Raw genomic sequence first — 56,604 nt, 5'->3', positions numbered from 1 at the left:
AAGGCTGCCGCCAAAGCCATGGGGATGCGGTTCATCACCCGCTCAAACCAGCCCGTGGCGCCCGCCACGGTGATCAGCGCCGCGCTGACGATGAAGGCGCCGATGGCCTCGGCCATCGAAAAGCCACCCGCCAGTCCGGCCGCGGCCAGCACCGCCGCGCCGGGCGTGGACCAGGCCACCATCACCGGCTGGCGCAGGATCAGCGAGGGCAAGGCGCTGCACAGGCCCATGCCGAGGCCCAGCGCCCACATCCAGGAACTGATTTCTTCCGGCGTTGCGCCAAACGATTGCGCGGCCTGGAATACCAGCGCGACGGAGCTGGTGAAACCCACCAGCACGGCGACGAAACCAGCGCTGGCGGCGGAGAGTTGGAGGTCTTTGAAGAAACGCATAGGACGGGAAAATTCAGTTTGATCTATGAGTGCCAACGATACTGGCCAGCACGAGGATGCGGGCTGAATGCGGAGCAAAGTGAAGGAGGAGAGCGGCGCAGCCGCTCGGGGGACATGAGCGCAGTCTTTACCCCGCGTCCTCATGCCCGCTGGAGTTCATGGACTCAAGGTGATTCGCCGCGTTTCAAACGAGCCTCAATCGCCTCAATGACCGCAGGCAACTCCGCCACGCTGTCGATCACGTAATGCGCACCCGCCTCCTGCAGCCGTCGCCGTGCCTGGGCCAGCAGGGTCTCGTACTCGGCCGGCTGTGCCGTTTTCAGGGCCTGCGCGTCGGCCAGCGTGTAGCCCATTTCGTTACCGGACAAGGCCAGGCCCACGCTCCACATGCCCGCGTTGCGGCCTTCTTCCACGCCCGGCGTGGTGTCGTCCACCTTCACGCAGGCGCGCACATTCGGCACCTGCAACGCGAGCAGATTCGCCAGCGCCATGTAGGCGCCGGGCCGGCCGCCTGCGGGCAGCTCATCGCCGGCAATCACATGGTCGGGTGCGATGCCCGCCTGCTTCGCCAAGGGCCGCAGCACGTCCATCACCTGCTTGGGATAACCCGAGCAGGAACCAATCTTGATGCCGCGCGAGCGCAGCCAAGCCAGCGTTTCCACCGCGCCGGGGATGGGCTGCGAATACGCGCCCACCTTCTCGATCTGCATGGGCATGAAGCGCTCGTAGATCGCGTCGATGTCGGCCTCGGTCGACGGGCGGCCAAAGACCTTTTGCCATTGGGCCTGGACGCCAGGATCGTTCAGCAATTGGTGGATGTGCAGGCGCTTGGACAGGCCCATGGGGCCGCGCGCCTGCTCCAGCGTGATGCGGATGCCGAATGTCTGGAAGGCGTCCACGAAAATCTGCGTGGGCGCCAGCGAGCCGTGGTCGACCAGGGTGCCGGCCCAGTCGAAGATCACGGCCAGGACGGGGGAGGGCATGGGGGGCGGCATCACATAGGTCATGGCGTGATTATCTCGCCCGCTTATGACGGCCCTTGCGCACGGGCCCGCTAGGCAGTTCCCCATCCCGTGCCTGTCTCAGCGAGCAAGACCGGTCACGCCCTGAGCGCGACCGGCCTTGCAACCATGGCCTGCGAGATCGTGACGTCAGTGTCAGAAATCCGCAGTCATCGAGACGCGCACGGAACGCCCCGGCTGGGTGTAGGCGTCCAGCACCGTGGAGCTGGCCGAGAGGCCTTGCACCTCGGACCAGTTCCAGTACTTCTCGTCGCTCAGGTTGTAGACACCTGCCGTCAGGCGCAGGTCCTTGCGCAGGCGCCACTGGCCGCTCAGGTCATACACGGTGTAGGCCTCGGGCAGGAAGGGGTCGGCGGTGGTGTCCGTGTCCACATCGCTCTTTTTCTTGGCCAAGCTGTGGGTGGCGTCCAGGCGCAGCATCCAGACCGGGGTGTCATAGCGCAGGCCGGCCGTCATGCGAGCGGGGTTGACCGAGTCCAGCGGGACATCCTGCTTCGTGTTGCGCCCCTTGGCCTGACCGTAAGAGAGCGGTGAAGACAGCGTACCGCCCGCGAACTGGCCGACGGCGCCCCAGCGGATGTCGGCCTTGGCCTCGAAGCCGCTGATCTCCACTTCATCGACGTTGACGGACTGTATGACCGCTGGATTGCTTGGATTGCCGTATTGGCCGCTGACCAACTGGTTGTCCTTGATGAAATCCTTGTAGCGGCCTGTGAACGCGGCCAGATCGAAAGTCAACCCATCCAGGCGCCCGCGCAGACCCAGTTCGAAGTTCTGGCTTTTCTCGGGCTTCAAATCGGGATTCGGGATGGTTGAGTAGGAACCGGTCGCGCTCTCATAAAAGGCATTGACCTGCCCGGCGTTGGGTGCACGAAAGCCCGCGGCGTAATTGCCGAACAGGCTCCACTGCTCGTTGGCGCGCCAGAGCACGCCCAGCTTGGGGCTGGTGGCCTGCCCCGAGAGGGATTTGGCATCAGCCCCAAAGTTTTTCTGGCTCGCGTCAATGCTGTAGTGGTCAAAGCGCACACCCGGCGTCACGCTGAAGTCGCCGATGATGAATTCGTCCTGCACGTAAAGGGCGGTGCTGGTTTCGCGCGTGTTCGGAAAGCGTTTGAGCGGAAAGGTCTCGCCGGCGGGCGGCGTCACGCCGTCCTGCTCGTTGACCACATCCGTGACGACGTAGTCAACGCCATAAGTGATCTTCTGTGCTGTTCCCCCCTCCATGCGCAGCAGCTTGCTGCCTTGCAGATTGGACTGCCAGGTGGTTTCGTCATAGGTGGTGTCGCGCACGCGGTCCGTGGTGGTGCGGTCCTCATCGGCCCATTCGCGCGAATGCGCGTCCTGGTAGCTCAAGACGGCGCGCACTTCGTCGGCCAAGGCCGCATCGATCTGCCAGCGTCCATCCCAGGTCGCCCGGCTGCGTTCCATGTCGGTGCTGGCGTCGGAGCGCAGCACCGTCGCGGTACGCGCCGTCAGCAGTTCATATTCACTGCTTTTGTCCACATGCTCCAGCGTCAGCGCATGGCGCTGGCCCGCGCCGGGCGTCCACACCAACTTGCCCAACAGGCTGTAGTTCTCGTCTTCCTGAGGGTTGGGCGTGGTGCGGCTGCTGTTTTTGCTGTTGTTGCTGCCCTGGTTGTCCAATTCCTGCCCGCGCGAGGTGTTGGCGCCCAGCAGCCATTGAAGGTCATCGCTGATGCGACCCGCCAGGGTGGTGCCGATGTGCTTGGACTGGTCTTCGCTGTCGTAGCCCAGGCTGATCCTGCCGCCAAAGCTGTCGTCGCCATTCAGGAAATTGGATGGGTCGGCGGTGATGAAATGCACCAGACCGGCCATTCCATCCGAGCCATACAGCGCCGAGGTGGCACCGCGCACGACTTCCATGCGCTGGATCAAGCCCAGATCCAGGTAGTCGCGTCCGAAGGCGGTGGCGCCGAAGGCGTAGCTGCGCGGCTGGCGGATGCCATCGACCAGCACGAGCACGCGGTTGCGATCCAGGCCCCGGATGTTGAAGCCGGCGTTTTGTTCGCGGCCGGTACTGCCCTGGGCCATGCCGAAACGCGCGGGCGCGCGCTGCACGCTCACATTGGGCAGCTCGCGGGCCACGTCGCGGATATCGCGCACCTGCTTTTCCTCAAACGTTTCCGCGTCGATGACGTCGATCGAAACGGGCAACTCATCGGCCGACTGCTCGACACGCGAGCCACTGACGACGACTTCCTTGAGTTGGGCGACCACTTCCTGCGCCTGCGCGCCGAGGGCGGGACCCAGAAGACAAACGGCCAAGGCGAGCGGCTTGAGGCGGAAGGCGGGAACGAGGCCACGACGGGATAGAGATTTGGAAGGCATGGACTTTCTTCTGTTTGGCAGTTGCATGAGAGAGTGGTTGGGACTGGCACGCATGTCTGGCATGCAAGTCTTTGCAAAGTATATTAACAATGAGAATGATTCGCAATTAATAATTATGAGAGAATGGGCTTTCGACGCTCCAGCGATTTCTGAGCAGTGTCTGAGGGCGGTATGGCAGACCTGTGGTCTTGCCTGCCATCGACGGACTTGAGCCCATGAAATCGCCAGGCGCATTCCCTTCATCCGTTCCGATCGAGGTTTTCATGAAACACAAAACACCCGTCGCAACCCTGGTCATGGCCAGCCTGGCCGTCCTGCTGTCCGCTTGCGCTTCCCCATCCCAACCCAAGGCCGACAAGGCGCTCGGGCCGGTCAACCCCGCAGGTGGTCACGGCCACGTGGCGTTCATGGGCAGTTATGACGTCAACCGCGACGGCGTGGTCACGCGCGAGGAATACGACACGCTGCGCAAGCAGCGCTACATGGTCGCCGACAGCAACCAGGACGGCTGGCTCAGCGAAGCCGAATACGTGGCCGAGTTCGAGGCGCGTCTGAAGCAGCAGTACGTTGCGCAGGGCCGCCAGAGCGACGACGGGTATGCGCAGATGATGAAGCAGGCCCATGTGCGCTTCAACATCCTGGACAAGAACAAGGACGGCCGCCTTTCGGTGGAAGAGGAAAACGACGTCGCCGAGCGCACCTTCAAGACCGGGGACGTGAACCTCGATGGCGTGGTGAACGCCGCGGACAACATGAAAAAGGACAAGAACTGACCATGAACCAAAATCACTTGCTGCACGCTTACTCCAAGCGCGCCACGCGTGCCCTGACCTGCGCTTGCCTGATGCTGGCCGGTGCGGCCCAGGCCCACACGCCCTACCTGCTGCCCATGAGCTTTGACGTCGCGCCCGACGCTGTGCTGAGCGTGGACGCGGGTTATGCCGAGAAATTCTTCCTGTCCGAAGTGGGCTTTGGCGACACGCGTTTCACCCTAACCACGCCCGATGGCAGCGTACTGCCCTTTGGCGAAGTGCATCAGCTCAAGTCACGCACCGTGGCCGAGCAGAAGCTGCCTGGCGCCAAGGGCACTTACCGCCTGAGCACGGGCGTGCGGTTGGGTTCCATCTTCCGCAGCTGGGAACAGGACGGCAAGGTGGAGATCTCGCGCGATGGAAACAAGACACCGCCGCCCGGCGTCAAGCTGCTGTCCCATTACCAGTCGCATTCGGTGTCCGAGGCCTATGTGACAGCTGGGGCGCCGAATAAACGCGCATTGGAGCCCGCCCAGCAGGGCCTGGAAATCGTGCCCATCACCCATCCGAACGACCTGTTCACGGGTGAGAAGTTCGAGTTCACCGTGCTGTTCGACGGCAAGCCGCTGAGCGGGCAGACGGTGGACATCTACCGTTCCCCCATGGACCTGGGCAGCGAGCACACCAGCGACAGTGCCAAGACCGATGCGCAGGGCCGCATTGCCTACGCAATGACCGAACCCGGTGTCTACCTGGCCTTGGTACGCTACCGCGGCGCGGCTCCGAAGGGCGCCGCCGCGCCGATGTACGGCTACAACTACACCCTGACCTTCCGGGTGCTGAAACCTTAATCAGGTACCAGGCGCGCGGGCGGCGCGGGCCGCCGACTTGCCTGAATTACCTGGGCTGTCAACCGAGGCGCAGCGCCATCACGCCCGCCACGATGACAGCCGTGCCCACGGCGCGGCGCGGCGTGAAGCGCTCGCGCAACAGCCAGGCGCCGATCAGCGCGGCGAACAGCACCGAGGTCTCGCGCAGCGCGGCCACGGTGGCCACTGGCGCGCGTGTCATGGCCCAGAGCGCGATGCCGTAGGAGCCGAGCGATGCCAGCGCGCCGCCCAGTGCGACTGGCCAGCGCCGCTGTGCGTAGGACTGGGTGTGTGGCCAGGCCGTCTTGCCACGCCGCGCCAGCACCAGCAGGGCAAAGGGCCAGCCGTCGAAGGCGAACAGCATGATGACGTAGCGCAGCGCACCCAGGCCGTCCGCCTCCGTGCTGGCCGCGCGCGCGCCCAGCGCGTCGACCAGGGTGTAGATGGCGATGATGACCGCGTTGGCCAGCGCAAAGCCCACAGCCTGGGGCGAGTCCAGGGCGTGGCGCGACAAACCCAGCGCCAGCACGCCGCAGCACACACCCAGCACGCCGACCCAGGCCAGCGGCGAAAGATGCTCCCCCACGAACAGCGCAGAACTCAAGGCGACCAGCAGCGGCGCAGTGCCGCGCATCAGCGGGTAGGCCAAGCCCAGGTCGCCATGCTGGTAGGCCCGCGCCAGCGCGATGTAGTAGCCGATGTGGATCAGCACCGACGCCGCGATGTAGGGCCAGGCGGCGAGGGGCGGTGGCCCCAGCCAGAACAGCAGGGGCAGGGTGACGACGGAACCCAGCAGGTGGATGAGCGCGGTGTCCAGCGTCTTGTCCTGGCTGGACTTGACCAGCGCGTTCCAGCTGGCATGCAGGAGAGCGCCGAACAGCACGGCGGCGGCGATGGGCCAGGTGAGCGTCATGCCACCGAGTGTCGCAGATCGGGATACGCGAAGCAGTTGGGTCGTTCGCGTCTAACCGCACGGGAATGCAGTGTGCCGCGCAGCTGAATTTACGCCGAATTTACGGGCTCGCCGCTGGCGAGGGCTGGCGACTTTACGGGGCTCGCTCCGAGAATTTTGGCCAGGGCTGCCGAGGTCTCGGTGGCTGCCGCTGAATGCAAGTGCAGGAGTTCTTACATGATCGAATTTGTCACGGTCCTGGGGCTGGCCCTCGTGCTGGGCTGGCCGCTGGGACGTTATCTCGCCGCCGTCATGCGGGGCGAGCCCATGCGCGGGGATCGGCTCTTCGGCTGGGTTGAGCGCCCCCTCTACCGCCTCTTGGGTGTAGACCCGACCCGGGGCATGGGCAGGACGGCCTATGCCGGGGCTTTCCTGCTCAGCAACCTCGTGCTGGGTCTGCTGGCCATGGCCATCTTCATGACCCAGGCCTGGTTGCCGCTGAACCCGAACGACGCGCCGAACATGCGCTGGGATCTGGCGCTGCACACCGCGGTCTCCTTCCTGACCAACACCAACCAGCAGCATTACTCTGGGCAGGCTCAGCTGTCCTACCTGGCCCAGATGACGGGCATCGTCGGCCTGCAGGTCATCACACCCATGATGGGCCTGGCCCTGGTGGTGGCCACGCTGCGCGGTCTGTTCGGCGGGCGCAAGATTCAGGCGGCTCAGGCGGTACAAGCGGGCCACGCCGATGCCGGCGCCGTGGATCTGGGCAATTACTGGGCCGACGTCATCCGTCCCGCGGTGCGCGTGTTCCTGCCGCTGTGCCTGTTGCTGTCGCTGACATTGACCAGCCAGGGCGTTCCGTCCACGCTGGCCGGCGGACCGGTGGCGACGCCGCTGGATGCGAGCGTGGCCATGAAGGAACAGAAGATTCCGCTGGGCCCGGTCGCGCCCATGGTCGCGGCCAAGCAGCTCGGGACCAACGGCGGTGGCTGGTACGGGCCGAACAGCACGGTGCCGCTGGAAAACCCGACGCCTTTGAGCAACCTGCTGCAGACGCTGGCCATCGTGGTGTTGCCGGTGGCGGTGGCTTTCATGGTCGGCGCCTTCACGGGGCGTCGCAAGTTCACGGCCCTGGTGCTGGGTTGCATGCTGTTGATGTCACTGGCCTCCACGGGTCTGGCGCTGTGGTCGGAAGGCCATTCCTCGTCCACTACCGACGCGGCGCGGATGGAAGGCAAGGAAGTGCGCCTCGGTGCCGACGCCTCCGCACTCTGGGCCGCGTTGACCACGCAGACCAGCAACGGCTCGGTCAACGCCATGCATGACTCGCTGGCGCCGCTGACCGGACTGGTGACGATCGGCAACATGCTGGTCAACGCCATCTGGGGCGGTATCGGCTGCGGCTTGCAGCAGTTCCTGGTCTACCTGCTGCTCAGCGTCTTCCTCGCGGGGCTGATGACGGGGCGCACGCCGGAACTGTTCGGACGCAAGATCGAGGCGCCGGAAGTGAAACTGCTCGCCGTGCTGGTGCTGCTGCAGCCCCTGGTGGTGCTGGGCTTCACCGCCATCACGCTGGCGCTGCCGTCCCTCACCGGCAACTCCAACCCGGCCTTCCATGGCATCAGCCAGGTGCTCTATGAATATACCTCGGCCTTTGCCAACAACGGCTCCGGCTTCGAGGGCCTGGGCGACGCCACCGCCTGGTGGAACCTGAGCTGCGCCGCCGTGCTGGCCCTGGGCCGTTACCCGGCGCTGATCCTGCCGCTGGTCATCGCCGCGTCCCTGGCCCGCAAGCGCCTCGCGCCGGAAAGCACCGGCACCTTGCAGGTCGAAACCCCGACCTTCGCCCTGACCCTGATCGCGGTGATCGTGATCCTGACCCTGCTCCAGTTCATGCCGGTGCTGGTGCTGGGTCCCGTCGCCGAGCACCTGTCGATGTTGGCGCAATGAACGGCATGGAAAACAAGCCGGAGAACTTCATCATGAACGTCAAGACAACTTTTCCCGCGGCCGTCCAGAGCCGCCAAGCCGTGCTGCTGGATGCCGCCGGGTTCAAGGTTGCGCTGCGCGCTGCCTTCGTCAAGCTCGCGCCCCAGCACGCTTTCAAGAACCCGGTGATGGCCGTGGTCTGGTTCGGCACGCTCTGGTGCGCCGTGCTGACCCTGCTCGGGACTTCACCTGCGGGCATGGGCTGGGCCGTGACGGCGCTGCTCTTCATCACCGTGCTGTTCGCCAATTTCGCCGAAGCCGTGGCCGAGGCGCGCGGGCGTGGTCAGGCCGCTACGCTGCGCCGCGTGCGCAAGGGCCTGGTGGCGCGTCGTGTGGACAGCGCCGATGCCCTCCATCGCGCACAGCACATTCCGGCGGCCGAACTGGTGAGCAACGACCTGGTTGTCGTCTCCGCGGGCGAGATCGTGCCCGCCGACGGCGAAATCGTGCGCGGACTCGCCACCCTCAATGAATCGGCGGTGACGGGCGAATCCGCACCCGTGCTGCGCGAGGCGGGCACCGACCGTTCTGGCGTGATCGGCGGCACCAAGGTGCTGTCCGACGAGATCGTGGTGCGGGTCACGGCCCTGCCGGGGCACAGCTTCCTCGACCGCATGATCGCCCTGGTCGAGGGCGCGAACCGGCAGAAGACGCCGAACGAGGTTGCGCTGGGCCTGCTGCTGCTGACCATGACCGCGACCTTCACCATCGTGGTCGTCAGCCTGCCCTTCATCGCGTCCTTCGTAGGCATCACACTCGACCCGCTGCTGCTCCTCGCGCTGCTGGTCTGCCTGATCCCGACCACCATCGGCGGCTTGTTGCCCGCCATCGGCATCGCGGGCATGAACCGCGCGCTGGCGGCGAATGTGCTGGCCAAATCCGGCAAGGCCGTGGAAGCGGCGGGTGACGTGGACGTGCTGCTGCTGGACAAGACCGGCACCATCACCCACGGCGACCGCCAGGCCACGGTGCTGCACGCGCTGGCCGGCGTGGAGCCGTCCCTGCTGCGCGAAGCCGCCTTGCTGGCGTCGCTGGCCGACCCGACACCCGAGGGCAAGTCCATCGTCAAGCTGGCGCGCCGTGTTCAGCGTGATGGGTCTCCCGCGCCGCTGGAAGAACCGGTGGGTGCGCGTTTCATCGCGTTCAGCGCGACCACCCGCATGTCGGGCGTGGACCTGCCCGACGGTCGTTCCATCCGCAAGGGCGCGATGGATGCCATCGTGCGCCGTGTGCACAAGGCGGGCGGCAGCGTGCCGGTGGAGTTGCAGGCCCGCGTCGAGCAAGTCGCGCGCAAGGGCGCCACACCCCTGGTCATCGCCGACGGCCGCCACGTGCTGGGTGTGGTGGAGTTGTCCGACGTGGTCAAGCACGGCATCAAGGAGAAGTTCGCCCAGCTGCGCGGCATGGGCATCCGCACGGTGATGATCACCGGCGACAACCCGTTGACCGCTGCCGCCATCGCCGCCGAAGCCGGGGTCGACGACTATGTGGCCGAGGCCCGCCCCGAGGACAAGTTGGCGCGCATCCGCGCGGAACAGGCCTGTGGCCGTCTGGTCGCCATGGTGGGCGACGGCAGCAATGACGCGCCCGCGCTGGCGCAGGCCGACGTGGGCCTGGCGATGAACTCCGGCACCCAGGCCGCCAAGGAGGCGGGCAATATGGTCGACCTGGACTCGGACCCGGCCAAGCTGCTGCAGGTGGTGGAGGTGGGCAAGCAGCAGCTCATCACGCGCGGCGCGCTGACCACCTTCTCGCTGGCCAATGACGTGTCCAAGTACTTCGCGATTCTCCCGGCCCTGTTTGCAGGCGCGATCCCGTCCATGGCCGCGCTGAATGTCATGCAGCTGTCCAGCCCGACCAACGCGGTGATCGCGGCGTTGATCTTCAACGCCCTCATCATCCCCCTGCTGATTCCGCTGGCGCTGCGCGGCGTGCGTTTTCGCCCGAGTGGTGCCACAGCGCTGCTGCGCAGGAACATGCTGATCTACGGCCTGGGTGGCGTGATCCTGCCTTTCCCCGCGATCAAGCTGATCGACTTGGCGCTGGCCGCGACGGTCGGTATTTGAAGACACGGTTTCCTGGATATTCACGAGCTTTCATCATGAACACTTCCACTTCTTCTCTGCGGGCGTCGCTGGGCCTGGCCCTGGTCTCGCTGCTGCTGTTCGGCCTGCTCTACACGCTGGCCGCAACGGGCCTGGGCGGTCTGCTGTTTCCGCAGACGGCCACCGGCAGCCCGATCGATCGCGACGGCAAGGTCGTGGGCTCCGCCCTGGTCGCGCAACCCTTTGCCGGTGAGCGGTACTTCCAGCCGCGCCCCTCCGCCGCGAACTACGACCTGATGGCGCTGGCCGGCAGCAACCAGGCGCGCAGCAACCCCGACCTGCGCCAGCGCATCACCGACACCCGTGCGGGCGTGGCGGCGCGCGAGGGCATCGCACCCGAGGCCGTGCCGGGGGACCTGCTCACCCAGTCGGGTAGCGGGGTCGACCCGCACATCAGCCCGGAGGGCGCACGCATCCAGATCGCACGCGTCGCCAAGGCGCGTGGCCTGAGTCCCGCGCAGGTCGAGGCCTGGGTGGCACGCCACACCGAAGGTCCGCAGTTCGGCCTGTTCGGCCAGCCGCGCGTCAATGTGCTGGAACTGAACCTGGCGCTGGATGTCCTGACGACCGCTGGCGCGGCCACCGCACAATAAGCGCATGAGCGAGGAACAAGACGCCCATTCCGAGGCGGGCCGCGAAGTCCGGGCCGACGCGCTGGCGAGTGAACTGCGCCGCCGGGCGGCCGGGCGGCTGACGGTTTTTCTGGGCGCCGCGCCCGGCGTGGGCAAGACCTACGCCATGCTCTCTCGCGCGCGCGAACTGCGCAAGCAGGGTGTGGATGTCGTCGTCGGTTTCGTCGAGACCCATGGCCGGGCCGAGACTGCCGCGCTGCTGGATGGCCTGGAAGTGATCCCGCGCAAGCGCGTCGACTACCAGGGGCGCCGCCTGGAGGAACTGGACATCGACGCGGTGCTCGCGCGCCGGCCCCGCGTCGCGGTGGTCGATGAACTGGCGCACCGCAATGCTCAGGGTCTGCTCGCCAGTCGCCATGAGCGTCGCTGGCAGGACGTGGAGGAACTGCTGGACGCGGGCATCGACGTCTTCACCGCCGTCAACGTCCAGCACCTGGAAAGCCTCAACGACATCGTGCACCGCATCACCGGCGTGCGCGTCAGCGAGACGGTGCCCGACGCGCTGTTCGACCGCCTGCGCGACATCCGCCTGGTCGACCTGCCGCCGCGTGAGTTGATCGAGCGGCTGCGGCAAGGCAAGGTCTACCTGCCCGAACAGGCGGAGCACGCGCTGCAGGCTTTTTTTCAACCCTCCAACCTCGCCGCGCTGCGCGAGCTGGCCATGCAGACGGCGGCCGATCATGTGGAAGAGGATCTGCGCGTGGCCCAGGCCGCGCGCGGCCTGCCCGGTCTGGCCTTGCGGCCGCGGGTGCTGGTGGCCGTCGATGGTCTGGGCGCATCTGAATACCTGGTGCGCGCGGGCCGCCGCATCGCCGAGCGACGCGACGCGCCTTGGCGCGTGGTCACGGTGCAGGCGGTGCCCGGCGGGGCAGTGGATCCGGCACGACAGGCCGAACTGGACCGCGCCTTCGCGCTGGCGCGCAGCCTTGGCGCGGACACCGAGGTCCTGCATGGCCCGCGCGTGGCCGAGGCCTTGCTCGACCACGCCGCCAGCGAAGGCTGTTCGACCCTGGTCGTAGGGCGCACGCGCGAACGGCCTTTTCCGTGGATGTTCGCCCGGGTGTTCGCGCGCATGTTCAACCGTACCCTGACCCAGCAATTGCTGCGGCATGGGGCGCATCACGAACTGGTCATCGTCAGCGCGCCGCAGGCCCGGGCTCAGGCCCGCGTGGGCGCGCGGCGCTGGTCCGGTCCCGCGGCTTGGCTGGGTCGCCATGACCTGGCACTGACGCTGTTCGCCACGCTGGCCGCCATCGGGGTCGCCTGGGCCGCGGAGCGTTGGCTGGACCTGCGCGATCTGTCCATGGTGTTCATCGTGGCGGTGGTGCTGGTCGCGGCGCGCACCCGCATGGCGGCGGCGGTGTTCGCTGCGGGCCTGTGTTTTCTCGCTTACAACTTCTTCTTCATCGAACCGCGCTACACGCTGTTCATCGGAGCGCGCCAAGGCGTCGCCACGGTATTTCTTTTCCTGATCGCTGCGTTGGTGGCCGGGCGCCTGGCCTCGCAGCTGCGCATGCAGGTACTGGCCTTGCGGGCCGCGAACGCACATGCCACGGCGCTGCAGGGCCTGGGCCGGCAATTGGGCGCGGCGGCCGACCTGGGCGAGGTGCTGCAGGCCGGGCGCGCCGCGCTGGAGCGCCATCTGGGTGCGGGTGCCTGGCTGCGTGTTGGTGCCTCGGACTCCCGCGTCGAGGTGTTTTCCCATAACGCGACGCTGGCAGACATCGATCGGGCCGCGGTGGATTGGGTGCTGTCCCATGGCCAACCCGCGGGCCGTTACACCGACACCCTGGCCGGCGCGGCCTGGTGGTGGCTGCCATTGCGCAAGGCGCAGCACACCGCCAGCGAGGGGGGCGGAGGTGTCATCGACGATGTGATGGGCGTGGTCGGTCTGCGCTTCGGCGCGGATGTCCGGCGGCTGTCCCACCCCCAGCGCCGGCTGGTCGAGGCCATGGCCGAGGACATCGCGCAGGCCGCGCTGCGCGCGCGGCTGGTGGCCGACCTGGAAAAAGCGCGTGTCAGCAACGAAACCGAGCGCCTGCGTTCGGCATTGCTGTCCTCGGTCTCGCACGACCTGCGCTCGCCGCTGGCGGCCATGATCGGCTCGGCCGGCAGCCTGGTCAGCTACAGCGAAGCCATGAGCGCCGAGGACCGCAAGAACCTGCTCGACACCATCCTGGTCGAGGGCGAACGGCTGGACCGTTACATCCAGAACCTGCTGGACATGACCCGGCTGGGCCACACCGGCCTGAGCCTCAAGCGCGACTGGATCGGCGTGGACGAACTGATCGGCTCGGCCACCGGGCGGCTGCGCCGTTACCAACCCGCGGTACGGCTGCAGGTGGACATCGCGCCCGGTCTGCCGCCGATCTGGGTGCATCCGGCGCTGGTGGAACAGGCCCTTTTTAATGTGCTGGAGAACGCGGCCAAGTTTTCGCCCCCGGGCGAGGCCATCGACATCACGGCGCGGCTGGTGGATCGGGTGGACGGCGACGCAGGCCCGTCGCGCCGGGAGTTCCTGCAACTGGACGTGCGCGACCGTGGCCCGGGCATCCCGCAGGAGGAGCGTGGCCGCATCTTCGACATGTTCTACAGTGTCGAACGCGGAGACCGGGGGCGCCATGGGACTGGCCTGGGGCTCACGATCGCGCAGGGCATGGTCGGCGCGCACGGCGGCAGCGTCGCGGCCCTGCCGGGGCCGGACGGGCGCGGTACCGTGATCCGCATCACCTTGCCCTTGATCACACCGCCCGTGACACCGCCTTCGAAACCGCCGGATGCCGATCGTCGATAGACCCACGCGCAAAGCCGCGCCTTGACGCCCATGCCTACCTCTGTGCCGCCTGCCACGCTGGTTTCCACGCCCGTGCGTGTGCTGGTGATCGACGACGAGCCGCAGATCCGCCGTTTCCTCGACATCAGCCTGCGCGCGCAGGGCTACGAAGTGGCGCTGGCCGTGAGCGGCCGGGAGGGGCTGGCCTTGCTGGCGGCGCAGGGCGCCGATCTCGTCATCCTCGACATCGGCCTGCCTGACATCGATGGCCATGAGGTGCTGCGCGAGCTGCGGGCCTGGTCACAGGTGCCAGTGATCATGCTGAGCGTGCGCGCGGGTGAGTCGGAGAAGGTCGTGGTGCTGGACGAGGGTGCCAATGACTACGTGACCAAGCCCTTCGGCACACAGGAGTTGATGGCGCGCATCCGCGTGCTGCTGCGCCAGCAGACCGGCGTGAAGGAGGAGCACGCGCTGTTCGACGATGGCCACCTGCGCATCGACCTGGCGCGGCGCGAGGTGCGGCTGGACGGCGAACTGCTCGCGCTGGGCCGCAAGGAATATGCCCTGCTGGTGCTGCTGCTCAAGCACGCCGGGCGTGTGGTCACCCAGCCGCAGATCCTGCGCGAGGTCTGGGGCACGACCCACGAGGACGACACGCACTACGTCCGCATCCTGGTGGGCAAGCTGCGCCAGAAGCTGGGCGACGACGCCGTGTCGCCGCGTTACATCGCCACCGAACCGGGCGTGGGCCTGCGCTTTCTGGCCATCTCCTCCTGAAACTGCGGTTGGCTGTGGCCGCGCCATGCGCGGTGCCCTCGGGCCGGATTGCCGCGCGTGGCAGGCCCATCGTTCCCATGGCCCGCACCAGAACGGTGAAACGGCGCGCCGCCGAGCGGAGTGAAACAACACGCCATTCCCGTGTGGCCGCGCACCAGCCGGGCACGGGGCTTGCATTGGTCGGACAGGTCGCCGTCATCAACGCGTCACGGTGACGTCACACGATGCCGGTTTCCACTACCAGGAGCATTCACCATGCGCATGCGTTTCTCTTTCCGGGCCTGGGCACTGGCGGCCGCGCTGGCTGGCGTCGCCACGGCGGCCTTCGCCCAAAAAACCACCTTGCTGGTCTATACCGCGCTGGAAACTGACCAGCTCAAGGCCTACCAGGAAGGCTTCAACAAGGTTGAACCCGAGATCGAGATCAAATGGGTGCGCGACAGCACGGGCGTGATCACCGCCAAGCTGCTGGCCGAGAAGGCCAATCCGCAGGCCGACGTGGTGATGGGTGTGGCCGCCTCCAGCCTCGCGCTGCTGGACAACAACAAGATGCTGGAGCCCTACGCGCCGGCCAACCTCAAGGCCATCAGCGCCGCTTACAAGGACAAGAAGAATCCTCCTGCCTGGTTCGGCATGGATGTGTGGGGCGCGACGGTCTGCTTCAACACTGTGGAGGCCGAGAAGCGGGGCATCAAGAAGCCCGAGAGCTGGAAGGACCTGACCAAGCCTGAATTCAAGGGCCAGGTCGTCATGCCCAACCCGGCGTCCAGCGGCACCGGTTACTTCGACGTGGCCGCCTGGTTGACCCTATGGGGCGATGACAACGGCAAGGGTGGCGGCTGGAAGTACATGGACGCGCTGCACGAGAACATTGCCCAGTACACGCACAGCGGCAGCAAGCCCTGCAACATGGCGGCCGCAGGCGAGTACGTGGCGGGCATCAGCTTCGAGTACCGCGGCAACAGCAACAAGGCCAAGGGTGCGCCGATCGACCTCGTCTTCCCGAAGGAAGGCCTGGGCTGGGATCTGGAAGCCTTCGCCATCCACAAGGGCACCAAGAACCTGGCCGCCGCGAAGAAGCTGGCGGACTGGGCCTCGAGCCTGGATGCCATGAAGCTCTACGGCAAGAACTTCGCCATCACCGCCGTGCCCGGCGTGGCCGAGCCCCTGGCCAATGTGCCGGCGGACTACGAAAAGCGCCTGGTGAAGATGGACTTCGCCTGGTCGGCTTCCAACCGCGAGCGCATTTTGGCCGAGTGGACGAAGCGCTATGACAGCAAGACTGAAATTAAGAAATAACCCCTCTGAGGCGCTTGCGCGCCTTCTCCCCTGAACGCCAACCTGCGGTGGCAGGGGAGACGCTCCCGGTGGCCTGGCAAAGCCAGATCCACGGGAGCCCGCGAATAAAACCAAGGTGAACTCCAGTCCCTACCTCTCACTGCGCCAGATCCGCAAGGACTTTGGCGCCTTCACGGCGCTGGACGGCATCGACCTGGATCTGCCGGCCGGTGAGCTGGTCTGTTTTCTCGGGCCCTCGGGCTGTGGCAAGACGACGTTGCTGCGCATCATCGCGGGCTTGGAAGTTCAGAGCAGCGGCCAGGTCTGGCAGAACGGGCGTGACATCTCCACGCTGCCACCGGCTTTGCGCGACTACGGCATCGTGTTCCAGAGCTACGCCCTGTTCCCCAACCTCACGGTCGCGGCCAATGTGGCTTATGGCCTGAGCGGCACCATGGACAAGGCGCGCATCGCCGCGCGGGTGGATGAGTTGCTGACGCTGGTCGGCCTGCCGGGCAGCGAGCGCAAATATCCGGCGCAGCTCTCGGGCGGGCAGCAGCAGCGCATCGCGCTGGCGCGTGCCCTGGCGACTTCGCCCAGCCTGCTGTTGTTGGACGAACCGCTGTCGGCGCTGGACGCCATCGTGCGGGTGCACCTGCGCAAGGAAATCCGCGCGCTGCAGCGCAAGTTGGGGCTGACGACCATCATGGTCACCCACGACCAGGAAGAAGCCCTGTCCATGGCCGACCGCATCGTGGTCATGAACCAAGGCGTGATCGAGCAGGTCGGCACACCCTTGGACATCTACCGCACCCCTGCCACGCCCTTCGTGGCCGAGTTCGTGGGCAAGGTCAACCGGCTGCCTGCCGTGGCCGAGGGCGGGCACTGGTTCCGTTGCGGCCCACTGCGCCTGCACTGCACGCAGGGCGCGGAATTCCGTCCCGGCCGTGCCGTGACGCTATACCTGCGGCCCGAAGACCGGCGCATGATCGACGTGGCGGCCGATGACCCGGGACGTTGCACGGGCGTGGTGCGTGGCATCGAATTCCTGGGCGGCAACTGCCTGGCCGAACTGGAGGTCGAGGGCTTGCGCGACGCCGAGGGCCAAGCGCTGCCCCTGCATCTGCAGTTCTCGCTCAACCAGATGGACGAGTTCGGCGTGCGAGTCGGTCAACCCTTGCGTTTCGCCTTGCGCGCCGATCGGCTGCGTGTGTTCCCGGCCGGGGCGGAGGCGCACTGAGCATGGTCGCCACGGGCATCGCGCGGGTCGCGCCGCCTCTGCGGCAGCCGGTCCGCTTGCGGTTGCACTGGACCGACCGGCTGGCCCGCGGCCTCTTGCTGCTGGTGGCCTTGTTGCTGGTCTGCTTCCTGGCCTTGCCGCTGTTGGCCATCCTCTGGCAGGCCATGCTGGGCAAGGACGGTCGTTTTGTCGCGTTGGCCAATTTCGTCGCCTATGCGCAAACGCCCGCGCTGCTGCAGAGTCTGTGGAACAGCGTCTGGGTGTCGGCGCTCGTCACGGTGGTCACCGTGCCGCTGGCCTTCGGTTTCGCTTACGCACTCACGCGCACCTGCATGCGCCTCAAAGGCCTGCTGCGTCTGACGGCGCTGATCCCGCTGCTCGCGCCCTCGCTGCTGTCGGCCATTTCGCTGATCTACTGGTTCGGCAACCAGGGCGTCGCCAAGGGTCTGCTGCAGAGTCTGGGTTACGCGCAGATCTATGGCGCGCCTGGCATCGTGCTGGCCGAATGCTTCGCGGTCTTTCCGCACGCCCTGATGATCCTGGTGACCGCGCTGGCTTTGGCCGACGCGCGGCTGTACGAAGCTGCGGATTCCATGGGCGCCTCGGCGGCGCGCAAGTTCCTCACCATCACCCTTCCGGGCGCCAAGTACGGCTTGGTCTCGGCAGCGTTGGTGGTGTTCACGCTGGTGATGACGGACTTCGGCATTCCCAAGGTGATCGGCGGCAACTTCAACATGCTGGCCACGGACATATTCAAACTGGTCATTGGCCAGCAGGATTTCGCCAAGGGCTCGGTGGTCGCTATCCTGCTGTTGGTGCCGGCCGTGCTGACCTTTGCCGTCGACCATTTGGTGCAGCGCCGCCAGACCGCGATGCTGGGTGCACGCGCCGTGCCCTATGTGCCCAAACCGGTGCCCGGGCGTGACGCCGCGTTCTCGCTCTACTGCCTCGTGGTCGCGGCGCTGATGCTGGCCATGCTGGGCATGGCCGTGTTCGCGTCGCTCGCCACCTTCTGGCCCTACAACCTCACGCCCAGCCTGAACCACTACGTCTACGGCCTGACCGAGGCCGAGGTGGGCGAGGGTTTTCTCAACAGCCTGCGCATGGCGGCGGGCGCGGCGCTGGGTGGCACGGTGCTGGTGTTCACGGGGGCCTACCTGCTGGAAAAAACCGGACAGGTTCGTACCCAGGCGGCTGGCTTCGGCCTGGACGGATTGATTCGCGGCCTGCTGCGTCTGCTGGCCATGTTGCCCATGGCCGTGCCCGGTCTGGTGCTGGGCCTGGGCTACATCTTCTTCTTCAATGCGCCGGGCAATCCCCTGGGCGGTCTGTACCAGACCATGACCCTGCTCACGCTGTGCACCATCGTGCATTTCTACACCACGGGCCATCTGACGGCGGTGACGGCGCTCAAGGGCCTGGACAATGAATTCGAGGCGGTCAGTGTCTCGCTCAAAGTGCCCTTCTACAAGACGGCCTGGCGTGTCACGCTGCCCATCTGCCTGCCTGCGCTCGTCGACGTCGCGCGTTATTTCTTCATCAACGCCATGACCACCGTGTCGGCCGTGGTGTTTCTTTACGCGCCGCAGACCAAGGTGGCGGCCATCGCCATCCTGAACCTGGACGAAGCCGGGGAGACCGGCCCGGCCGCTGCGATGGCGGTGCTGATCACGTTGGTGTCCGGCCTGGCCAGTTTGGGTTTCATGGCTTTGGGATGGTGGGCCGGGCGGCGCACGCAGGCCTGGCGGTCGCGTTGAGTCGTTCAAGGCAGGCAATAAGGCAATAAGGCGTTAGGCATGGATGACAAACATTACGACCTGGTCGTTGTCGGCGCGGGTGTCGTCGGCCTGATGACGGCCTACGCCGCCCGACAGCGGGGCCTCAAAGTGGCCGTGGTCGAGCGCACCGCGCAGAGTATCGGCGCCTCCATCCGCAATTTTGGTTTTGTCACCGTCACGGGCCAGCGGCGTGGCGAACATTGGCGCCGCGCGATGAAGACACGTGACGCCTGGCTGGCCATCGCGCCGCAGGCGGGCATCCCCGTCATCCATTCGGGCCTGTACCTCACCGTGCAGCGGCCCGAGGCCCTGGCCGTGATCGAGGCCTTCATGCAGACCGAAATGGGCGATGGCTGTGAACTGCTCACACCCGCGCAGACCCAGGGACGGTTTGCCGACGCGGCACTGGGACCGCACCTGGGTGCGCTCTACAGCCCGCACGAGCGCCGCGTGGAGTCGCGCGAGGCCATCCCCAAACTTTCTGCCTGGCTGCAGGCAGCGCAGGGCGTGGATTTCTACTGGCGCACCGTGGTGCATGGCGTGGACCTGCCCACCGTCGCCACCAGTCGCGGTGTGCTGCGCGCCGACCACTGCGTGGTCTGCCCCGGCCACGAGTTGAATGCGCTGTACCCCGAGGCCATCGAGCAGGCCGGCATCCGCATGAGCACCTTGCAGATGATGCGCGTGCGCCCGGCCACGCCGCTGCGGCTGCCCGCAGCCCTGATGTCCGACCTCAGCCTGGTGCGTTACGAAGGGTATGCCGAGCTGCCCGAGGCAGCGCCCCTGTTGAAGCGCCTGCAAGCGGAGCAGGGCGAACACCTGAAGCAGGGCGTGCACCTGATCGTGGTGCAGTCGGCCGACGGCTCCCTGGTCGTGGGTGACAGCCATGTCTATGGCGATGCCGAAGCGCCCTTTGGCAGCACGGCCGTGGACGAACTCATCCTGGACGAGCTGCGGCGCGTGCTGCCGTCGGCCGGATCCGCGGGCGCGGTCGTGACCGAGCGCTGGGTCGGCACCTATGCCAGCGCCGCCGACGTGGTGTTCAAAACCACACCGTCCAAGGGCGTGGCGCTGGGCATCGTGACCGGTGGCACGGGGGCCTCAACGTCCTATGCGTTCGCTGAGGAATTGTTGGCGCTAGCGCTCGAAAACTGAGCTTTTTCAGGGCGCGGCGCCCGTTCGCGGGCTCGAACCGGTGTTGTAATATCTGCTTACATTCATGGAGGAGAGCGATCAATGAGCCAAGAAAAATACCGCCTTGTCACCCGCAGCGACTTTGATGGCCTGGTCTGCGCCGTCTTGCTGAATGAGCTGGACCTGATCGACGAGATCAAGTTCGTCCACCCCAAGGACATGCAGGACGGCAAGGTGGAAATCAGCAAGCGCGACATCACCACCAACCTGCCTTACGTGCCTGGCGCGTACATGGCCTTTGACCACCACCTCTCCGAGACCATCCGCAACGCCGGCCAGCCCGCCGACGCGCGCAAGAACCACGTGATCGACGCCAAGTCGCCCTCGGCCGCGCGTGTGGTCTATGAGTACTACGGCGGCAAGGCGAAGTTCCCCGGCATCTCCGACGAGATGATGGAGGCCGTGGACAAGGCTGACAGCGCTCAGTACGTGCGCGACGAGGTGTTGGACCCCAAGGGCTGGGTGCTGCTGAACTACCTGATGGACGCCCGCACGGGCCTGGGGCGTTTCCGTGAATTCCGCATCAGCAACTACCAGCTGATGATGGACCTCATCAAGTACTGCAAGGACCACACGATCGAGGAGATCCTGGCCCTGCCCGACGTCAAGGAGCGCGTGGACCTGTACTTCGAGCACACGGAAAAGGCCAAGGAGCAGATCAAGCGCTGCACCACCGTGCACCGAAACCTGGCGGTGCTGGACCTGCGGGGCGAGAACACGATCTACGCGACCAACCGCTTCATGATCTACGCGCTGTTCCCGCAGACCAACATCTCCATCCACGTGCTCTGGGGCCCGCAGAAACAGAACACGGTGTTCGCCACCGGCAAGTCCATCCTCGATCGCTCCAGCAAGACCAATGTGGGAGACCTGATGCTGCAGTACGGCGGCGGCGGCCACCAGGCTGCGGGCACCTGCCAGGTGCCCAATGACCAGGCTGAGGACGTGCTCAAGAAGTTGATCGCCAAGATCAACGCGGACGGCTGAACGCCGTCAGGGTGCTCCAGGCGGGTGTGCCCCGGACTGCGCGGACTGGGGCCTGCCTTTGCGCCTTGCCCGCACGGGCAGGCGCTGGCATATTTGCTGCTTGAAGGGAGGCACCATGTCCGCCTACCAAGCCACCGTCGCGCACCAGAACTGGCAGTTCCGTGACCTGCGGGATCTGATGGCCAAGGCCACGCCGCTGCGTTCCGGCGACGCGCTGGCGGGCGTGGCAGCCGCTTCCTCGGTGGAGCGCATGGCGGCGCGTCTGGCGTTGGCGGACCTGCCGCTGCGCACCTTTCTGAACGAGGTGCTGATCCCCTACGAAACCGACGAGGTCACGCGGCTCATCGTCGACACGCATGACGCCACGGCCTTCGCGCCCCTCGCGCACCTGACGGTCGGTGCCTTTCGCGACTGGCTGCTGGACGAGCGCACCACCAGCGACACCTTGAGCGCCGTGCGCGCCGGCATCACGCCCGAGATGGCGGCGGCGGTCAGCAAGCTCATGCGCAACCAGGACCTGATCGCCGTGGCGCGCAAATGCCGCGTGGTGACGGCCTTCCGCGACACCATCGGCCTGCCGGGCCGGTTGGCCGTGCGCCTGCAGCCCAACCACCCGACCGACGACGTGCGCGGCATCGCAGCCAGCATGATCGACGGCCTGCTGTATGGCTGCGGCGACGCGGTGATCGGCGTCAACCCGGCCACCGACAGCGTGGCCGCGCTGGGCACCCTGGTGCGGCGCATGGGCGAGGTGGTGGAGCGGCTGGGCATTCCGACGCAGACCTGCGTGCTCACGCATGTGACCAACACCATCCAGATGATCGAGCAGGGCGCGCCGGTCGATCTGGTGTTCCAGTCCATCGCGGGCACCGAGGCCGCGAACGCGAGCTTCGGTGTGAGCCTGGCGGTGCTGCGCGAGGCGCGCGAAGCGGCGCTGTCACTACAGCGCGGTCGGCCCCTGCAGGATGGCGTGGGCGACAACGTGATGTATTTCGAGACTGGGCAGGGCAGTGCACTATCGGCCAATGCCCACCACGGCGTGGACCAGCAGACCTGCGAGGCGCGCGCCTATGCGGTGGCGCGCGAGTTCAAGCCTTTGCTGACCAACACCGTGGTGGGTTTCATCGGTCCCGAATACCTCTACGATGGCAAGCAGATCGTGCGCGCAGGGCTGGAAGACCATTTCTGCGGCAAGCTGCTGGGTGCGCCTTTGGGCGTGGACGTCTGCTACACCAACCATGCCGAAGCCGACCAGGACGACATGGACAACCTGCTCACTCTGCTGGGGGCGGCCGGCGTGAACTTCGTGATGGGCGTGCCGGGCGCGGACGACATCATGCTCAATTACCAGAGCACCTCCTTCCATGACGCGCTCTACGTGCGTCAGGTGCTGGGTCTGCGCCACGCGCCGGAATTTGAGGCCTGGCTGCAGCGCATGCAGATCATCGACGAGGCGGGCCGTCTGCTCAGCAGCAGTGCGCGGCAACCTGCCCTGGAGATGATGCGCAAGGCGGCCTGAGGCAAGCACATGCAAAGACTCGGCATGCACGACATACGCAAGGGGGCCAGATGAACGGCAAGGTGGTCGAGTTGTCTCCGCAGGCCGCCAGCCCCAAGGACCGGGGTGCTGACAGTTGGACAGCGGACACCTGGACGGATCTGCGCGCGCACACCGCGGCGCGCATCGCCCTGGGGCGCGTGGGCGCGGGCCTGCCCACGAAAGAGCTGCTGAGTTTCGGCCTGGCGCATGCCCAGGCGCGGGACGCGGTGCACATCCAGCTCGACGTGGCGTCCTTGGCGGGGCGCGTGCAGGCCCTGGGGTGCGAAACACTGACTGTGCGCAGCGCGGCGACCGACCGCGCCACCTATCTGCTGCGGCCCGACCTGGGGCGCCGCCTGCACTCGGAGGATGCGCAACAGCTCGCGGCGCAGGCCCGACCCGAGGGCTGTGACCTGCTGCTGGTGGTCGGCGACGGCCTGTCCTCCCTGGCGGTGGAGCGTCAAGCCGTGCCCTTGATCGAAGCCATCCGCCAACTTGCACCCTCGGACTGGACATTGGGCCCCGTGGTCATCGCCACCCAGGCGCGTGTTGCTCTGGGCGACGAGGTGGGGGCTTTGCTCAATGCGCGTATGGTCGCGGTGCTGATCGGTGAACGGCCCGGCCTGTCCTCACCCGACAGTCTGGGCATTTACCTGACCTGGGCGCCCCGGCTTGGGCGCAACGATGCCCAGCGCAACTGCATCTCCAATGTGCGGCCCGAGGGCTTGCCGGCCGGGGCGGCGGCGGCGCGCCTGTGGTGGTTGTGCCGCGAGGCGCGCAAGTTGCAACTCAGCGGTGTGGACCTCAAGGACCGCAGTGACGCGTTGACGCTTGACACTGGCGGCACCGCGTCGGTTTTGTCCTAGTCCAGGTTCACGCGCATCAAGCCGCGCGGAACTCGGGGCGGCATCGCATGCCCTTCACAAACCAATGCCACGCGCCATCAGAATGGCCAGCAGCGGCAGCACCGGCAGCAGCAGCAGCTCGGCCAGAATCCAACGCCGTGTGCCGCGCCAGCTTTGCGCGTCCGGCAAGCCGGCTTGCTTTTGCCAGCGCAGGAAACGCACGGTCGGCACGGCGGACAGCAGGCCGATCACACCGAAGACCGCGATCTTGGCCCAGAACACAGGGTTGTCGGCATAAAAGTCCCAGCCTTTGGCCCCGTGCGCGGCGCGCGCGAAACCGATGATCAGAATGCCCGCTGCGAGCCCGGCATAGGCTTTGTCCAGTTGAGCCACCGTGCGCAGGCGGGCCATGTCGGGTTGACCGCCCAGCAGCAGGTACTGGGCGTAGAGCACGGCGACGAGCGCGAAAACGACCAGGTGGTGCAGCAGCGCCAGCGAGAGATCCGGGAGGGGAAGGGTCATGATATTTCCATTGTCAAGATTGGATGGGTGGACTGTAAGGGTGAAATTTGACGTTGTCAAGTTATGATCGGCCATGTCTTCCTCAAAGCTTGAGAAACCCTCGACCGGCCGGCGCCATGCCCCGGCGGCGCCCTTGTCCTACCACCATGGCGACCTGCGCCGGGCGCTGATCGATGCCACCACTGAATTGCTGCGCGAGCAGGGTTTGGAAGGCTTTTCCCTGCGCGCTGCAGCGCGGGCGGCCGGTGTCTCGCACGCTGCGCCTGCTCACCACTTTGGCGACGCGCGGGGGCTGCTGACGGCCTGTGCGGCCGATGGTTTCGAGCGCTTGGCTGACGCGATGCATGCGCGCATGAATGGCGCCGGCGCGGACGCGCGTGACCGTGCCCAGGCCCTGGGCGTGGCCTACATCGATTTCGCGCTGACTCACCGCGCCCTGTTCCAACTGATGTTCCGACGCGACCGGCTCGACCCGGAGGACGCCGCGCTGCAGGCTGCGGGGCGGCGCACCGGGGATGCCTTGCGCCAGGTGTACGCGGAGCTGATCGCCGAGCGCGGGTTGCCGCCTTCCGAGTTGGGCGAGCGCATCCTGCTGGCGTGGTCTTGCGCGCATGGGTACGCCACGCTGGTGCTCGAAGAACAAACCGTGGGGCTCTACGGCTTGGGTGCGGGACGCGAGGAGGCCGCCAGCGCCATGGGCGCCAAGCTGCTGCAGCTGCTGATGGGCGGTTTGGCTGACCCGGCATAAAAAAAGGGAAGAAGGTCACCCTTCTTCCCCCGTACCGTGGAAGCCCTGCGGCTTCCGTGCGTTCGTTCTATCTCAAAGAGACTTGTATTCAGCCGTGCCCTTGGAGCGGGCGAATTCCTCTTCCGGCGAGAGCACCAGCTTGTGGCGCCCGATGAGCGCGAAGTAGATGATGCCCACGGCGAACCAGATCGCCACGCCGATCACCCCCGCGCGGTAGACCGGGTCGGAAAGCTGGAAGTAGATGGTGACCAGCGCGATCAGCATGGTCAGTGCCGCGCCCACGATGCCAAAGGGGCTCTTGTAGGGGCGGGCGATGTGGGGGAACTTCTTGCGCAGCAAGATGAAGGACAGGGCCTGCATGATGTAGGAAATCATCGCGCCGAACACCGCCATGTTGAGCAGCGTGCCACCGATGATGCCGGCGCTGTTTTCCACGCCGTACCAGATCACGCACATCACGATCAGCGCCACCACCGCGCCGGTGACCATGGCCAGGTGCGGCGTCTTGCGGGTGCCATGCGTGATGGACAGTGCGCGCGGGAAGTAACCGGCGCGCGAAAGCGAGTAGATCTGGCGGCCCTGGGCGTAGATGATGGTGTGGAAGCTGGCGATCAGGCCGATCACGGCGATCAGCGCCAGGATCTTGGCGATGCCATCGCCGTAGATGGCGCGGAAGCCGTCCAGCAGCGGCTCGCCCGAGGTGGCGAGCGCGAAGGAGCCCTTGGCCACCGAGGAATTCAGCAGCAGGATCATGAAGGCCGAGACGATGAGCGTGATGATGCCCAGGATGATGCCGCGCGGCATGTCACGCTTGGGGTCGACCGATTCCTCGGCCGCCAGCGGCAACTGCTCGATGGCCAGGAAGAGCCAGACCGCGAAAGGCATGGCCGCCAGCGCGCCATGGAAACCGAAGGGCAGGAAGCTGCCGCCGCCCTCGGCCAGTTCGACCGGCGCGCCATCGGCACCGACGCCGATGTTGAGCGCCCAGCGCGTGAAGTCCATGTTGGGGATGGCGCTGAACCAGAAACCGACCAGGCAGGCCAAGGCCAGCAGCGTCACCACCAGCGTGACCTTGAAGGACAGTTCCACGCCGATGACGTTCAGGCCCACGAAGACGATGTAACCGCCGATCCAGTAGACCGGCTGGAAGCTCTCCGGCGTGCCGAAGATCGAGCCGAGGTAGGAGCCGATGAAAAAGACGATGACGGCCGGCGTGATGACGTATTCCACGTTCTCGCACAGGCCAGTGATGAAGCCGCCCCAAGGCCCCATGGTGGAGCGGGCGAAGGAGTAGGCCGCGCCAGTGTGGGGCAGGGCCGGGCTCATCTCGGCGATGGAAAAGGTCAGGCCCAGGTACATGATGGCGATGAAGACCGTGGCGATCAGCATGCCGCCCCAGCCGCCCACGCCCAGCCCGAAGTTCCAGCCCGAGAAGTGGCCGGAAATCACCGCGCCCACTCCCAGCGCCCACAGGGACGCGACGCCCGCGTAACGGCGCAGGCCGCGTTTCTCGAAATAGCTGCTGTCCACCGATTGGTAGGTGACACCGCCGCCGGATGCGGCGGCTGTTGTTGTTTCACTCATGGAAGTGCCTTTCAGCAAAGGAGAAGACAAGGAACAAGGGGTGCGGCCGCCAGCCAAACCAGGACGGTGCGAGGCGAATACCGGGCTAACCCCAGGGGCGAGTGCAAAAACGGTGCCAGCGCAGAAGGCCATCGGTTCGCGTGGGAGCGCAAAAAATTTGAACTCAGCCGACAAGCCCGCTCATCCTGGGGATAAAGGGGGCTTCCTAGAATGCCACCCCATTGCCATGAATACCTCCTCCACATCCATGCCCCCGATCGCGCGTTACAACGGCCTGGCCATCGTCCTGCACTGGACGCTGGGCCTGGTCCTGATCGGCTTGTTCGCCCTGGGCGTGTACATGGCGGATCTGCCTTTCTCGCCGGAACGGCTCAAATTGTTCAACTGGCACAAATGGGTGGGCATCCTGGTGCTGGCGCTGTCCTTTGTCCGCCTGTTCTGGCGGCTGATCCGCCCCGCGCCCGCCTTGCCGCCCGGCATCGCGCAGGCCATGCCCGCCTGGCAACGCCTGGCCCACCACGGCACGCACGGTGTGCTGTACGTCCTGTTCTTCGCCGTGCCCCTGCTGGGCTGGGCCTACAGCTCGGCCACGGGTTTTTCCGTCGTGCTGTTTGGCGTGCTACCCCTGCCCGATTTCGTGGGCAAGGACGCGGCGCTGGCTGAAACCTTGAAGGAAGCGCATGAAATCGGCGCCTACCTGATGGCCCTGTTTGTGCTGCTGCATGTGGCGGCGGCCCTGAAACACCAGTGGCTGGACCGCGACGGCCTGATCGGCCGCATGTGGTTCGGCCGTTCCTGACATTTCACCTGGGAGTCCTTCCAATCATGAATTTCATTCGCCGCCATTTCACGGGCAGCCTGCTGTTGGCGCTGTCCGCCTTCGCCAGTCTGTCACTGCCGGCCCAGGCCCAGCAAAAGCTGGTGCCCGCGCAGAGCGAGATCGTCTTCGTCAGCAAGCAGATGGGCGTGCCGGTCGAGGGCCACTTCAAGAAGTTCGACGCCCAGGTCGCTTTTGACCCCTCCAAGCTCCAGACCAGCAAGATCGCTTTCACGGTCGAGATGGCCAGCGCCACGCTGGGCGTGCCCGAGGCGGACGCCGAGTTGCCCAAGCCTGTCTGGTTCAACGTGCCGGGCTTTCCGAAGGCGACCTTCCAGTCCAGCACGATCAAGGCACTGGGCGGCGGCAAGTACGAGGTGGCGGGGCAACTCACCATCAAGGGTCGCGTCAACCCCGTCACGGTGCCCGTGACGCTGACGCAAGCGGGCGGCACGACCACCGCCACCGGCCTGTTCACCATCAAGCGCCTTGCCTTTGCCATCGGCGAGAACCAGTGGTCGGACACCTCCATGGTGGCGGATGACGTGCAAGTCAAGTTCAAGCTGGCGCTGACCGGCGTGGGCAAGGTCTGAGCCCGGCCGTTTGTCCTTCCTCTCGTTTCGATCCTTTCTTCCTCAACCTTCGTTGCTACACAGGAGTTTCCTCATGCGCAAGATCACTGCCGCCACCCTCGTCGGCCTCGCCCTGGCCTTCACCGGCGCTGCCCAGGCCCAGTCCGCCACCTACAGCATCGACCCGACGCACACCTTCGTGACCTTTGAGATCGACCACATGGGCACCTCAACCAACCGTGGCCGTTTCGACAAGAAGGACGGCTCGGTGAAGCTGGACAAGGCCGCCAAGAAGGGCAGCGTGGAGATCACCATCGACATGGCCTCGATCAGCACTGGCACCACGGCCTTCGACAAGCACCTGCAAGGCCCGGATTTCTTCAACGCCGAAAAATTCCCGACCGCCAAGTTCACCGCCGACAAGTTCAGCTTCAACGGCGACAAAGTCAGCGAAATCACCGGCACCCTGACCCTGGTGGGCAAGACCCAACCGGTCACGCTCAAGGCCAGCAAGTTCAACTGCTACCAGAGCCCCATGCTCAAGCGTGAAGTCTGCGGCGGCGATTTCGAGACCACCATTGATCGCAGCGCTTACGGCATCGACTTCGGTCTGAACTGGGGCTTCCCCAAGGAAGTGAAGCTGCTGGTCCAGGTGGAAGCCGTCAAGCAGTAAGAAGCGAGGCTCGCCTTCGTCAAGAAGCCGGTCGGGTTCGACCGGCTTTTTTCATGCGCCGGGGCGGGGGATGAAGACATGCAGCCCGCTGGGCTCCGGGTTTTTCCCGATCCCTTGGGTGTCGAACCGGGCTTGCGACGTTCGTCGAACAGGTATCGCAACATTCCTGGAGCTTCCATGTCCGTCACAGACCACGACCGCGCATCCGCCGTCCAGCACGCCACCCTGGTTTTCGAGCGTGAGCTGTCCGCCCCCATCACCGCGGTCTTCGAGGCCTACGCCAGTGCGACGCTGCGGGCACGATGGGGCGCGCCATCCGACACCGCAGTCATCCTCTACGACGCTGAGGATTTCAGGGAAGGCGGTATCGACCGCTACCGTTGCGGTTCCAAGCACGATCCCAACATCCATGTGACCACGCACTATCTCGAGATCGTCGAGAACCAGCGCATCGTCTACAGCGAGACCATCACGACCGCGGGGCGGCGCCTCTGTGCGGCGTTGACGACCGTGGAGCTCGCGCCTTGCGAGCGGGGAACGAGGCTCAGGAGCACGACCCAGGTGGCGTCCTTCATCGGGGCGGCGATGATCGATGGGCACGAGGTTGGTCAGGCGGCTTCACTGGATAATCTGGTTCAGTACTTCGAGAGCCACGGTGTTACCTGATCTCTCGTCCGGGTGGCGTACGGGCCGGGCGAAGTGCCCGACGATTGTCGGAAAAATACCAACCGCGTCCATTTCAAGCTAACCGGGGAATGAGTGTCCCGGTCGCATGCAGCCTTAGTCCCCAGATTCGCCCCGCCCCTCATCCTCCCCCACATCACCCCCCTCCCCAGGCTTCAACCAAAGCCGCGCCGGGATGTGCTGTTCCAGCTTTTCCACCGCCAGTTCAATCAGGTCGGGGTGCAACTCGTGGCCGACGAAGGGCAGCACGTCGGCGGTGAAGTCGGCGCCGAATTCCTTCAGGCGCAGCGCGCCTTCGATGGCGTGGCGGTAGGGCATCACGGCATCGGTCTTGCCGTGCAGCAGGTGGATGGTGCAGTTTTCGTGGGGTGGTGTTTCGGGCAGCGCTGCGAAGCGGCCCGCGATGGCGATGGTGCGTGCCGCCACCGGTTCCGGCTGCATCGCCGCAGCCAGGGCCATGATGGCGCCTTGCGAGAAACCGACCAGCGCGGTGCCGGCCGCGTCCACGCCGCTGCTTGCTTGCCAGTGCCGCACCAAGGCTTCGACCTTGGGCAGTGCTGCGGCCACGCGCCCGGGGCGATTGTCCTCCGTCACCTCATGGATGGAAAACCATTGGTGGCCCGCGAGCTGAACCGGTGTGCCGGGCATGAAGGGTTCGGGCGCGTTCAAGGCCACGATCATCGCGTTCGGAAACACGCGCGCGTAGGCCTGCCCCAAGCCGACCATGCTCTGCGCGTTGCTGCCCACGCCATGCAGCAGCAAAATCAGTTGTGTGGTTTTGGCCCCACCGTTTTGCGCGGGGTCCTGGAGGATGAGGGCATCGGTCATGGTGAGTTCGTTGCGAGGCGTGGTTTGCGTCGCGGTTGCGGAGTTGCGTTGGACAGTGTTGCTCAAAGCGCCCAGGTCCTGGGTGGCGTGGCTTCCAGTTGCCAGAGTTCGCGCCGCCAGACACCCCGCAGGCGCTTGAGCAGATCCAGCGCGGGCTCCACCAGGGGGCTCAGCACCCGCACGGCCAGGACCTGCGGATGGGGGCTGGTCGCGCCCGCGACGAGGGCCGGTGCGTCGCGCGTGGCAGCGCTGGAAAGTGCGCCTGATTCCAGCGCGGCGCGCACCGCGTCCAGGGCCGCCTCGCGCCGGTCCCGAGGGATGGCCGTGCCCGAGGCAAAAAACAGCGTGCCCAGGCAGCGGTGGCCGGCCAGGCCCAACGGTCCATCCATCAGGCGGGTGTCAGTCGCGTCGATGCGGCCCTGTTCCAGCCAGACCGGCGCGCGCACTTCTGCGTTCAGGCCGCCCAGGTTCTGGATCTCCAGGTGCTGCGAGAAACGGCCCTGGGTGTAGGCCTGGTCCGCCGCCGGCAGGCCCAGCGCCGTCACGTCCCAGCCGATCAGTTCGGCTCCAGGGGCCAGGTCGAATACAGCCTTGTTGTTGGCCTGGCACTGCGGGTAGGCCAGCGCTTCGAGGGGCAGCCATTCCAGCCGCGCGCCATCTTCGACGCGGGCATGGACTTGCTGGGAAGCAGCGTCCCCTGTGCTCCGGTAGAAACGCGTTGCGCCGGGCGTCGTCACCAGACCGTGCGAGCCGGCGGCGACGGAAAGCTGGATGTCCAGCGTGTCGCCGCCCACCAATCCACCAGGTGGGTGCACCAGCACGTTGTGGCAGACCGCGTCGCCCTCGGGGTAGAGGCTTTGCAGGATGCGCAGCGGTCCGTCGTGGCGGTAACGCGCCACGCTGCGTCCGTTTTCAAGCGTGTAGTCGAGTTGCAGCGCGGCGTGCCAGCTCATGAAGAGGATTTACCAGCGCAAACCGCGCTTGACAAAGAGGTGGCTGAGCACGAAGAGCGGGCCGACCCAGAGGTACTGCACGTCTTCGAAGAAGGAGGGCTTCTTGCCTTCGATGTGGTGACCGATGAATTGGAAGATCCAGGCCACGACGAAGATGCTGGCGCAGATGGCGATGCGGTAGTCGCCCATCAGGTGCACCAGCGCCAGGCCGATGGCCGAGATGGCCGCCATGGCCAGGGTGAACATGCGCGACAGGCGGATGTAATAGATCAGGCTGGCCCCGATGAAGGCATAGGCCGCCAGCGGGTGGATGGCGAAGATCAGGCCCACGATGCTGAGCATGATGAGCGGAATCGCGGCGTAGTGGATCAGCTCGTTGGCCGGGTTCTGGTGGCTTGCACCGTAGTGGGCGAGCAGTTGGTCGACGCGGCGCGTGGCGCCGTCGTGGTTGTCCTGGGCAAGCGTGGTCATGGTGGTCTCCTGTAGGGGGTGGGTCCGGGTGGCAAACCTCTTGTGCAGGGCACAATGATAGCCATGGCTGCCATGACTTCTACCCCTGATCTGTCCCGGGGCTCCGAGCCCCGTTTGACTTCCCTTTCTCACGGCGGCGGCTGCGGTTGCAAGATCGCGCCGGGCGTCCTGTCCGACATCCTGAAGGGCAGCAATGGCCTGCCCGTGCCGCCCGAGTTGCTGGTGGGCATCGAAACGGCCGATGACGCGGCGGTCTACCGGCTCAACGACGAGCAAGCTCTGATCGCCACCACCGATTTCTTCATGCCCATCGTGGACGATGCCTACGACTTCGGCCGCATCGCCGCCACCAACGCCATCAGCGACGTCTATGCCATGGGCGGGCGGCCCATCATGGCGCTGGCGCTGGTGGGCATGCCCATCAACGTGCTGTCCACGGCGACCATCGGCCGCATTCTTGATGGCGGGCAGGCCGTGTGCAAGGCAGCGGGTATCCCGATCGCGGGTGGGCACACCATCGATTCGGTGGAGCCCATCTACGGCCTGGTGGCCTTGGGCCTGGTGCATCCCGGGCGCGTCAAGCGCAACGCCGACGCCCGGGTGGGGGATCGCCTCATCCTGGGCAAGCCCCTGGGCGTGGGTGTGTTGTCGGCTGCGCTCAAGAAGGAACAGCTGGACGCGGCGGGCTACGCGCGCATGATCGACACGACCACGCGCCTGAACACCCCCGGTCCCGAGCTGTCCGCGATCGAGGGCGTGCACGCCTTGACCGATGTGACGGGCTTCGGCCTCGCGGGGCATGGACTGGAGCTGGCGCGCGGCGCTGGGCGCACGGTGGAAATCGATTGGTCCCGGGTGCCCCTGCTGCCGGGGGTGCGTGATCTGGCCGCGCAAGGTTTCGTGACGGGCGCGTCGGGCCGCAACTGGGCCGGTTATGGCGCTTCGGTGAGTTTGCCGGCGGGTTTCGAGTCCGTGGACCAGGCTCTGCTGAGCGATCCGCAAACCAGCGGGGGCCTGCTGGTGAGCTGCGCGCCCGAGGCTGTGCCGCAGGTGCTGGCGACCTTCCGTCGCCATGGATTCGACGCCGCCGCCGAGATCGGTCGCGTGACGGACGAAGGCGCGGGCCGATTGGTCGTGCGCTGACTTTGCACTGCTTGCGCGCTGGCTTGGGGCCGTTGACGCCTCTGCGTCGGGCCAGGGTTTACCCAAGCCGGGATCCGCGCGATCGGCGCCCATAATCGCACCCAGCCCCGGCGACAGCCCGGGGCAGAACGACGGACCCGTTCCGCGCGCATGACACCAGCCTTCAGCATCATCGGCGAACACCTCGCGCGCAGCGTGCGCGGTGTGCCCTGCGCGCCGCCGAATTGACCCTTATCCTCTCCATGGCTGCTGCCCTATTCGGCGGTGGTGTTGTGTTTGGGTCATTCGATTTCTGGAGCATGCAGCATGTCCAACCATTCCTTGAAACTTGATGCCGCGCAGGTGCGCGAGCAATTGGCCACCTTGTCCGAGTGGACGCACAGCGCGGAGCGCGGTGGTCTCATCGCTCGCGAGTTCCGCTTCGCGGATTTCACGCAAGCCTTCGGTTTCATGGCCCAGGTGGCTCTGATGGCCGAAAAGCACAACCACCATCCTGAGTGGTTCAACGTCTACAACAAGGTCTCGGTCGTGATGACCACCCACGATGCCCAGGGCCTGACGCTCAAGGACATCGAAATGGCCCGCTACATGGACCGCTGCGCGGCGGCGCTGTTGTCCACCGCGCGCTGAAGCCTGGAGCCACGCCATGCAAGCCACTCCGGCATCCAGTAAGCACGGTCTGGCGGCGGGGCTGGGGCAAACACCCCAGCGTCCGGACTGGACCATTGACCAGGGCTGGGCGGGCTACACCGCCCAGGAACATGCCGTCTGGCGCACCTTGTTCGAACGGCAGTCGCGCCTCCTGCCCGGCCGCGCCTGCGACGAGTTCATCGAAGGCATGCGCAAGCTGCCGATTGGCGCAGAGCAGATCCCCGATTTCGAGCAGATGTCCAAGGTGCTGCGCCGTCAGACTGGTTGGGAAGTGGTCGCGGTGCCGGGTCTGGTGCCGGACGAGGTGTTTTTCGAGCATTTGGCGCATCGGCGTTTCCCGGCTGGGCAGTTCATCCGCCAAGCGCATGAGCTGGACTACCTCGAAGAACCCGATGTCTTTCACGATGTCTTCGGTCATGTGCCCATGCTGATGAACCCGGTCATCGCCGACTACATCCAGGCCTATGGCGAAGGCGGGCTGCGCGCCCAGCGCCTGGGCGTGCTCGACAAGCTGGCCCGGGTCTACTGGTACACGGTGGAATTCGGTCTTGTGTTGCAGCCCGACGGCTTGCGCATCTACGGCGCTGGCATCGTGTCTTCATTCACCGAGACCTGTTTCAGCGTCGAAGATGCCTCGCCCAATCGCTTGCGCTTCGACTTGGCGCGTGTGATGCGCACCCGCTACCGCATCGACGATTTTCAGGAAACGTATTTCGTCATCCAGCACCTCGATGAGCTGCTGGGACTGGCCAACATCGATTTTGCGCCTCTGTACGTGCGGGTCGCGGCCGAGCCCGAACTGGAGCCTGGTGATGTTCTTGATGTGGACCAGGTGATCACACGCGGCACGGGCCGTTACCACGCGGCCAAGCGCGCCATCTGAGTGCGCCGTCACAAAAGACCAGGGGCGACCATAGACCGCCCGGTGCCGTGAGGTGGCTGGGCTCTTTCAGCGCGAAAGCAACTGCCCCACGCCGGACACCAACAGGGCCGCACCCGAGACCGTGAGCAACAGCAGCACGATCTGCCGGAAGCGCGCCTCGCTCAGACCCAGGTAAAGCCGCGTGCCCAGCCAAGAGCTGAGCAGCACCACGGGGATGAGCAGGGCCAGCGAGGGCAGCGTGGCGCGCGTGATCAGGCCACGCGCCAGGTAGGCCACCAGCGTGACCAGCTGGATGCCGAGGTTGAAGTTCTGCACCAGGGCGCGCAGTTCGTCCTTGGGCCAGCCGCGCAGGGTGCCCCAAAGCGTGGGGACGATGCCCGTGTAGCCGCCCAGCCCACCGAGGATGCCGCCGCTCAGGCCGCTCAGCCCGTCCGCGAAGCGCCCGCCGTGGTGGATGCGCGGCAGCTGGGGCGCGAGCAGCAAGGCGGGGCAGGCGATCACCAGCAAGCCGCCGAGCGCGGTCTTGAACAACGCCACGTCCAATTGCGGCAGCAGCAGCACGCCCAGTGGGACGCCCAGCAGACCCCCGACCAGGAAAGGCAGGAAGCGCCGCCAGTGCCAATGGCGTTGCAGCGTGAAGGCCGCTTGAACCTGCCCTGTGAGCGCGCCGCACAGGGACAGCACGGCAGTCAGCTGCGGCGCGAGAAACCAGGCCCAGACCGCGGTGGAAGTCATGCCGAAGTTGGAGCCGGAGATGCCTTGCACCAGACCGCCCAGGGCGGCGCCGAGGATAAGAATGAGTGAGTCGTTCACCAGTTACTAACCCATGCTTTCGCGCATGCCTCAGTCCAGCAAGGCCTGCGCAAACTCCCGCGCGCTGAAGGTTTCCAGTTCGTCGAGTTGCTCGCCCACGCCGATGAAATAAACCGGAACGGGGCGTGCGTCCGCCGTGCTCAAGGCACGGTCACGCGCCCACAGTGCGATAGCCGCCAGCACGCCGCCCTTGGCCGTGCCGTCCAGCTTGGTGACAATGAGGCCGGTCAGCCCCAGCGCTTCGTCGAAGGACTTCACCTGCGTCAGCGCGTTCTGGCCGGTGTTGCCGTCGATGACCAGCAAGATTTCGTGCGGTGACGTCTCGTCGGCCTTCTGCACCACGCGCTTGATTTTCTTGAGCTCTTCCATCAGATGCAGCTGTGTGGGCAGGCGGCCCGCCGTGTCCACCAGCACCACGTCCTTGGCCCTGGCCTTCCCCGCGTTCACAGCGTCGAAGCAGACCGAGGCCGGGTCACCGCCGGCCTGGTGCACGATGTCCACGCTGCCCGAACCCTGGCGGTTGCGGTCGGCCCAGACCATCAATTGTTCGCGCGCTGCGGCACGGAAGGTGTCAGCCGCGGCCAGCAGCACGCTGGCGCCGGCTTCGGCCAGGTGGTGCGTGAGCTTGCCAATGCTGGTGGTCTTGCCTGCGCCGTTGACGCCCGCGACCATGATGACGGTCGGCTTGCGCCCGCCGACACTCAGGGTTTGTTCCAGGGGCGTGAGCAGGTCGGCCAGCGCGTCAACCAGCAGGGCCTTGACTGCGGCGGGTTCGGTGGCTTTGCTTTCCTTTACACGGCGTTTTAAATCGTCGAGCAAATACTGTGTAGCCTTGACGCCCGCGTCGGCCATCAGCAGGGCTTCCTCCAGTTGTTCGTAGAGCGCGTCATCGATGCGCGTTCCGGTGAACACCGTGGCGATGCCGCCACCCGTCTTGCGCAGACCCGCACGCAGTTTGCCCAGCCAGCCCTCGCGGGGCTTGCTGGAAGACGAAGGAAACGCGGACGTGGAAGGAACTTCGCTTGAAGATTTGCTTCTGAAGATGTTGAACATGAAGGGCATTCCTACAATGCCGCATTCTATGAAACGCTTATTCATCTGCTTTTTCACCTTGCTGGCCGTCTGTGGCGGCGTACAGGCACAGGGGCAATCCCTGGCCCGGACGGCCATCAGCGCCAAGCCCCAGCAATTCACACTCGCCAACGGCATGTCCTTGATCGTGCAGGTGGACCGGCGCGCGCCGACCGCCGTCCACATGCTCTGGGTGCGCGCCGGCAGCATGGACGAGGTGGATGGCAAGAGTGGCGTGGCCCATGTGCTGGAGCACATGATGTTCAAGGGCACTCAATCGGCGATGGGCGGCACGGCAGCAGGTGAATTCTCGCGCCGCGTCGCCGCCCTGGGCGGTCGCGAGAACGCCTTCACCGCCAGTGACTACACGGGCTACTTCCAGCAGATTCCGGCCAGCCGCCTGGAAGACGTCATGAAGCTTGAGGCCGACCGCTTCGCGCACAACCACTGGCCGGACAGCGAGTTCATCAAGGAAATCGAGGTGGTCAAGGAGGAGCGCCGCATGCGCACCGAGGACGATCCGCGTGCATTGTTGGACGAGACCCTGCAGGCCACGGCCTTCGTCGCATCCCCTTACCGCCGTCCCATCGTGGGCTGGATGAACGATCTTGATAACCTCACGCCCGACGATGTGCGCGCCTTTTACCGTGACTGGTACGTGCCCGCCAACGCCGTGGTGGTGGTGGCGGGCGACGTGAAGGTGCCCCAGGTGCGCCGTTGGGCCGAGCAGTATTACGGCCGCCTGCCCGCGCGTGCCCTGCCCGAGCGCAAGCCGCGCGTCGAACCGCCGCAGGCCGGCGTGAAGCGCGTGGAAGTCAAGGCGCCCGCCGAGCAGGCTTACGTCGCGCTGGCCTGGAAAGTGCCAGGCTTGCGCAATATCGCCAACCCCTCGACCGAGGATTGGGACGCCATGGCCCTGACTGTGTTGGCCGCCGTGCTCGATGGTTATGACGGTGCGCGCCTGCAGCGTGCCCTGGTGCAAGGCCAGGGCAGCAATGCCAAGCGCGTGGCCGACGGTGCGGGCGCGGGCAATGGGCTGCTGGGGCGTGGTCCGCAACTGTTCGTGCTAGATGGTTCTCCCGCGGCTGGTCGGACCGTTGCCGAATTGGAGGCCGCCTTGCGCGAGCAGGTCGCGCGCATCGCGCGCGAGGGCGTCAGCGAAGCCGAGCTGCACCGCGTCAAGACGCAATGGATGGCCAGCGAGGTCTATCAGCGTGATTCCCTGTTCTACCGCGCGCGCAGGCTGGGTGCCAACGCCATGCTGGGCCTGCCGCTGGATGCGGACGACCGCTTGCTGGCCCACCTGCGCACGATCACCTCTCAGCAGGTGCAGAACGTGGCTGCGCGTTATTTCGGCGACGACACCCTGACCGTGGGCGTGCTGCATCCCCTGCCACTCGATCCCCAGCGGCGTGCCCGTCCTCTGGGCGGCGCGGGAGGCAGGCATTTCTGAGCGGGCAACCGTGCTTTGTGAACCCGATACAAATCTGGGTCTGAACCCACTATGAAGATGATGCAGAACAAATTCTCGGGTCTGGTGCTCGCGGCGCTGGTCGGCGGACTCGCCCCGCTCACGGCTCAGGCGGCCATTCCCATCCAGCACTGGACCCAGCCGGAGGGCCCGGGGCAGGGCGCCGAAGTCTGGCTGATCGAAAGTCCGGCCGTGCCCATGGTCGACGTGCGGCTGGAATTCGATGGTGGTGGTCGGCGTGACCCGGTGGACCGGGCGGGGCTGGCCGAGGCTGGCACCTTGATGATGGGTAAGGGCGTGCGTGCTGCGGGGGGGGAGTTGAGCGCCGCCGGGCCGCCCCAAGGCGCGAAGGCCCCCTTGGGGGGCAGCGCAGTACGCGCAGCGACAAGCGTGGGGGCCAACAATGCCGCGCTGGACGAAAACGCCCTGGGCGAAGCTTGGGCGGACCTGGGTGCGATGTTCGGCGGTGATGACACCACGGACCGCGTGAGCTTTTCCCTGCGCAGCCTGACCGATCCAGAGCTGCTGCAGCGTGCCGCCGCCCTGGCTGCGCGCGTGCTGGCCGAGCCGGCCTGGCCCGAGGCGGTCTGGACGCGCGAGCGCGAGCGCATGCAGGCCGCGCTGCGGGAATCCCTCACGCGACCGGCCACCGTGGCCTCGCGCACCTTCCAGCGCGCGGTGTTTGGCGCCCATCCCTACGGGCAATCGATGACGGACGACACGCTGGCGCGCATCGGCGTGGCCGACATGCAGGCCTGGCATGCGCGCACCTTCCTGGCTTGCCGGGCCAAGGTCAGCATCGTGGGAGCCGTCAACCGCGCACAGGCGCAGGAACTGACGGCGCAACTGCTGGCGCGCCTGCCCAGGAGCCGGGATGCCAAGGACTGTCCGCCCTTGCCGCCCGTGCCCGAGGTGCCCTCCTTGGACAAGGCAGCCGATATCCGCATTCCCTTCGATGCTGCGCAGGCCCAGGTCTTCATCGGACAGCCCGGCTTCAAGCGCGATGACCCTGACTACTTCGCGCTGACCGTGGGCAACTACATCCTCGGTGGCGGTGGTTTCGTCTCTCGCCTGACCGAGGAAGTGCGCGAGAAGCGTGGCCTGAGCTACAGCGTCTACAGCTACTTCAACCCCGGCCTGCACGCGGGCAGTTTCACCATCGGCCTGCAGACCCGACCTGATCAGGCGGACGCGGCCGTGAAGGTGGCGCGTGAGGTGCTGGCCCGCTTCCTGGCCCAGGGGCCGACCGAGGCCGAACTCAAGGCGGCCAAGGCCAATCTGATCGGCGGCTTTGCCCTGCGCATCGACAGCAACCGCAAGCTGATCGACAACCTCGCCAACATCGCCGCGCATGACCTGCCCATGGACTATCTGGATACCTGGGCCGAGCAAGTGAGCAAGGTCACGGTGGCCGACATCAAGAGTGCCTTCGCGCGCAAGTTGCGCGCGGACCGCATGGTGACGGTGGTGCTGGGTGGCAAGTGATGCGGCAAGGCAAACCCGCCACGGCGCGCCCATCGACAGTGCAATCCCGCAAGCACGAAGTCCGCATCATTGGCGGGCTGTGGAAGCGCAGCAAATTGCCCGTGGCCGACAAACCCGGCCTGCGCCCCACGCCAGACCGCGTGCGCGAGACCCTGTTCAACTGGCTGGGGCAGGACCTCACGGGCTGGCGCTGCGTCGATGCCTTCGCGGGCAGCGGGGCGCTGGGGTTCGAGGCGGCCTCGCGTGGCGCGCTGGAAGTCACCCTGGTGGAGCAGGACGCGGCTCTGGTCGCGCAGTTGCAGAAGGTCAAGGAACACTTGAAGGCCGATGCGGCGGGTGTGCAGATCACACTGCGGCGAGGCGACGGCATCACGGCCTTGGGCGCCTGGCCGGCCGCGCAGCCGCAGGACGGCTTGGACCTCGTTTTTCTTGACCCACCTTTTGACGCGCAGTTGTTCGAGCCTGCCTTGAAGGCCGCGGCGCGCGTGGTGAAGCCAGGTGCCTACATTTACCTGGAAGCGCCTTCCGCGTGGACGGCCGAGCTGCTGGCCCCCCTGGGCCTGTCGCCCCACCGGCACCTGAAGGCTGGCGCCGTGCACGCCCATTTGCTGCGGCGCGAGTGAGGTCCGCATCTGGGGGCAGCCCCAGGGTGACGTTGCCTGGGTGGGATTTATCATCGTCGAACATCCGCACGCGCAACGGCGCGTCCCTGAAATTGGTCCCATCCAGGAGGTCCGCATGGCCAGTGGCACCGTTCAACTCCATCGTGTCCTGCGCGCGCCGCCCGAGCGCATCTACCGCGCATTTCTTGAGCCCGATGGCTTGGCCAAGTGGTTGCCGCCCTTCGGTTTCACCTGCAGCATCGAGCATTTGGATGCACGCGTGGGCGGCAGCTATCGCATGGCGTTCAGGAATTTTGGCAACGGCCAAAGCCATGCCTTTGGCGGCGAGTACCTCGAGTTGCTGCCGAACCAGAAGATCCGCTACACGGACCGCTTTGATGCGCCTGGCCCGGCAGGTCAAATGATCACGACCATCGTCCTCCGGGCCGTGTCCTGCGGCACCGAACTGACGGCCACGCAGGAAGGCATCCCCGAGGTGATCCCGACCGAGATGTGCTACCTGGGCTGGCAGGAATCGCTGGAGCAGCTGGCGCGCCTGGTCGAACCGGAGATCCAGGAATGAGACCGGGCATGGCCTGCCTGAGGTGCATGTCCGCCGTGGGCCTCGACGGGATGCCGCCCGCGCCCTGAGCCAGGCCGACGCCAGCCGCTGGTGCGTGTGCGCCAGCTCCAGCGCGGATGCCGACCTTGCCCTCGCGCTCAGCGCGGCGCGGGCAGGGCACCCAGTGCGGCTGGTGGCGCGGCCGAATCGCTGACATGGAACTGGTCCACGGTGCGCGAGAGCGCCTGTGCCTGCTGGCGCAGCGACTGGGCCGCGGCCAGCGCCTCTTCCACCAGCGCCGCGTTCTGCTGCGTGCTCTGGTCCATCTGCGTGATCGCCTGGTTCACTTGCGCGATGCCTGCGCTTTGCTCGGCACTGGCGCCGCTGATCTCGGCCACCATCTGGGTGACGCGCTGCACGCCCTGGACGATCTCGCGCATGGTATCTCCTGCCTGTTCCACCAGGGCCGTGCCCGCGCCGACCTTGCTCACCGAGTCATCGATCAGGCGCTTGATTTCCTTGGCGGCTTCGGCCGAGCGTCCGGCCAGGCTGCGCACCTCGCTCGCCACGACGGCGAAACCGCGCCCCTGTTCGCCCGCGCGCGCGGCTTCGACGGCCGCGTTCAAGGCCAGGATGTTGGTCTGGAAGGCGATGCCGTCGATCACGCTGATGATGTCCACGATCTTGCGCGAGGACACGTCGATGGAGGCCATGGTGCTCACCACCTGTTCAACCACCGCGCCGCCACGCCCCGCCACATCGGAGGCGGACCGGGCCAGTTCGTTGGCTTGCCGCGCGTTCTCGGCGTTTTGCTGCACGGTGGAGGTCAGTTCCTCCATTGAAGCCGCGGTCTCTTCCAGCGCACTCGCCTGCGATTCGGTGCGGGCCGACAGGTCGCCGTTGCCCGCGGCGATTTCGGCCGAGGCGGTGGTGATGGAGTCGGTGCTCTCGCGTACCTGGCGCACCAGGCGCGCGAGGTTGTCGCGCATGAGCCGAATGGCGGCCAGGATGCTGGTCTGGTCGCCCGCGCGCGTTTGCACCTCCACCACCAGGTTGCCTTCGGCGATCTGCTTGACGACCTCGGCCGCGTACTGCGGTTCGCCGCCCAGCTGGCGCACCAGGGTGCGCAGCATGTCCCAGGCCAGGGCCACGATCACCAGCATCAGCACCGTGCCGATGGACAGCAGGATGATGGTGTTGCGCCAGAAGGCCTGCTGGATGTCGTCGATGTATTCACCGTAACCGATGATCCAGTCCCAGGGCTCGAACTTGATGATGGCGTAGAGCTTCTCGACTTCGTCCTTGACCCCGGGGCGCGTGCCCTTGGCCACCACGGTGCCGATCACCTTGCCCTGCAAGGCCGCGCGGTAGCGCTCGCCGGCGGCCCGGCCCACGTTGGCGTCCACGATGCCCACGCGCTTGGGGTTGGGGTGCACGTAGTTCACGTCGTCGGTGTAGCCGCGCACGAAGAAGTACTGGTCATTCTTGTGGAAGGCGCCGATGGCGCGTTTGGCTTCCTTCAAGGCCTCGTCGCGCGTGAGCTGGCCGGATTTCTCCAGCTCGTGGGCCTTTTGCGCGGCCGCGTGGGCGAGCACCACCAGGGTGGAAAGCTGGTTGGTGCGCTCCTGCATCATGGACCGGTAGAGCGTGGTCAGCGCCACGGCCGACAGCGCCAGCAGACCCAGCAGCGCGGCACTGCACAGCAAGATGATACGGGTGCGAAGTTTCATACCCACTCCTGGATTTGTGACAAATTAATGACAAGACGATACCGCAGTTCTCCGCAGCATGAACTGCTGGCATGGTGGGGCGGGCGGGTACGATGGGCGTTTTCTCATGACCCCCGCGCCGCAGCCCCTGCCGAACCTCACTTGCCCCTTGTGTGGCGGGGCGAACCAATGCGCGCCCGCTCGGGCAGGCACCTTCGACCTGCCCTGCTGGTGCCGGACCACGCCGGTCAGCGCCGAGGCCCTGGCCCGTGTGCCTGCCGAGCTGCGTGGCCGGGCTTGCCTGTGCCCGCGTTGCGCCACGGCGGGGCCGGGGGCTGCGTCCTCCTGAGCGGAGCGGAGTCGGGTGGCGCCTGTTTCCAGGCATCTGCGCTAGAGTCGGGACCCTTTCACTTTCGGGGTTACCGATGTCCTACCTTGCCGATACCGTGGTCGCGCTGGTCGCGCTGCTGCATGTCTACATCCTTGTGCTCGAAATGTTCCTCTGGGACAAACCGGCCGGGCGCAAGGCGTTCGGGCTGACGCCTGAGTTCGCCCAGTCCACGAAGGTGCTGGCAGCCAACCAGGGGCTGTACAACGGATTCCTGGCTGCAGGCCTGTTCTGGGGCCTGACGCTGGGCCAGGACGGCACGGGCGTGAAGGTCTTCTTCTTGGCTTGCGTCCTGGTGGCCGGTCTGTATGGCGCGGCCACGGCCAGCCGCAAGATCCTGTTCGTTCAAGGCGTACCGGGGGCGCTGGGCTTGATCCTGTTGGCCCTGGCCTGAGTCAGGGCCGGCATTTGCTCAGGTCTACCGGGGCGTGAGCAGACCGGGAAGCGTCGTACACTCAATATGTATCAGATTGTTGCAATCCCTCGCTTCCATGGTTTCCAGCACCGATTTCCAAGGCCTGTTTCAAGCCGCCCCGATTTCCCTTTGGCTGGAAGACCACAGCCGGCTCAAGCAGCTGTTTGAAATCTGGCGTGCCCAGGGCGTGGAAGATTTGCAGGCGCATCTGCGTGCCGATCCGGCACGGTTGAGCGAGTGCATCGACTGCGTGCGGGTGCTCGAGGTCAATCAGCAGACCTTGCTGCTCTTCGGAGCCGAAACCCAGCAACAGTTGATCGATGCCATGGATCGCGTGTTCAGCAAGGACATCGAACACGGCATGGTGCGCGAGTTTCAGATGCTGTGGGACGGGGTGCTGGATTTCAGCAACCAGAGCGTCAACTACACGCTGTCAGGCCAGCGGCTCGATATCTTGCTCCACGTCAGCGTGCTGCCGGGGCACGAGCGCAGCTGGGACCGCGTGATGGTATCCCTGCAGGACATCACCGCGCCCGCGCAGGATTTGCAACGCCTGCGCATGAGCGAACGTTACGCGCGCAGCCTCTTCGAGCTGTCCCCCGTGTCCCTGTGGGTGGAGGATTTCTCGGCCGTGAAGGAATTGATGGACGCCGTGCGTGCCTCGGGCGTCCAGGATTTCCGCACCTTCCTCGATGTCCACCCCGATTTCGTCGGACGCTGCATGGCCAAGATCCGCGTGCTCGACGTGAACCAGCACACGCTGGCCATGTTCGCCGCGCGCGACAAGGAGGAACTGATCAGCCGGCAGGACGATGTGTTCCGCGGCGAGATGCGGGCCTCCTTCGCCGAGCAGTTGATGGACCTTTGGCATGGCAAGCTCCACCAGGTGCGCGAGGTTGTCAACTATGCCTTGGACGGTGAACTGATCAACATTCACATGCAGTTCGCCATCATGCCCGGGCATGAGGCCGACTGGGACCGGGTGCTGGTCTCCCTGGTCGACATCACGGCGCGTCGCAAGGCCGAGGCTTACCTGGAGTACCTGGGCACGCACGATTCCCTCACGCGTCTGCGCAATCGGGCGTATTACAACGAGGAACTCAACCGCATGACCCGGCGCGGCGTCTGGCCGATGAGCATCGTGGCCATGGACCTGAACGGCTTGAAGCAGGTCAACGACAGCCAGGGCCACGCGGCGGGCGACGCGCTGCTGCGGCGCGTGGGCGAGGTGCTGACCAAGGCAGGCGAGGAACTGCCTGGCATCTGCATGGCTCGAACCGGTGGCGACGAGTTCGTGGCCCTGATTCCCGGCGCCGACGAACGCGCGGCGCAGCACCTGATCAGCCGCATCGAGAACATCATGGAACTGAACAACCAGTTCTACCCTGGACAGAAGCTCAGCCTGTCCATGGGCCACGCGACCTGCAAGGCTCCGGCCGAGGTGGAAGCGGCGATCCACCGTGCCGACCAGCAGATGTTCCTTAACAAGAAGGACCACTACGCGGAAAGCGGCCTGGACCGGCGGCTGTAGCCGAAGCGTGATGGCACCGCCGCGGGCAGGGCTGACCCGACACTGCCAAAATAGGCCGCATTCCTTCCTCAACCAGGAGCCGCCGTCATGCCGCACGATTTCGCTTCCACCCTGAAGACTTTTAAGACTGCCACCGGCAAGGTCGGGCAGTTCTACTCGCTGCCCGAACTGGCCCGGCAGTACCCGGCCATCAACCGCCTGCCGATGTCGCTGCGCATCGTGCTGGAGTCGGTGCTGCGCAACTGCGACGGCAAGAAGGTGATGCCCGAGCATGTGGCGCAACTGGCGAGCTGGCGGCCCACCGCGCCGCGCACCGATGAAATCCCCTTCGTGGTGGCGCGCGTGGTGCTGCAGGATTTCACCGGCGTGCCGCTGCTGGCCGACCTGGCCGCCATGCGCAGCGTGGCTCAGCGCCTGGGCAAGGAACCGGGCCGCATCGAACCGCTGGTGCCGGTGGATCTGGTGGTGGACCACTCCATCATGGTGGACCATTACGGCAAGAAGGACTCGCTGGACCTGAACATGCGCCTGGAGTTCCAGCGCAACCGTGAACGCTACGAGTTCATGAAGTGGGGCATGCAGGCCTTCGACACCTTCCGCGTGGTGCCGCCCGGCTTCGGCATCGTGCACCAGGTGAACTTGGAGTACCTGGCCCGCGGCGTGCACCAGATGAAGGGAGGCAGTGCCAAGGACGCACCTGTCTATTACCCCGATTCGCTGGTGGGTACCGACAGCCACACCACCATGATCAACGGCATCGGCGTGGTCGGCTGGGGCGTGGGCGGCATCGAGGCCGAGGCCGCCATGCTGGGCCAGCCGGTGTACCTGTTGACGCCCGATGTGGTGGGCTTTGAGCTGACCGGCCAGTTGCGCGAAGGCGTGACGGCCACCGACATGGTGCTGACCGTCACCGAAATCCTGCGCCAGCACAAGGTGGTGGGCAAGTTCGTCGAGTTCTACGGCGAAGGCACGCGCACGCTGACGGTGCCGGACCGCGCCACCATTGCCAACATGGCGCCCGAGTACGGCGCCACCATGGGTTTTTTCCCGGTGGACGAGCGCACGGTGGACTACTTCACCGGCACCGGTCGCACGGCGACCGAGATCGAGTTCTTCGAGGCCTATTTCAAGGCCCAGGGCCTGTTCGGCGTGCCCGGCAGCGGCCAGATCGATTACTCGCAGACGGTCAAGCTGAATCTGGGCGACGTCACGCCCAGCCTGGCCGGCCCCAAGCGCCCCCAGGACCGCATCGAGCTGGGCAAGGTCAGCAGCCAGTTTTCTTCGCTCTACAGCCTGCCGAACTCCGCCAACGGCTTCAATCGTCCGGCCGAGACGCTGGACACCCGCTATCCGGTCCACACCGGCGGCAAGGAAGTGACGATCGGCAACGGCGACGTGCTGATCGCCGCCATCACCAGCTGCACCAACACCTCCAACCCCAGCGTGCTGCTGGCCGCCGGCCTGCTGGCCAAGAAGGCGGTGGAGGCCGGACTCACGGTCCAGCCACATGTGAAAACCTCCCTGGCGCCCGGCTCGCGCATCGTCACCGAGTACCTGACGGAAGCCGGCCTCTTGCCCTACCTGGAAAAGTTGGGATTCGCGCTGGCCGGTTACGGCTGCACCACCTGCATCGGCAATGCGGGTGACCTGACGCCGGAGTTGAACGAGGTCATCACGAAGCATGAACTGGTGTGCGCGGCCGTGCTGTCGGGCAACCGCAATTTCGAGGCCCGCATCCACCCCAACCTGAAAGCCAACTTCCTCGCCAGCCCGCCGCTGGTGGTGGCCTATGCCATCGCCGGCAATGTCACCCGCGACCTCATGACGCAGCCGGTGGGCCAGGGCAGGGGCAATGACGGGAAGTTGAGGGACGTCTACCTGGGCGACATCTGGCCCAGCAGCGACGAGATCCACACGCTGATGAAGTACGCGATGAAGGGCAAGGCCTTCCGCGACAACTACGCCAAGATCGCCACCGAGCCCGGCAAGCTGTGGGAGAAGGTCGCGGGCGTCTCCGGCCAGACCTATGTCTGGCCCGCCAGCACCTACATCGCCGAGCCGCCGTTCTTCCGCAACTTCACGCTGGAGCAGGGCGCCAGCACGACCGCCTCGGTGACCGGCGCCAGGATCATGGCGCTGTTCGGCGACTCCATCACCACCGACCACATCTCGCCGGCCGGCACCATCAAGGAGAGTTCACCGGCCGGCGTCTGGCTCAAGGCCAACGGCGTGCAGAAGGCCGACTTCAACAGCTACGGTGCGCGCCGTGGTAACCACGACGTGATGATGCGCGGCACCTTCGCCAACGTGCGCATCAAGAACCTGATGCTGCCTGCCGACGCCGAGGGTTCGCGCGAGGAGGGCGGGTTCACGCTGTACCGGGGCGGCACCGGTCCGGTGGTGAAGATGCCGATCTACGATGCGGCCATGCAGTACATGGCCGCCGGCATCCCCACGGTGATCTTCGCTGGCGAGGAGTACGGCACCGGCTCCAGCCGCGACTGGGCCGCCAAGGGCACGCAACTGCTGGGGATCAAGGCCGTGGTGGCGAAGAGCTTCGAGCGCATCCACCGCAGCAACCTGGTGGGCATGGGCATCCTGCCCCTGCAGTTCAAGGGTGCCGACGACTCGTGGCAGACGCTGGGCCTGACCGGCAACGAGACGGTGGACGTGCTGCCCGTGCCGGAACTGACGCCGCAGAGCGATGCCAAGCTGGTCATCACCCGCGCCGACGGCAGCCGCCAGGAACTGACGGTGACGCTGCGCATCGACACCCCCATCGAAGTGGATTACTACCGCAGCGGCGGCATCCTGCCTTTTGTGCTGCGCCAGCTTCTGGCGTGATTCGCGGGCCTGTGTGAGCTTTAAAGAACAAAGGCCCCGGTGATGAACCGGGGCCTTTGTCGCGGCAGGCGGGCTGTCGCGCGAGGCGTTGCGATCTCAGCGGCGCTCGGCCATGACTCGGTCGGTCACCTCGCGCGGTGCCTGCGCGTAGTGCTTGAACTCCATGCTGTAGATGGCCCGGCCCTGGGTCAGCGAACGCAGCGTGGTCGAGTAGCCGAACATTTCGGCCAACGGCACTTCGGCGCGCACCAGCTTGCCGCCACCGCCCGGAATGTCTTCCATGCCCTGCACCATGCCCCGGCGCGATGACAGGTCACCCATCACGTTGCCCGTGTAGTCCTCGGGTGTTTCCACCGCCACGGCCATCATGGGCTCCAGCAGCACGGGTGTGGCGCGGCGCAAGCCTTCGCGCAAGGCCATGCTGCCGGCCATGCGGAATGCGTTCTCGTTGGAGTCCACGTCGTGGTAGGAACCGAAGGTCAGCGTCACCTTGACGTCGACCACCGGGTAACCCGCCAGCACGCCGGCCTTGAGCGCTTCGACCACGCCCTTGTTCACCGCAGGGATGAACTCGCGCGGCACCACGCCCCCTTTGATGGCGTCCACGAACTCGTTGCCCTTGCCCTCAGTCTGCGGTTCCAGCTTGAGCACCACATGCCCGTACTGGCCCTTGCCGCCCGACTGCTTGACGAACTTGCCTTCCACGTCGTCGACGGGCTTGCGGATTGCCTCGCGGTAGGCCACTTGCGGCTTGCCCACGTTGGCGGCCACGCCGAACTCGCGTTGCATGCGGTCCACCAGGATATCCAGGTGCAGCTCGCCCATGCCCGAGATGATGGTCTGGCCGGACTCCTCGTCGGTGCGCACGCGGAAGGACGGGTCCTCCTGCGCCAGGCGCGACAGCGCCAGGCCCATCTTCTCCTGATCAGCCTGGGTCTTGGGCTCCACGGCTTGCGAGATCACGGGCTCGGGGAACACCATGCGTTCGAGCAGCACCACCCGCGCCGGGTCGCTCAGCGTGTCGCCCGTGGTCACGTCCTTCAGGCCCACGGCGGCAGCGATGTCGCCGGCATAGACGGCTTCGATTTCCTGGCGCTTGTTGGCATGCATCTGCACGATGCGGCCTATGCGCTCGCGCTTGCCCTTGACCGGGTTGTAGACCTGCTCGCCCGACTTCACCATGCCCGAGTAGACGCGGAAGAACACCAACTGGCCCACGAAGGGGTCGGTCATGATTTTGAAGGCGAGCGCCGAGAAGGGCTCGTCGTCCGAGGGGTGGCGCTCCACGGTCTTCTCATGGTCGTGCTCGTCGTGGCCCACGATGGCGGGGATGTCCAGCGGCGAGGGCAGGTAGTCGACGACCGCGTCCAGCATGGCCTGCACGCCCTTGTTTTTGAAGGCGCTGCCGGCCAGCATGGGCACGATCTCGCCAGCGATGGTGCGCTGGCGCAGGGCGGCCTTGATCTCCTCCTCGGTCAGGGCCTGGCCGTTGAGGTATTTGTCGAGCAGAGCTTCGCTGGCCTCGGCCGCGGCCTCGACCATCTTCTCGCGCCACTCGTTGGCGGTCGCGGCCAGGTCAGCCGGGATGTCGGCATATGTGAAGCGCACGCCCTGGCTTGCCTCGTCCCAGACGATGGCCTTCATCTTGACCAGGTCGACCACACCCTGGAAGCCGTCCTCGGCACCCACGGGGATCTGGATCGGCACGGCCTTGCCCTTGAGACGCTCGGCAATCTGGCGCTGCACGCGGAAGAAGTCCGCGCCCACGCGGTCCATCTTGTTCACGAAGGCCAGGCGCGGCACCTTGTACTTGTTGGCCTGGCGCCAGACGGTCTCGCTCTGCGGCTGCACGCCGCCCACGGCGTCGTAGACCATCACGGCGCCGTCGAGCACGCGCATGCTGCGCTCGACCTCGATGGTGAAGTCCACGTGGCCGGGCGTGTCGATGATGTTGATGCGGTGTTCCGTGCCCGTGCCGGCCATGCCTTTCCAGAAGGCGGTGGTGGCGGCCGAGGTGATGGTGATGCCGCGTTCCTGTTCCTGCGCCATCCAGTCCATGGTGGCGGCGCCGTCATGCACCTCGCCAAGCTTGTGGTTCACCCCCGTGTAGAACAGGATGCGCTCGGTGGTCGTGGTCTTGCCGGCATCGATGTGGGCGCTGATGCCGATGTTGCGGACGTTCTGGATGGGGGTTTTGCGGGACATGATGAAGGCTCACTGGAAAGAGCCGGCCCGCATGAAAAGAAAGCGGCCGGCCCAGAAATGGGCGAGCCGCGCGCACACGGCTCAGGGGAGGGTGAGGGTGTGTGCGCTTGGGTACATCGGAGTCTCCGCGTAGGGGGTGAGATCGTAGAGCAAATGAGATGGTGGCGCTGGCGCGTTATTCAAGACCCTGTTCCGGGCCTTGCAATCTGGTGCCCTTCCGGTTCTTCAAACGCTCATTGTTGTAAGTGGGCTGAGGCCAGGGGCCGCTGGCACCCCGCCAGCAGCGCCCCCGCCCCCAAAGCCAGCGCCGAGAACACCAGCCCGCGCTGCAGGCCGCCGGTGCCGTCGGCGATCCAGCCGACGATGGTCGGCCCGACGATCTGGCCTGCCGCGAAGACGATGGTGAAGGCGCTGATGCCGGCCGACCAATGCGCGGGCGGCAGGTTGTGGCGCACCATGGCCGTGGTCGACGCCACGGCCGAAAGGAAGCAGGCACCGAACAGGATGCCCGAGGCGAACACGAGCAGCGGCTCGGTCGTCCAGGCCGGCAGCAGCGTGGCCAGGCAGAGCAGCGCGTTCAGGATCGCCAGCGACTGCCCGCCGCGAAATCGATCCAGCATGCGCGCCCAGAGGCGTGAAGAAACGAAGGTCGCCACGCCCAGCAAGGTGAAGAACAGGGTGATGCGTTGCGGCGCCATGCCGGCTTCCTTCAGCAGCGCAATGACGAAGGTCATGTAGCCGATGTAACCCAGGCCGAACATCAGGTAGCCCAGCAGGCCGAACTTCAGGTGGCGCGCCTTGAAACCACCCCCCGCCGAGGCCTGCGCCGCTGGCGTGGGAATCAGCCGCGCTGGCAGTGTCATCAACACGCTGGCCAGCAGCGCCAGCGTGCCCAACAGCAGCCAAGCCCATTGCCAGGGGTGTGGTGCGCCGTGGTGGGCGGCGGCTTGAAGCACGGGCGGGATCAGCAGCGATGCCGCCACGATGCCGAGGCCCGTGCCACCGTAATACAGCCCCAGCAACAAGCCGGCGCGTTGCGCGTGCTGGGCCGCAAGGCGACTCACGAGCAGGCCGCCGGCCACGAAGAGGAGCGCGCTGGTGATGCCCGTGATGACGCGCAAGGCCAGTTGCGTGCTCGTGTCCGTGACAAACCCCGGCACGAAGGTCAGCAGCGCGGTACCGAAGGCACCCGCGACCAACACATGGTGCGCCGGGTGGCGGCGCATCAGCAGTGGCGTCATCAACGCACCCAGCAGGTAACCCAGGGCATTGCCCGTGTTCATGCCGCCCGCGACCAGGTAGGACCAGGCCAGGTCCTCGCGCATCGGCGTCAGCAGCAAGGCGTAGGAAAAGCGTGCCACGCCCAACGCGATGGCCGTGCCCAGGGACAGGGCCAGGGCGGTCAGGATGGGATGGCGCAGGACGAAGTCCGGCGTGTTGGGTTGCGGGGTCTGCATGGGCGTGAGCTTTTCAGGTCAGGGGCGAGCAGGGACATCACGCCCTCTGACCTGCTCCATCCTAGGGCATCGAAAGCAGGGCCGTGCCCGCGACATTCATTCCGTGACGATCCGTCGCGGCCCCGGGCCTTCCTCGGAGAGCGTATCGAGGGGATTGCGCAGCTTGCAGGCGCCCAGGGACAGGCAGCCGCAGCCGATGCAGTCGCCCAGTTGATCGCGCAGCGCCTGGAGGTTGGCGATGCGTGCGTCCAGCTCCGTTTGCCAGCCTTTCGACAGCCGCGCCCAGTCCTGCGCGTTCGGCGTGCGGCCTTCAGGCAGGGAAGCGAGCGCCGCGCCAATCTCCTCCAGGGAAATGCCGATGCGTTGCGCCACCTTGATGACCGCCACACGACGCAGCACGTCGCGCGCATACCGGCGCTGATTGCCCTCGTTGCGTACGCTGTGGATCAGGCCGCGTGCCTCATAGAAGTGCAGGGCCGAGACCGCGACACCCGCGCGTTGCGCCACTTCACCGACGGAGAGGGGGCGGCCGATGTCGGCCGGGTCGAGTTTGGGCATGAAGTCCTTGACATGAAGTTAAGTTGAGGTTTTAACCTGCCATGCCTCACTATTGCAAGGAATGCACATGTCGGACCATCAAGCTGTCATCCGCCAACTGTACAAAGAAGGCTTCAATCAAGGTCGCCTGGAATTGCTGGATCGCCTGTGCGCGCCAGATTTCGTGGCCAGCCCAGGCGACAAGGGCTTGGCCGCGTTTGCGCAAGGTGTGGAAGCCTTACGTGCCGGATTTCCGGATGTGCGTTTCGAGATCGAGGACCTGTTCGGTGCGGGCGACCGGGTGGCCGTGCGCTGGCGCTTCGAGGCGATCCATGCGGGGCCGTTCCAGGGCCATGCCGCCACGGGCCGCCGTGTGACGCAGACCGCCAATGTGATCTACCAGTTCAAGGACGGCAAGATCTGGCGGGCCTGGATCCAGGTCGATCGCCTGGGGCTGTTGCAGCAGATCATTCCTTGAACACTGCGGCCCGCTTCGCCATGTTGGCCGTCATCGCCTCGGTCAAATCCTGGCTCATGAGCATGGCGGCGTTCCAGGTGGCGACGTAGTTCAGGCTGTCGGCCACGCTGTGGTCGCGGGCGTAGCTGATCATCTCCTTGGTGCCGCGGATGGCCAGCGGAGACTTGGCGACGATGGTAGCGGCGATCTCGTGCACGCCAGCGTACAAGGCCTCGCGGCTCTCGAACACGCGGTTCACCAGGCCCATCTGGCGCGCTTCCTCCGCCTCGAATCGGCGGCCGGTGTAGGCCAGTTCGCGGGTGATGCCCTCGCCCACTAACTTGGGCAGGCGCTGCAGCGTGCCCACGTCGGCCGTCATGCCGATGTCGATTTCCTTGATGCTGAAGTAGGCGTCCGCGCTGCAGTAACGCATGTCGGCGCAGGTGACCAGGTCGATGCCGCCGCCAATGCAGCCGCCGTGGATGGCGGCCAGCACCGGCTTGCGGCAGCGCTCCAGGCTGCTCAGCGTGTCCTGCAGGTCCAGGATCAGGCGGCGCAGTGCTTCGCGCGAACGGCCGTCGCAGTCATTGTGGATTTGCGGTGCGATCTCCATCATCATCTGCAGGTCGATGCCCGCGCAGAACAGCTTGCCCTCGCCCTGCAGCACGGCCACGCGCGCCTCGGGCGTGCGGTCCACCCACTCGAAGGCTTGGCAGATGTCCTGCCACATGGTGGCGTTCATGGCGTTGGCCTTGTCCGGGCGGTTCAGGCGCACGGTGGCGATGTGGGCGTCGAGCGAGACGGCGAGGGTTTCAAGCTGCATGGGGTCTCCTGGTGTGCGTTTCTTCTGCTTCTGGGAACATGCATGGCGCGCGAACGCCGGTCTCGGGCCGTCGTCAGTCTGCGGCTGTCGTCAGTCTCGACCTTGGTGGGCTTGTGACTTCGGCATAACAAGCCCTGCGGGCAATTGTTAGCCTGCGACGTGATCGAATCTATTGTGGTTACGACTAACAAGCCTGCGGGAGTTGTTAGTCTTCACTGTGGCGCGGTTGTGTCTACGGCATAACAAGCCCTACGGGCAGTTGTTAGCCTACGACTTATTAAATGCCGTTGTGGCTACGACTAACAAGCCTGCGGCAATTGTTAGTCTTCACCGCAACCTTGAGGTTCACACCTCAAGGTTGTCAATCAAGCGGGTTTTGCCGAGTTTGGCGGCGCCCAGGACGACCAGCTTGTCCGGACCGAAATCTTCGGGTAGTTGCGGAGTCTGCAAGTCGCGGCGGCGGCGCACGGTCAGGTAGTCCGGCTGCCAACCCCGTCCGCTCAGGGTTTGCAGGGCATGCAGCTCGATGGCGGCGGTGTTGTGTTCACCGCGCTGCAGCGCGCTCGCCATGCCTTGCAGGGTGCGCGACAGCTGCACCGCCTCGGCCCGTTCCCCGGGGCTGAGGTAGCCGTTGCGTGAGGACAGGGCCAATCCGTCCTCGGCGCGGCGTGTGGGGCCGGTGACGATCTCGATGGGCAGGGCCATCTGACTGACCATGCGGCGGATCACCATCTGTTGTTGGTAATCCTTGGCGCCGAACACGGCAAAGCGGGGCTGCACGATGTTGAAGAGCTTGTGCACCACGGTGCAAACGCCCGTGAAGAACCCGGGGCGGAACTTGCCCTCCAGGATGTCGGCCAAGGCGGTCGGCGGCTGCACGGTGTAGCCCTGGGCTTCGGGGTACAGCTCTTTTTCGTCCGGCGCGAACACGATGTCGCATCCGACGGTTTCGAGCTTGGCGCAGTCCGCTTCCAGGGTCCGCGGGTAGGTGTTGAAGTCCTCGTGCGGCAGGAATTGCAGCCGATTCACGAAGATGCTAGCCACCGTGACGTCGCCCAGCGGCCGGGCCTGCTCCACCAAGGCCAGATGTCCGTCGTGCAGATTGCCCATGGTGGGTACGAAGGCGGGACGCTCATGCTGACGCAGCGCGGCGCGCAGCGCGGGAATAGAGTGAATGACTTGCATAAGAGTGTCGATCGCCACAGACTAAGCGGGGGGCACCGTGGAACCGGCTTTGCCGGGCCACTGGTGTCGCCCCCTTGAGGGGGAGGCGCCGCAGGCGCTTCGGGGGGGAGTCATGTCACCAGGCGTGTTGTTCGTTGACCGGGAAGCTGCCTTCCTTCACCGCCTTGACGTAGGCCTCCATCGCTCCGCGCACGCTGCCGGCGTCGGCCATGAAGTTGTGGACGAACTTGGGCATCTTGCCCAGGTTCATGCCCAGCATGTCGTGCAGCACCAGCACTTGGCCCGCGCAGTCCACGCCCGCGCCGATGCCGATGGTGGCGCAGCGCGGCAGGGCGGCGGTGATCTCGGCCGACAGGGCCGCGGGTGTCATCTCCAGCACCAGCAGGGCCGCGCCGGCGTCCTGCAGTTCCAGTGCGTGGCGCTTGAGTGTCTCGCCCGCCTCGCCCCGGCCTTGCACGCGGTAGCCGCCCAGCGCGTGCACGGTCTGCGGCGTGAGGCCCAGGTGGGCGCAGACGGGGATGCCTCGCTCGACCAGGAAGCGCGTGGTCTCCGTCGTCCAGCCGCCGCCTTCGAGCTTGACCATGTGGGCCCCGGCCTGCATCAGCACGGTCGCGCTGCGCAGGGCCTGTTCCTTCGACTCATGGTAGGTGCCGAAGGGCAGGTCGCCGATGACCCAGGCCGTGCCCTGCACACGGCGGATGCCGCGTGTCACGCTCTCGACGTGGTAACGCATGGTGTCCAGCGTCACGCCCACGGTGCTCGACAGGCCCTGGCAGACCATGCCCAGCGAATCGCCGATCAGCACGCATTCCACGCCCGCCGCGTCCGCCGTGGCGGCGAAGGTGGCGTCGTAGGCCGTGAGCATGGTGATCTTCTCGCCGCGCGCGTGCATCTCGTGCAGGCGCGGCAGGCTGACCGGTTTGCGGGTGGCGGGCGCGCTGGCGGGTGGCAGGGTGCCGTAGGGGGATGCGCCGCCGGTGGCGGTGGTGGGCGATGCGCCACTGTTGTTCGTCGAGGCTGTGGGGTTCACAGATGTCTCCGGGAAAGGCGTGAGGCGCGAATGTAGCGCAATCGGCGCGCGGGGGTGAGCCCCGTTGCGCGCGCCGGGTTTTCCTCAGGTCTTGCCCAGGGGGTGCTGCGCCGCGCGCATGCCCAGGCGTTGCAGCAGCTGCAGGTCGGCATCGGTGTCCGGGTTGCCGGTGACCAGCAGCTTGTCGCCGTAGAAGATGGAGTTGGCGCCCGCCAGGAAGCACAGGGCCTGGATGCCGTCGCCCATCTGCTGGCGGCCGGCCGACAGGCGCACGCGCGCCCGGGGCATGGTGATGCGGGCCACGGCGATGGTGCGCACGAATTCAAAGGGGTCCAACGGGGCCTGGTCGGCCAGGGGCGTGCCTTCGACGCGCACGAGGTTGTTGATCGGCACGGATTCGGGGTAAGGGTCCAGGTTGGCCAGCTCGGCGATCAGCCCGGCGCGGTGCCGCACGGTTTCGCCCATGCCCACGATGCCGCCCGAGCAGATCTTGACGCCGGCCTGCCGCACGCGGGCCAAGGTGTCCAGGCGATCCTGGTAGTCGCGCGTGCTGATGATGTCGCCGTAGAAATCGGGCGCGGTGTCCAGGTTGTGGTTGTAGTAGTCCAGACCGGCGTCGCGCAGCTGCTCGGCGTGGCCCTCGTCCAGCATGCCCAGGGTAGCGCAGGTCTCCAGGCCCAGGTCTTTGACGCCACGCACCAACTCAGCGATTTTTTCCACGTCGCGGTCCTTGGGCGCGCGCCAGGCCGCGCCCATGCAGAAGCGTGTCGCGCCCGCGTCCTTGGCGCGTTGCGCCGCGAACAGCACCTCCTGCAGTTCCATCAGCTTGCTGGCCTTCACGCCGGTTTCATACGAAGCCGATTGCGGGCAATAACCACAGTCCTCGGGACAGCCGCCGGTCTTGACCGAGAGCAGGGTGGCGTACTCGACCTGGGTCGGGTCGAAGTGTTCGCGGTGCACGGTCTGGGCGCGGTGCAGCAGTTCGGGAAACGGCAGATTGAACAGGGCTTCGATGGCGTCCACGCTCCAGCGTTCGGCCCTGGGATGCGCTGGCGCCTGAGCTTTCGGCTTGTGCAGGGTGATGGTCTGCGTGACCACCGCGTGTTCGGTCGTGGACGGGGCGTTCATGGAGGTGTCTCGGGGAATCAGGAGGTAGGTGTGAGGAAGGTCGGCTTGGCCTCGGGCAGCAAGTTCGGGTAGTCGCGGCTGTAGTGCAGCCCCCGGCTTTCATGGCGAGCTTGCGCGCTGCGCACGATCAGTTCGGCCACCTGCACCAGGTTGCGCAGTTCGAGCAGGTCGCGTGTGACATGGAAACTGGAATAGAACTCCTGGATTTCCGAGTGCAGCAGGTCGATTCGATGCGCGGCGCGTTCCAGCCGCTTGTTGGTGCGCACGATGCCCACGTAGTCCCACATGAAGCGGCGCAGCTCGTCCCAGTTGTGCGAGATCACCACCGACTCGTCGGCGTCCGTGACGCGGCTGTCGTCCCAGGCGGGCAGGGCAGGCGGTGGCGGAGCCGTGTCGCCGCGGATCGCGTCGGCTGCGGCGCGCGCGTAGACCATGCATTCCACCAGCGAGTTGCTGGCCAGGCGGTTGGCGCCGTGCAGGCCGGTGTAGGCCGTCTCGCCGATGGCGTAGAGGCCGTGCAGGTCGGTGCGGCCGCCCAGGTCGGTCACCACGCCGCCGCAGGTGAAGTGCGCGGCGGGCACGACAGGAATCCAGTCCTTCGCGATGTCGATGCCCAATTCCAGGCAACGGGCGTAGATGTTGGGGAAGTGCTCCTGCAGAAAGGCCTTGGGCTTGTGCGTGATGTCCAGGTAGACGCAGTCCACGCCGTGCTTCTTCATCTCGTAGTCGATGGAGCGCGCCACGATGTCGCGCGTGGCCAGCTCAGCGCGCGCGTCATGCTCAAGCATGAAACGCTTGCCGCCGAAACCATCGCCGACGTCGGGCGGCAGGCGCAGCAACGCGCCTTCGCCGCGCACGGCCTCGCTGATCAGGAAGCTCTTGGCGTGCGGGTGGTAGAGGCAGGTCGGGTGGAACTGGATGAACTCCATGTTCCCCACGCGG

At 66.0% G+C, this 56,604-nt stretch carries 51 protein-coding genes (2 of these 51 cut by a window edge); 31 read left to right on the top strand and 20 right to left on the bottom strand.

Annotation, left to right across the window (positions count from 1 at the left end; translation table 11 throughout):
* From AZ34_RS16025 to AZ34_RS16015, 3 genes are all read right to left on the bottom strand, one after another.
* Positions 1-392: the beginning of a benzoate/H(+) symporter BenE family transporter gene (locus AZ34_RS16025; protein ID WP_035609912.1), read on the bottom strand. It extends 772 nt beyond the left edge of the window; 392 of the gene's 1,164 nt are visible here — the first part of the coding sequence; it begins with the start codon at positions 390-392; its stop codon lies beyond the left edge, outside the window.
* Between the two features lie 164 nt (positions 393-556).
* Positions 557-1,375 carry a phosphonoacetaldehyde hydrolase gene (gene phnX / locus AZ34_RS16020; RefSeq protein WP_231495553.1) on the bottom strand — a complete coding sequence of 273 codons (819 nt, stop codon included), beginning with the start codon at positions 1,373-1,375 and terminating at the stop codon, positions 557-559.
* Between the two features lie 174 nt (positions 1,376-1,549).
* Entirely contained in the window at positions 1,550-3,763 is a 2,214-nt protein-coding gene (locus AZ34_RS16015; protein ID WP_035609906.1) for a TonB-dependent hemoglobin/transferrin/lactoferrin family receptor, read from the bottom strand.
* 263 nt (positions 3,764-4,026) lie between these two features.
* Between AZ34_RS16015 and AZ34_RS16010 the strand changes: the two genes are divergently transcribed.
* Together AZ34_RS16010 and AZ34_RS16005 are read left to right on the top strand one after the other, a co-directional pair.
* The gene (locus AZ34_RS16010) at positions 4,027-4,536 is read left to right on the top strand and encodes a hypothetical protein (RefSeq protein ID WP_051509957.1); all 510 of its coding nucleotides are present in this window, start codon (positions 4,027-4,029) and stop codon (positions 4,534-4,536) included.
* 2 nt (positions 4,537-4,538) lie between these two features.
* On the top strand, positions 4,539-5,366 hold the full coding sequence (locus AZ34_RS16005; protein ID WP_051509956.1) for a DUF4198 domain-containing protein: 828 nt from the start codon (positions 4,539-4,541) through the stop codon (positions 5,364-5,366).
* Between the two features lie 58 nt (positions 5,367-5,424).
* On the opposite strand, the gene AZ34_RS16000 is transcribed toward AZ34_RS16005, so the two are convergent.
* Positions 5,425-6,297, bottom strand: coding sequence for an EamA family transporter (locus tag AZ34_RS16000; protein ID WP_035609903.1), 873 nt, complete (start codon positions 6,295-6,297; stop codon positions 5,425-5,427).
* Positions 6,298-6,513: 216 nt separating this feature from the next.
* On the opposite strand from AZ34_RS16000, the gene kdpA reads away from it, so the two are divergent.
* The 12 genes from kdpA to eutC all read left to right on the top strand — a co-directional run bounded on the left by kdpA (position 6,514) and on the right by eutC (position 23,441).
* Positions 6,514-8,232, top strand: coding sequence for a potassium-transporting ATPase subunit KdpA (kdpA, locus tag AZ34_RS15995; RefSeq protein WP_035609901.1), 1,719 nt, complete (start codon positions 6,514-6,516; stop codon positions 8,230-8,232).
* 32 nt (positions 8,233-8,264) lie between these two features.
* Positions 8,265-10,337, top strand: a complete 2,073-nt coding sequence (gene kdpB, locus AZ34_RS15990; protein WP_035611986.1) for a potassium-transporting ATPase subunit KdpB — start codon at positions 8,265-8,267, stop codon at positions 10,335-10,337.
* Between the two features lie 35 nt (positions 10,338-10,372).
* Positions 10,373-10,969: a potassium-transporting ATPase subunit KdpC gene (kdpC, locus tag AZ34_RS15985; protein ID WP_035609898.1), complete on the top strand. Its 597-nt coding sequence runs from the start codon at positions 10,373-10,375 to the stop codon at positions 10,967-10,969.
* 4 nt (positions 10,970-10,973) lie between these two features.
* On the top strand, positions 10,974-13,802 hold the full coding sequence (locus AZ34_RS15980; protein ID WP_051509954.1) for a sensor histidine kinase: 2,829 nt from the start codon (positions 10,974-10,976) through the stop codon (positions 13,800-13,802).
* Positions 13,803-13,832: 30 nt separating this feature from the next.
* Positions 13,833-14,558: a response regulator transcription factor gene (locus tag AZ34_RS15975; RefSeq protein WP_035609894.1), complete on the top strand. Its 726-nt coding sequence runs from the start codon at positions 13,833-13,835 to the stop codon at positions 14,556-14,558.
* A 255-nt stretch (positions 14,559-14,813) separates the two neighbouring features.
* Positions 14,814-15,857 (top strand): putative 2-aminoethylphosphonate ABC transporter substrate-binding protein, encoded by a 1,044-nt coding sequence (locus AZ34_RS15970; protein WP_035609891.1) that lies wholly within the window; start codon positions 14,814-14,816, stop codon positions 15,855-15,857.
* A gap of 115 nt (positions 15,858-15,972) precedes the next feature.
* The gene (locus AZ34_RS15965; RefSeq protein WP_035609889.1) at positions 15,973-17,076 is read left to right on the top strand and encodes a putative 2-aminoethylphosphonate ABC transporter ATP-binding protein; all 1,104 of its coding nucleotides are present in this window, start codon (positions 15,973-15,975) and stop codon (positions 17,074-17,076) included.
* A gap of 2 nt (positions 17,077-17,078) precedes the next feature.
* Entirely contained in the window at positions 17,079-18,833 is a 1,755-nt protein-coding gene (locus tag AZ34_RS15960; RefSeq protein WP_035609886.1) for a putative 2-aminoethylphosphonate ABC transporter permease subunit, read from the top strand.
* Between the two features lie 39 nt (positions 18,834-18,872).
* Positions 18,873-20,009 (top strand): TIGR03364 family FAD-dependent oxidoreductase, encoded by a 1,137-nt coding sequence (locus AZ34_RS15955; protein ID WP_035609885.1) that lies wholly within the window; start codon positions 18,873-18,875, stop codon positions 20,007-20,009.
* An 81-nt stretch (positions 20,010-20,090) separates the two neighbouring features.
* Complete coding sequence (locus AZ34_RS15950; protein WP_035609883.1) at positions 20,091-21,035, top strand: exopolyphosphatase; 945 nt, start codon at positions 20,091-20,093, stop codon at positions 21,033-21,035.
* 115 nt (positions 21,036-21,150) lie between these two features.
* Positions 21,151-22,554, top strand: a complete 1,404-nt coding sequence (locus tag AZ34_RS15945; protein WP_035609880.1) for an ethanolamine ammonia-lyase subunit EutB — start codon at positions 21,151-21,153, stop codon at positions 22,552-22,554.
* A gap of 50 nt (positions 22,555-22,604) precedes the next feature.
* On the top strand, positions 22,605-23,441 hold the full coding sequence (gene eutC / locus AZ34_RS15940) for an ethanolamine ammonia-lyase subunit EutC (RefSeq protein WP_051509953.1): 837 nt from the start codon (positions 22,605-22,607) through the stop codon (positions 23,439-23,441).
* Positions 23,442-23,495: 54 nt separating this feature from the next.
* Here eutC and AZ34_RS15935 read toward each other — a convergent pair whose 3' ends face one another.
* Positions 23,496-23,942 carry a DUF2214 family protein gene (locus AZ34_RS15935; RefSeq protein ID WP_035609874.1) on the bottom strand — a complete coding sequence of 149 codons (447 nt, stop codon included), beginning with the start codon at positions 23,940-23,942 and terminating at the stop codon, positions 23,496-23,498.
* A gap of 73 nt (positions 23,943-24,015) precedes the next feature.
* Here AZ34_RS15935 and AZ34_RS15930 point away from each other — a divergent pair, with 73 nt between their 5' ends.
* Positions 24,016-24,690 (top strand): TetR/AcrR family transcriptional regulator, encoded by a 675-nt coding sequence (locus AZ34_RS15930; RefSeq protein WP_051509950.1) that lies wholly within the window; start codon positions 24,016-24,018, stop codon positions 24,688-24,690.
* Positions 24,691-24,762: 72 nt separating this feature from the next.
* Here the strand turns inward: AZ34_RS15930 and AZ34_RS15925 are convergent, their stop codons facing one another.
* The gene (locus tag AZ34_RS15925) at positions 24,763-26,274 is read right to left on the bottom strand and encodes an amino acid permease (protein ID WP_035609872.1); all 1,512 of its coding nucleotides are present in this window, start codon (positions 26,272-26,274) and stop codon (positions 24,763-24,765) included.
* Positions 26,275-26,500: 226 nt separating this feature from the next.
* Here AZ34_RS15925 and AZ34_RS15920 point away from each other — a divergent pair, with 226 nt between their 5' ends.
* The 4 genes from AZ34_RS15920 (at position 26,501) to AZ34_RS15905 (ending at position 29,002) form a co-directional block, all read left to right on the top strand.
* Positions 26,501-27,073 (top strand): cytochrome b, encoded by a 573-nt coding sequence (locus tag AZ34_RS15920; protein WP_197026578.1) that lies wholly within the window; start codon positions 26,501-26,503, stop codon positions 27,071-27,073.
* A gap of 26 nt (positions 27,074-27,099) precedes the next feature.
* Complete coding sequence (locus AZ34_RS15915; RefSeq protein ID WP_035609867.1) at positions 27,100-27,684, top strand: YceI family protein; 585 nt, start codon at positions 27,100-27,102, stop codon at positions 27,682-27,684.
* A gap of 73 nt (positions 27,685-27,757) precedes the next feature.
* Entirely contained in the window at positions 27,758-28,336 is a 579-nt protein-coding gene (locus AZ34_RS15910; protein WP_035609865.1) for a YceI family protein, read from the top strand.
* A 177-nt stretch (positions 28,337-28,513) separates the two neighbouring features.
* Positions 28,514-29,002: an SRPBCC domain-containing protein gene (locus AZ34_RS15905; protein WP_035609863.1), complete on the top strand. Its 489-nt coding sequence runs from the start codon at positions 28,514-28,516 to the stop codon at positions 29,000-29,002.
* Between the two features lie 114 nt (positions 29,003-29,116).
* On the opposite strand, the gene ypfH is transcribed toward AZ34_RS15905, so the two are convergent.
* The 3 genes from ypfH to AZ34_RS15890 form a co-directional block, all read right to left on the bottom strand.
* The gene (gene ypfH / locus AZ34_RS15900; protein WP_155831845.1) at positions 29,117-29,848 is read right to left on the bottom strand and encodes an esterase; all 732 of its coding nucleotides are present in this window, start codon (positions 29,846-29,848) and stop codon (positions 29,117-29,119) included.
* A gap of 62 nt (positions 29,849-29,910) precedes the next feature.
* Entirely contained in the window at positions 29,911-30,801 is an 891-nt protein-coding gene (locus AZ34_RS15895; protein WP_035609860.1) for an urease accessory protein UreD, read from the bottom strand.
* A gap of 9 nt (positions 30,802-30,810) precedes the next feature.
* On the bottom strand, positions 30,811-31,272 hold the full coding sequence (locus tag AZ34_RS15890) for a DUF962 domain-containing protein (protein ID WP_035609857.1): 462 nt from the start codon (positions 31,270-31,272) through the stop codon (positions 30,811-30,813).
* A 63-nt stretch (positions 31,273-31,335) separates the two neighbouring features.
* Here AZ34_RS15890 and selD point away from each other — a divergent pair, with 63 nt between their 5' ends.
* From selD to phhA, 3 genes are all read left to right on the top strand, one after another.
* The gene (gene selD, locus AZ34_RS15885) at positions 31,336-32,415 is read left to right on the top strand and encodes a selenide, water dikinase SelD (protein ID WP_197026577.1); all 1,080 of its coding nucleotides are present in this window, start codon (positions 31,336-31,338) and stop codon (positions 32,413-32,415) included.
* Positions 32,416-32,721: 306 nt separating this feature from the next.
* Positions 32,722-33,045, top strand: coding sequence for a 4a-hydroxytetrahydrobiopterin dehydratase (locus AZ34_RS15880; protein ID WP_035609854.1), 324 nt, complete (start codon positions 32,722-32,724; stop codon positions 33,043-33,045).
* 16 nt (positions 33,046-33,061) lie between these two features.
* A complete protein-coding gene (phhA, locus tag AZ34_RS15875; protein WP_035609851.1) occupies positions 33,062-33,949 on the top strand; it encodes a phenylalanine 4-monooxygenase in 888 nt (295 codons plus the stop codon).
* 66 nt (positions 33,950-34,015) lie between these two features.
* On the opposite strand, the gene AZ34_RS15870 is transcribed toward phhA, so the two are convergent.
* Both AZ34_RS15870 and ftsY read right to left on the bottom strand, forming a co-directional pair.
* Entirely contained in the window at positions 34,016-34,762 is a 747-nt protein-coding gene (locus AZ34_RS15870) for a sulfite exporter TauE/SafE family protein (protein WP_035609848.1), read from the bottom strand.
* Between the two features lie 30 nt (positions 34,763-34,792).
* Positions 34,793-35,815: a signal recognition particle-docking protein FtsY gene (gene ftsY, locus AZ34_RS15865; protein ID WP_035611970.1), complete on the bottom strand. Its 1,023-nt coding sequence runs from the start codon at positions 35,813-35,815 to the stop codon at positions 34,793-34,795.
* A 28-nt stretch (positions 35,816-35,843) separates the two neighbouring features.
* On the opposite strand from ftsY, the gene AZ34_RS15860 reads away from it, so the two are divergent.
* The 4 genes from AZ34_RS15860 to AZ34_RS15845 all read left to right on the top strand — a co-directional run bounded on the left by AZ34_RS15860 (position 35,844) and on the right by AZ34_RS15845 (position 39,974).
* Positions 35,844-37,286 carry a M16 family metallopeptidase gene (locus AZ34_RS15860; protein WP_035609845.1) on the top strand — a complete coding sequence of 481 codons (1,443 nt, stop codon included), beginning with the start codon at positions 35,844-35,846 and terminating at the stop codon, positions 37,284-37,286.
* 51 nt (positions 37,287-37,337) lie between these two features.
* Positions 37,338-38,789 (top strand): M16 family metallopeptidase, encoded by a 1,452-nt coding sequence (locus AZ34_RS15855; protein WP_035609842.1) that lies wholly within the window; start codon positions 37,338-37,340, stop codon positions 38,787-38,789.
* Positions 38,789-39,412 carry a 16S rRNA (guanine(966)-N(2))-methyltransferase RsmD gene (rsmD, locus tag AZ34_RS15850; protein WP_051509947.1) on the top strand — a complete coding sequence of 208 codons (624 nt, stop codon included), beginning with the start codon at positions 38,789-38,791 and terminating at the stop codon, positions 39,410-39,412. The genes AZ34_RS15855 and rsmD overlap by 1 nt, the downstream gene beginning before the upstream one ends.
* A 115-nt stretch (positions 39,413-39,527) precedes the next feature.
* Entirely contained in the window at positions 39,528-39,974 is a 447-nt protein-coding gene (locus AZ34_RS15845) for an SRPBCC family protein (protein WP_035609838.1), read from the top strand.
* Positions 39,975-40,111: 137 nt separating this feature from the next.
* Here the strand turns inward: AZ34_RS15845 and AZ34_RS15840 are convergent, their stop codons facing one another.
* A complete protein-coding gene (locus AZ34_RS15840) occupies positions 40,112-41,683 on the bottom strand; it encodes a methyl-accepting chemotaxis protein (RefSeq protein WP_035609835.1) in 1,572 nt (523 codons plus the stop codon).
* Positions 41,684-41,789: 106 nt separating this feature from the next.
* Here AZ34_RS15840 and AZ34_RS18125 point away from each other — a divergent pair, with 106 nt between their 5' ends.
* From AZ34_RS18125 to acnA, 4 genes are all read left to right on the top strand, one after another.
* Positions 41,790-42,011: a cysteine-rich CWC family protein gene (locus AZ34_RS18125; protein WP_081767354.1), complete on the top strand. Its 222-nt coding sequence runs from the start codon at positions 41,790-41,792 to the stop codon at positions 42,009-42,011.
* Positions 42,012-42,087: 76 nt separating this feature from the next.
* Positions 42,088-42,444 carry a DUF1304 domain-containing protein gene (locus AZ34_RS15835; protein ID WP_035609832.1) on the top strand — a complete coding sequence of 119 codons (357 nt, stop codon included), beginning with the start codon at positions 42,088-42,090 and terminating at the stop codon, positions 42,442-42,444.
* 97 nt (positions 42,445-42,541) lie between these two features.
* Entirely contained in the window at positions 42,542-43,996 is a 1,455-nt protein-coding gene (locus AZ34_RS15830) for a sensor domain-containing diguanylate cyclase (RefSeq protein ID WP_081767258.1), read from the top strand.
* 87 nt (positions 43,997-44,083) lie between these two features.
* Complete coding sequence (gene acnA / locus AZ34_RS15825; RefSeq protein ID WP_035609830.1) at positions 44,084-46,840, top strand: aconitate hydratase AcnA; 2,757 nt, start codon at positions 44,084-44,086, stop codon at positions 46,838-46,840.
* 96 nt (positions 46,841-46,936) lie between these two features.
* On the opposite strand, the gene fusA is transcribed toward acnA, so the two are convergent.
* The 3 genes from fusA to soxR all read right to left on the bottom strand — a co-directional run bounded on the left by fusA (position 46,937) and on the right by soxR (position 51,060).
* A complete protein-coding gene (gene fusA, locus AZ34_RS15820) occupies positions 46,937-49,045 on the bottom strand; it encodes an elongation factor G (protein ID WP_035609828.1) in 2,109 nt (702 codons plus the stop codon).
* Between the two features lie 233 nt (positions 49,046-49,278).
* Entirely contained in the window at positions 49,279-50,502 is a 1,224-nt protein-coding gene (locus tag AZ34_RS15815; protein ID WP_035609825.1) for a YbfB/YjiJ family MFS transporter, read from the bottom strand.
* A 96-nt stretch (positions 50,503-50,598) separates the two neighbouring features.
* Complete coding sequence (soxR, locus tag AZ34_RS15810) at positions 50,599-51,060, bottom strand: redox-sensitive transcriptional activator SoxR (RefSeq protein WP_035609823.1); 462 nt, start codon at positions 51,058-51,060, stop codon at positions 50,599-50,601.
* Between the two features lie 67 nt (positions 51,061-51,127).
* Between soxR and AZ34_RS15805 the strand changes: the two genes are divergently transcribed.
* The gene (locus AZ34_RS15805) at positions 51,128-51,517 is read left to right on the top strand and encodes an ester cyclase (protein WP_035609820.1); all 390 of its coding nucleotides are present in this window, start codon (positions 51,128-51,130) and stop codon (positions 51,515-51,517) included.
* On the opposite strand, the gene AZ34_RS15800 is transcribed toward AZ34_RS15805, so the two are convergent.
* From AZ34_RS15800 to nadB, 5 genes are all read right to left on the bottom strand, one after another.
* Positions 51,507-52,319 (bottom strand): crotonase/enoyl-CoA hydratase family protein, encoded by an 813-nt coding sequence (locus AZ34_RS15800; protein WP_035609817.1) that lies wholly within the window; start codon positions 52,317-52,319, stop codon positions 51,507-51,509. The genes AZ34_RS15805 and AZ34_RS15800 overlap by 11 nt on opposite strands.
* 345 nt (positions 52,320-52,664) lie before the next feature.
* Positions 52,665-53,504: a pantoate--beta-alanine ligase gene (gene panC / locus AZ34_RS15795; RefSeq protein WP_035609814.1), complete on the bottom strand. Its 840-nt coding sequence runs from the start codon at positions 53,502-53,504 to the stop codon at positions 52,665-52,667.
* 115 nt (positions 53,505-53,619) lie between these two features.
* Entirely contained in the window at positions 53,620-54,534 is a 915-nt protein-coding gene (panB, locus tag AZ34_RS15790; RefSeq protein WP_035609813.1) for a 3-methyl-2-oxobutanoate hydroxymethyltransferase, read from the bottom strand.
* A gap of 84 nt (positions 54,535-54,618) precedes the next feature.
* Positions 54,619-55,662, bottom strand: a complete 1,044-nt coding sequence (bioB, locus tag AZ34_RS15785) for a biotin synthase BioB (protein WP_035609811.1) — start codon at positions 55,660-55,662, stop codon at positions 54,619-54,621.
* Between the two features lie 17 nt (positions 55,663-55,679).
* Positions 55,680-56,604: the 3' portion of an L-aspartate oxidase gene (nadB, locus tag AZ34_RS15780; RefSeq protein ID WP_035609809.1), read on the bottom strand. The gene runs 686 nt beyond the window's last position; 925 of the gene's 1,611 nt are visible here — the last part of the coding sequence; the start codon falls outside the window, past its right edge; the stop codon is at positions 55,680-55,682.

This window comes from Hylemonella gracilis str. Niagara R (assembly GCF_000600295.1).
GTDB classification, from domain to species: Bacteria; Pseudomonadota; Gammaproteobacteria; order Burkholderiales; family Burkholderiaceae_C; genus Hylemonella; species Hylemonella gracilis_A.
The sequence above is the reverse complement of the archived record's forward strand: the minus strand, read 5'-3'. Positions and strand labels throughout refer to the sequence as shown.

Coding starts and splice junctions, on each gene's coding strand:
- phnX (WP_231495553.1), bottom strand. CDS start 1,375: ATGCCCTCCCCCGTCCTGGCCGTGATCTTCGACTGGGCCGGCACCCTG.
- AZ34_RS16015 (WP_035609906.1), bottom strand. CDS start 3,763: ATGCCTTCCAAATCTCTATCCCGTCGTGGCCTCGTTCCCGCCTTCCGC.
- AZ34_RS16010 (WP_051509957.1), top strand. CDS start 4,027: ATGAAACACAAAACACCCGTCGCAACCCTGGTCATGGCCAGCCTGGCC.
- AZ34_RS16005 (WP_051509956.1), top strand. CDS start 4,539: ATGAACCAAAATCACTTGCTGCACGCTTACTCCAAGCGCGCCACGCGT.
- AZ34_RS16000 (WP_035609903.1), bottom strand. CDS start 6,297: ATGACGCTCACCTGGCCCATCGCCGCCGCCGTGCTGTTCGGCGCTCTC.
- kdpA (WP_035609901.1), top strand. CDS start 6,514: ATGATCGAATTTGTCACGGTCCTGGGGCTGGCCCTCGTGCTGGGCTGG.
- kdpB (WP_035611986.1), top strand. CDS start 8,265: ATGAACGTCAAGACAACTTTTCCCGCGGCCGTCCAGAGCCGCCAAGCC.
- kdpC (WP_035609898.1), top strand. CDS start 10,373: ATGAACACTTCCACTTCTTCTCTGCGGGCGTCGCTGGGCCTGGCCCTG.
- AZ34_RS15980 (WP_051509954.1), top strand. CDS start 10,974: ATGAGCGAGGAACAAGACGCCCATTCCGAGGCGGGCCGCGAAGTCCGG.
- AZ34_RS15975 (WP_035609894.1), top strand. CDS start 13,833: ATGCCTACCTCTGTGCCGCCTGCCACGCTGGTTTCCACGCCCGTGCGT.
- AZ34_RS15970 (WP_035609891.1), top strand. CDS start 14,814: ATGCGCATGCGTTTCTCTTTCCGGGCCTGGGCACTGGCGGCCGCGCTG.
- AZ34_RS15960 (WP_035609886.1), top strand. CDS start 17,079: ATGGTCGCCACGGGCATCGCGCGGGTCGCGCCGCCTCTGCGGCAGCCG.
- AZ34_RS15955 (WP_035609885.1), top strand. CDS start 18,873: ATGGATGACAAACATTACGACCTGGTCGTTGTCGGCGCGGGTGTCGTC.
- AZ34_RS15950 (WP_035609883.1), top strand. CDS start 20,091: ATGAGCCAAGAAAAATACCGCCTTGTCACCCGCAGCGACTTTGATGGC.
- AZ34_RS15945 (WP_035609880.1), top strand. CDS start 21,151: ATGTCCGCCTACCAAGCCACCGTCGCGCACCAGAACTGGCAGTTCCGT.
- eutC (WP_051509953.1), top strand. CDS start 22,605: ATGAACGGCAAGGTGGTCGAGTTGTCTCCGCAGGCCGCCAGCCCCAAG.
- AZ34_RS15935 (WP_035609874.1), bottom strand. CDS start 23,942: ATGACCCTTCCCCTCCCGGATCTCTCGCTGGCGCTGCTGCACCACCTG.
- AZ34_RS15930 (WP_051509950.1), top strand. CDS start 24,016: ATGTCTTCCTCAAAGCTTGAGAAACCCTCGACCGGCCGGCGCCATGCC.
- AZ34_RS15925 (WP_035609872.1), bottom strand. CDS start 26,274: ATGAGTGAAACAACAACAGCCGCCGCATCCGGCGGCGGTGTCACCTAC.
- AZ34_RS15920 (WP_197026578.1), top strand. CDS start 26,501: ATGAATACCTCCTCCACATCCATGCCCCCGATCGCGCGTTACAACGGC.
- AZ34_RS15915 (WP_035609867.1), top strand. CDS start 27,100: ATGAATTTCATTCGCCGCCATTTCACGGGCAGCCTGCTGTTGGCGCTG.
- AZ34_RS15910 (WP_035609865.1), top strand. CDS start 27,758: ATGCGCAAGATCACTGCCGCCACCCTCGTCGGCCTCGCCCTGGCCTTC.
- AZ34_RS15905 (WP_035609863.1), top strand. CDS start 28,514: ATGTCCGTCACAGACCACGACCGCGCATCCGCCGTCCAGCACGCCACC.
- ypfH (WP_155831845.1), bottom strand. CDS start 29,848: ATGACCGATGCCCTCATCCTCCAGGACCCCGCGCAAAACGGTGGGGCC.
- AZ34_RS15895 (WP_035609860.1), bottom strand. CDS start 30,801: ATGAGCTGGCACGCCGCGCTGCAACTCGACTACACGCTTGAAAACGGA.
- AZ34_RS15890 (WP_035609857.1), bottom strand. CDS start 31,272: ATGACCACGCTTGCCCAGGACAACCACGACGGCGCCACGCGCCGCGTC.
- selD (WP_197026577.1), top strand. CDS start 31,336: ATGGCTGCCATGACTTCTACCCCTGATCTGTCCCGGGGCTCCGAGCCC.
- AZ34_RS15880 (WP_035609854.1), top strand. CDS start 32,722: ATGTCCAACCATTCCTTGAAACTTGATGCCGCGCAGGTGCGCGAGCAA.
- phhA (WP_035609851.1), top strand. CDS start 33,062: ATGCAAGCCACTCCGGCATCCAGTAAGCACGGTCTGGCGGCGGGGCTG.
- ftsY (WP_035611970.1), bottom strand. CDS start 35,815: ATGTTCAACATCTTCAGAAGCAAATCTTCAAGCGAAGTTCCTTCCACG.
- AZ34_RS15860 (WP_035609845.1), top strand. CDS start 35,844: ATGAAACGCTTATTCATCTGCTTTTTCACCTTGCTGGCCGTCTGTGGC.
- AZ34_RS15855 (WP_035609842.1), top strand. CDS start 37,338: ATGAAGATGATGCAGAACAAATTCTCGGGTCTGGTGCTCGCGGCGCTG.
- rsmD (WP_051509947.1), top strand. CDS start 38,789: ATGCGGCAAGGCAAACCCGCCACGGCGCGCCCATCGACAGTGCAATCC.
- AZ34_RS15845 (WP_035609838.1), top strand. CDS start 39,528: ATGGCCAGTGGCACCGTTCAACTCCATCGTGTCCTGCGCGCGCCGCCC.
- AZ34_RS15840 (WP_035609835.1), bottom strand. CDS start 41,683: ATGAAACTTCGCACCCGTATCATCTTGCTGTGCAGTGCCGCGCTGCTG.
- AZ34_RS18125 (WP_081767354.1), top strand. CDS start 41,790: ATGACCCCCGCGCCGCAGCCCCTGCCGAACCTCACTTGCCCCTTGTGT.
- AZ34_RS15835 (WP_035609832.1), top strand. CDS start 42,088: ATGTCCTACCTTGCCGATACCGTGGTCGCGCTGGTCGCGCTGCTGCAT.
- AZ34_RS15830 (WP_081767258.1), top strand. CDS start 42,542: ATGGTTTCCAGCACCGATTTCCAAGGCCTGTTTCAAGCCGCCCCGATT.
- acnA (WP_035609830.1), top strand. CDS start 44,084: ATGCCGCACGATTTCGCTTCCACCCTGAAGACTTTTAAGACTGCCACC.
- fusA (WP_035609828.1), bottom strand. CDS start 49,045: ATGTCCCGCAAAACCCCCATCCAGAACGTCCGCAACATCGGCATCAGC.
- AZ34_RS15815 (WP_035609825.1), bottom strand. CDS start 50,502: ATGCAGACCCCGCAACCCAACACGCCGGACTTCGTCCTGCGCCATCCC.
- soxR (WP_035609823.1), bottom strand. CDS start 51,060: ATGCCCAAACTCGACCCGGCCGACATCGGCCGCCCCCTCTCCGTCGGT.
- AZ34_RS15805 (WP_035609820.1), top strand. CDS start 51,128: ATGTCGGACCATCAAGCTGTCATCCGCCAACTGTACAAAGAAGGCTTC.
- AZ34_RS15800 (WP_035609817.1), bottom strand. CDS start 52,319: ATGCAGCTTGAAACCCTCGCCGTCTCGCTCGACGCCCACATCGCCACC.
- panC (WP_035609814.1), bottom strand. CDS start 53,504: ATGCAAGTCATTCACTCTATTCCCGCGCTGCGCGCCGCGCTGCGTCAG.
- bioB (WP_035609811.1), bottom strand. CDS start 55,662: ATGAACGCCCCGTCCACGACCGAACACGCGGTGGTCACGCAGACCATC.